The organism is Nocardiopsis sp. NPDC055551 (genome assembly GCF_053619415.1).
Genome location: NZ_JBSHJJ010000001.1, coordinates 230686 through 287099 on the forward strand (window position 1 = coordinate 230686; position 56414 = coordinate 287099).

General features: G+C 69.5%; 53 protein-coding genes (2 of these 53 only partly in view). 35 read left to right on the forward strand and 18 right to left on the reverse strand.

The features are described from left to right. From ACWGSK_RS00940 to ACWGSK_RS00985, 10 genes are all read left to right on the forward strand, one after another. Positions 1-25: the final stretch of a hypothetical protein gene (locus tag ACWGSK_RS00940; protein WP_452454888.1), read on the forward strand. 161 nt of this gene lie to the left of the window's left edge; 25 of the gene's 186 nt are visible here — the last part of the coding sequence; the start codon falls outside the window, past its left edge; it ends in the stop codon at positions 23-25. 66 nt (positions 26-91) lie between these two features. Next, complete coding sequence (gene tatA, locus ACWGSK_RS00945; protein WP_358511678.1) at positions 92-433, forward strand: Sec-independent protein translocase subunit TatA; 342 nt, start codon at positions 92-94, stop codon at positions 431-433. A 181-nt stretch (positions 434-614) separates the two neighbouring features. Further along, complete coding sequence (gene tatC, locus ACWGSK_RS00950) at positions 615-1454, forward strand: twin-arginine translocase subunit TatC (protein ID WP_452455179.1); 840 nt, start codon at positions 615-617, stop codon at positions 1452-1454. Positions 1455-1568: 114 nt separating this feature from the next. Next, complete coding sequence (locus tag ACWGSK_RS00955) at positions 1569-1994, forward strand: DUF397 domain-containing protein (RefSeq protein WP_358511680.1); 426 nt, start codon at positions 1569-1571, stop codon at positions 1992-1994. A 95-nt stretch (positions 1995-2089) separates the two neighbouring features. Further along, complete coding sequence (locus ACWGSK_RS00960; RefSeq protein ID WP_358511683.1) at positions 2090-2986, forward strand: diacylglycerol/lipid kinase family protein; 897 nt, start codon at positions 2090-2092, stop codon at positions 2984-2986. A gap of 12 nt (positions 2987-2998) precedes the next feature. Next, positions 2999-5845, forward strand: coding sequence for a DEAD/DEAH box helicase (locus ACWGSK_RS00965; RefSeq protein WP_358511686.1), 2847 nt, complete (start codon positions 2999-3001; stop codon positions 5843-5845). A 223-nt stretch (positions 5846-6068) separates the two neighbouring features. Further along, positions 6069-6473 carry an aspartate 1-decarboxylase gene (panD, locus tag ACWGSK_RS00970; RefSeq protein ID WP_452454889.1) on the forward strand — a complete coding sequence of 135 codons (405 nt, stop codon included), beginning with the start codon at positions 6069-6071 and terminating at the stop codon, positions 6471-6473. A gap of 117 nt (positions 6474-6590) precedes the next feature. After that, positions 6591-6842, forward strand: coding sequence for a hypothetical protein (locus tag ACWGSK_RS00975; protein ID WP_358511692.1), 252 nt, complete (start codon positions 6591-6593; stop codon positions 6840-6842). A 52-nt stretch (positions 6843-6894) separates the two neighbouring features. After that, entirely contained in the window at positions 6895-8142 is a 1248-nt protein-coding gene (locus ACWGSK_RS00980) for an MFS transporter (protein ID WP_452455180.1), read from the forward strand. Positions 8143-8273: 131 nt separating this feature from the next. Next, the gene (locus ACWGSK_RS00985; protein ID WP_452454890.1) at positions 8274-8768 is read left to right on the forward strand and encodes a hypothetical protein; all 495 of its coding nucleotides are present in this window, start codon (positions 8274-8276) and stop codon (positions 8766-8768) included. Between the two features lie 64 nt (positions 8769-8832). Here ACWGSK_RS00985 and ACWGSK_RS00990 read toward each other — a convergent pair whose 3' ends face one another. Both ACWGSK_RS00990 and ACWGSK_RS00995 read right to left on the reverse strand, forming a co-directional pair. Beyond that, positions 8833-9693 carry a (2Fe-2S)-binding protein gene (locus tag ACWGSK_RS00990; RefSeq protein ID WP_358512303.1) on the reverse strand — a complete coding sequence of 287 codons (861 nt, stop codon included), beginning with the start codon at positions 9691-9693 and terminating at the stop codon, positions 8833-8835. A gap of 181 nt (positions 9694-9874) precedes the next feature. Then, on the reverse strand, positions 9875-10660 hold the full coding sequence (locus ACWGSK_RS00995) for a DUF2306 domain-containing protein (protein WP_452454891.1): 786 nt from the start codon (positions 10658-10660) through the stop codon (positions 9875-9877). Positions 10661-10859: 199 nt separating this feature from the next. Between ACWGSK_RS00995 and ACWGSK_RS01000 the strand changes: the two genes are divergently transcribed. Then, positions 10860-11660: a TetR/AcrR family transcriptional regulator gene (locus tag ACWGSK_RS01000; protein WP_452454892.1), complete on the forward strand. Its 801-nt coding sequence runs from the start codon at positions 10860-10862 to the stop codon at positions 11658-11660. A 49-nt stretch (positions 11661-11709) separates the two neighbouring features. Here the strand turns inward: ACWGSK_RS01000 and ACWGSK_RS01005 are convergent, their stop codons facing one another. Continuing rightward, complete coding sequence (locus ACWGSK_RS01005) at positions 11710-12912, reverse strand: JmjC domain-containing protein (protein ID WP_452454893.1); 1203 nt, start codon at positions 12910-12912, stop codon at positions 11710-11712. 280 nt (positions 12913-13192) lie between these two features. Then, positions 13193-15307 (reverse strand): prolyl oligopeptidase family serine peptidase, encoded by a 2115-nt coding sequence (locus tag ACWGSK_RS01010; protein ID WP_452454894.1) that lies wholly within the window; start codon positions 15305-15307, stop codon positions 13193-13195. A 201-nt stretch (positions 15308-15508) separates the two neighbouring features. On the opposite strand from ACWGSK_RS01010, the gene ACWGSK_RS01015 reads away from it, so the two are divergent. Next, positions 15509-16006 carry a TspO/MBR family protein gene (locus ACWGSK_RS01015; RefSeq protein WP_358512318.1) on the forward strand — a complete coding sequence of 166 codons (498 nt, stop codon included), beginning with the start codon at positions 15509-15511 and terminating at the stop codon, positions 16004-16006. Between the two features lie 101 nt (positions 16007-16107). Here ACWGSK_RS01015 and ACWGSK_RS01020 read toward each other — a convergent pair whose 3' ends face one another. Then, positions 16108-17328 (reverse strand): ABC transporter ATP-binding protein, encoded by a 1221-nt coding sequence (locus ACWGSK_RS01020; RefSeq protein WP_358512321.1) that lies wholly within the window; start codon positions 17326-17328, stop codon positions 16108-16110. 609 nt (positions 17329-17937) lie between these two features. Here ACWGSK_RS01020 and lnt point away from each other — a divergent pair. From lnt to ACWGSK_RS01035, 3 genes are all read left to right on the forward strand, one after another. Beyond that, on the forward strand, positions 17938-19581 hold the full coding sequence (lnt, locus tag ACWGSK_RS01025; protein WP_358512323.1) for an apolipoprotein N-acyltransferase: 1644 nt from the start codon (positions 17938-17940) through the stop codon (positions 19579-19581). 114 nt (positions 19582-19695) lie between these two features. Continuing rightward, entirely contained in the window at positions 19696-20277 is a 582-nt protein-coding gene (locus tag ACWGSK_RS01030; RefSeq protein WP_452454895.1) for an FxsA family protein, read from the forward strand. A gap of 144 nt (positions 20278-20421) precedes the next feature. Further along, on the forward strand, positions 20422-20745 hold the full coding sequence (locus ACWGSK_RS01035) for a nuclear transport factor 2 family protein (protein WP_358512329.1): 324 nt from the start codon (positions 20422-20424) through the stop codon (positions 20743-20745). A 42-nt stretch (positions 20746-20787) separates the two neighbouring features. Here ACWGSK_RS01035 and ACWGSK_RS01040 read toward each other — a convergent pair whose 3' ends face one another. Continuing rightward, on the reverse strand, positions 20788-21267 hold the full coding sequence (locus tag ACWGSK_RS01040) for a nucleoside deaminase (protein WP_358512332.1): 480 nt from the start codon (positions 21265-21267) through the stop codon (positions 20788-20790). 57 nt (positions 21268-21324) lie between these two features. On the opposite strand from ACWGSK_RS01040, the gene ACWGSK_RS01045 reads away from it, so the two are divergent. Next, on the forward strand, positions 21325-21633 hold the full coding sequence (locus tag ACWGSK_RS01045; RefSeq protein WP_452454896.1) for a hypothetical protein: 309 nt from the start codon (positions 21325-21327) through the stop codon (positions 21631-21633). 44 nt (positions 21634-21677) lie between these two features. On the opposite strand, the gene ACWGSK_RS01050 is transcribed toward ACWGSK_RS01045, so the two are convergent. Together ACWGSK_RS01050 and ACWGSK_RS01055 are read right to left on the reverse strand one after the other, a co-directional pair. Continuing rightward, on the reverse strand, positions 21678-22250 hold the full coding sequence (locus ACWGSK_RS01050) for an NUDIX domain-containing protein (protein WP_452454897.1): 573 nt from the start codon (positions 22248-22250) through the stop codon (positions 21678-21680). A 144-nt stretch (positions 22251-22394) separates the two neighbouring features. Continuing rightward, the gene (locus tag ACWGSK_RS01055; protein WP_452454898.1) at positions 22395-25019 is read right to left on the reverse strand and encodes an HAD-IC family P-type ATPase; all 2625 of its coding nucleotides are present in this window, start codon (positions 25017-25019) and stop codon (positions 22395-22397) included. Positions 25020-25237: 218 nt separating this feature from the next. On the opposite strand from ACWGSK_RS01055, the gene ACWGSK_RS01060 reads away from it, so the two are divergent. After that, positions 25238-26068 (forward strand): NRDE family protein, encoded by an 831-nt coding sequence (locus ACWGSK_RS01060; RefSeq protein WP_358512340.1) that lies wholly within the window; start codon positions 25238-25240, stop codon positions 26066-26068. Between the two features lie 45 nt (positions 26069-26113). On the opposite strand, the gene ACWGSK_RS01065 is transcribed toward ACWGSK_RS01060, so the two are convergent. After that, positions 26114-26239 carry a hypothetical protein gene (locus tag ACWGSK_RS01065; RefSeq protein ID WP_358512343.1) on the reverse strand — a complete coding sequence of 42 codons (126 nt, stop codon included), beginning with the start codon at positions 26237-26239 and terminating at the stop codon, positions 26114-26116. Between the two features lie 215 nt (positions 26240-26454). Here ACWGSK_RS01065 and ACWGSK_RS01070 point away from each other — a divergent pair, with 215 nt between their 5' ends. The 3 genes from ACWGSK_RS01070 (at position 26455) to mshC (ending at position 28436) form a co-directional block, all read left to right on the forward strand. Continuing rightward, a complete protein-coding gene (locus tag ACWGSK_RS01070; RefSeq protein ID WP_358512346.1) occupies positions 26455-26769 on the forward strand; it encodes a hypothetical protein in 315 nt (104 codons plus the stop codon). Positions 26770-26922: 153 nt separating this feature from the next. Next, positions 26923-27114 carry a hypothetical protein gene (locus ACWGSK_RS01075; RefSeq protein WP_157091114.1) on the forward strand — a complete coding sequence of 64 codons (192 nt, stop codon included), beginning with the start codon at positions 26923-26925 and terminating at the stop codon, positions 27112-27114. A gap of 98 nt (positions 27115-27212) precedes the next feature. Continuing rightward, positions 27213-28436: a cysteine--1-D-myo-inosityl 2-amino-2-deoxy-alpha-D-glucopyranoside ligase gene (gene mshC / locus ACWGSK_RS01080; RefSeq protein WP_358512349.1), complete on the forward strand. Its 1224-nt coding sequence runs from the start codon at positions 27213-27215 to the stop codon at positions 28434-28436. Positions 28437-28497: 61 nt separating this feature from the next. On the opposite strand, the gene ACWGSK_RS01085 is transcribed toward mshC, so the two are convergent. After that, entirely contained in the window at positions 28498-29037 is a 540-nt protein-coding gene (locus tag ACWGSK_RS01085) for a nitroreductase family deazaflavin-dependent oxidoreductase (protein WP_358512352.1), read from the reverse strand. Between the two features lie 192 nt (positions 29038-29229). On the opposite strand from ACWGSK_RS01085, the gene ACWGSK_RS01090 reads away from it, so the two are divergent. Beyond that, positions 29230-29655 carry an ABATE domain-containing protein gene (locus ACWGSK_RS01090; protein WP_358512355.1) on the forward strand — a complete coding sequence of 142 codons (426 nt, stop codon included), beginning with the start codon at positions 29230-29232 and terminating at the stop codon, positions 29653-29655. Positions 29656-29674: 19 nt separating this feature from the next. On the opposite strand, the gene ACWGSK_RS01095 is transcribed toward ACWGSK_RS01090, so the two are convergent. Both ACWGSK_RS01095 and ACWGSK_RS01100 read right to left on the reverse strand, forming a co-directional pair. Beyond that, on the reverse strand, positions 29675-30826 hold the full coding sequence (locus ACWGSK_RS01095) for a glycosyltransferase family 4 protein (protein ID WP_358512358.1): 1152 nt from the start codon (positions 30824-30826) through the stop codon (positions 29675-29677). A gap of 275 nt (positions 30827-31101) precedes the next feature. After that, the gene (locus ACWGSK_RS01100) at positions 31102-31941 is read right to left on the reverse strand and encodes a PAC2 family protein (protein ID WP_452454899.1); all 840 of its coding nucleotides are present in this window, start codon (positions 31939-31941) and stop codon (positions 31102-31104) included. Positions 31942-32222: 281 nt separating this feature from the next. Between ACWGSK_RS01100 and metH the strand changes: the two genes are divergently transcribed. The 7 genes from metH (at position 32223) to ACWGSK_RS01135 (ending at position 43583) form a co-directional block, all read left to right on the forward strand. Then, positions 32223-35696, forward strand: a complete 3474-nt coding sequence (gene metH / locus ACWGSK_RS01105) for a methionine synthase (protein WP_358512364.1) — start codon at positions 32223-32225, stop codon at positions 35694-35696. A gap of 87 nt (positions 35697-35783) precedes the next feature. After that, entirely contained in the window at positions 35784-36500 is a 717-nt protein-coding gene (locus ACWGSK_RS01110; protein WP_452454900.1) for an HAD family hydrolase, read from the forward strand. A gap of 154 nt (positions 36501-36654) precedes the next feature. Further along, on the forward strand, positions 36655-37161 hold the full coding sequence (locus ACWGSK_RS01115) for a cellulose synthase (RefSeq protein ID WP_452454901.1): 507 nt from the start codon (positions 36655-36657) through the stop codon (positions 37159-37161). 604 nt (positions 37162-37765) lie between these two features. Further along, the gene (locus tag ACWGSK_RS01120; protein ID WP_358512373.1) at positions 37766-38803 is read left to right on the forward strand and encodes an ABC transporter permease; all 1038 of its coding nucleotides are present in this window, start codon (positions 37766-37768) and stop codon (positions 38801-38803) included. Between the two features lie 98 nt (positions 38804-38901). Next, positions 38902-40650 (forward strand): ABC transporter substrate-binding protein, encoded by a 1749-nt coding sequence (locus tag ACWGSK_RS01125; RefSeq protein ID WP_358512376.1) that lies wholly within the window; start codon positions 38902-38904, stop codon positions 40648-40650. A 95-nt stretch (positions 40651-40745) separates the two neighbouring features. After that, positions 40746-41759 carry an ABC transporter permease gene (locus ACWGSK_RS01130; protein WP_358512379.1) on the forward strand — a complete coding sequence of 338 codons (1014 nt, stop codon included), beginning with the start codon at positions 40746-40748 and terminating at the stop codon, positions 41757-41759. Positions 41760-41807: 48 nt separating this feature from the next. Then, positions 41808-43583: an ABC transporter ATP-binding protein gene (locus ACWGSK_RS01135; protein WP_358512382.1), complete on the forward strand. Its 1776-nt coding sequence runs from the start codon at positions 41808-41810 to the stop codon at positions 43581-43583. Between the two features lie 90 nt (positions 43584-43673). Here the strand turns inward: ACWGSK_RS01135 and ACWGSK_RS01140 are convergent, their stop codons facing one another. The 3 genes from ACWGSK_RS01140 to ACWGSK_RS01150 all read right to left on the reverse strand — a co-directional run bounded on the left by ACWGSK_RS01140 (position 43674) and on the right by ACWGSK_RS01150 (position 47392). Next, a complete protein-coding gene (locus tag ACWGSK_RS01140) occupies positions 43674-44336 on the reverse strand; it encodes a response regulator transcription factor (protein ID WP_358512385.1) in 663 nt (220 codons plus the stop codon). Then, positions 44318-45664 (reverse strand): sensor histidine kinase, encoded by a 1347-nt coding sequence (locus tag ACWGSK_RS01145; protein WP_452454902.1) that lies wholly within the window; start codon positions 45662-45664, stop codon positions 44318-44320. Before ACWGSK_RS01145 ends, ACWGSK_RS01140 begins: the two co-directional genes overlap by 19 nt. Before the next feature lie 99 nt (positions 45665-45763). After that, the gene (locus ACWGSK_RS01150) at positions 45764-47392 is read right to left on the reverse strand and encodes a PhoX family protein (protein ID WP_452454903.1); all 1629 of its coding nucleotides are present in this window, start codon (positions 47390-47392) and stop codon (positions 45764-45766) included. Between the two features lie 193 nt (positions 47393-47585). Here ACWGSK_RS01150 and rpmG point away from each other — a divergent pair, with 193 nt between their 5' ends. The 4 genes from rpmG to ACWGSK_RS01170 all read left to right on the forward strand — a co-directional run bounded on the left by rpmG (position 47586) and on the right by ACWGSK_RS01170 (position 50827). Then, a complete protein-coding gene (rpmG, locus tag ACWGSK_RS01155; protein ID WP_067607916.1) occupies positions 47586-47750 on the forward strand; it encodes a 50S ribosomal protein L33 in 165 nt (54 codons plus the stop codon). A 28-nt stretch (positions 47751-47778) separates the two neighbouring features. Further along, positions 47779-48024 carry a type B 50S ribosomal protein L31 gene (locus ACWGSK_RS01160; RefSeq protein ID WP_358512395.1) on the forward strand — a complete coding sequence of 82 codons (246 nt, stop codon included), beginning with the start codon at positions 47779-47781 and terminating at the stop codon, positions 48022-48024. A gap of 73 nt (positions 48025-48097) precedes the next feature. Continuing rightward, positions 48098-48268, forward strand: coding sequence for a 50S ribosomal protein L32 (gene rpmF, locus ACWGSK_RS01165; protein WP_358512398.1), 171 nt, complete (start codon positions 48098-48100; stop codon positions 48266-48268). A 261-nt stretch (positions 48269-48529) separates the two neighbouring features. Beyond that, the gene (locus ACWGSK_RS01170) at positions 48530-50827 is read left to right on the forward strand and encodes a lysylphosphatidylglycerol synthase domain-containing protein (protein ID WP_452455181.1); all 2298 of its coding nucleotides are present in this window, start codon (positions 48530-48532) and stop codon (positions 50825-50827) included. A 1-nt stretch (position 50828) separates the two neighbouring features. Here the strand turns inward: ACWGSK_RS01170 and ACWGSK_RS01175 are convergent, their stop codons facing one another. Beyond that, the gene (locus ACWGSK_RS01175) at positions 50829-51860 is read right to left on the reverse strand and encodes a serine/threonine-protein kinase (RefSeq protein ID WP_358512404.1); all 1032 of its coding nucleotides are present in this window, start codon (positions 51858-51860) and stop codon (positions 50829-50831) included. Positions 51861-52089: 229 nt separating this feature from the next. Between ACWGSK_RS01175 and ACWGSK_RS01180 the strand changes: the two genes are divergently transcribed. Next, positions 52090-52845 carry a MerR family transcriptional regulator gene (locus ACWGSK_RS01180; RefSeq protein ID WP_358512407.1) on the forward strand — a complete coding sequence of 252 codons (756 nt, stop codon included), beginning with the start codon at positions 52090-52092 and terminating at the stop codon, positions 52843-52845. 53 nt (positions 52846-52898) lie between these two features. On the opposite strand, the gene ACWGSK_RS01185 is transcribed toward ACWGSK_RS01180, so the two are convergent. Continuing rightward, positions 52899-54695 carry an acyl-CoA dehydrogenase gene (locus ACWGSK_RS01185; protein WP_452454904.1) on the reverse strand — a complete coding sequence of 599 codons (1797 nt, stop codon included), beginning with the start codon at positions 54693-54695 and terminating at the stop codon, positions 52899-52901. Positions 54696-54830: 135 nt separating this feature from the next. Between ACWGSK_RS01185 and aroQ the strand changes: the two genes are divergently transcribed. Next, the gene (gene aroQ / locus ACWGSK_RS01190; protein WP_358512413.1) at positions 54831-55286 is read left to right on the forward strand and encodes a type II 3-dehydroquinate dehydratase; all 456 of its coding nucleotides are present in this window, start codon (positions 54831-54833) and stop codon (positions 55284-55286) included. A 71-nt stretch (positions 55287-55357) separates the two neighbouring features. Here aroQ and ACWGSK_RS01195 read toward each other — a convergent pair whose 3' ends face one another. Continuing rightward, positions 55358-55993, reverse strand: a complete 636-nt coding sequence (locus tag ACWGSK_RS01195) for a histidine phosphatase family protein (RefSeq protein WP_358512416.1) — start codon at positions 55991-55993, stop codon at positions 55358-55360. A 132-nt stretch (positions 55994-56125) separates the two neighbouring features. On the opposite strand from ACWGSK_RS01195, the gene ACWGSK_RS01200 reads away from it, so the two are divergent. Beyond that, positions 56126-56414, forward strand: the start of a protein-coding gene (locus ACWGSK_RS01200) for an FUSC family protein (RefSeq protein ID WP_452454905.1). The gene runs 914 nt beyond the window's last position; only the first 289 of its 1203 coding nucleotides appear in the window; the start codon lies at positions 56126-56128; its stop codon lies off the right edge, out of view.

A 56414-nucleotide genomic window follows, 5' to 3' on the forward strand; every position in this document is an offset into this window, starting at 1 on the left:
CCGACGTGAGGGGTCACGGCGATGATGACCGAAGGCTCGGACGCGCGTACCATCGAAGGCGCTTGGTCGCGCCCCACAGAGAGGTAGAACCATGGGACCGTTCAACGGACCTACCATCGCCATCCTGGTGATCCTTGCCATCTTGCTGTTCGGAGCCAAGAAGCTCCCGGACCTGGCCCGTTCCCTGGGACGTAGTGCCCGCATCCTCAAGGCCGAGAGCAAGGGCCTGGCCGACGAGGAGAACAACGAGGAACAGGAACAGGCCGACGGTCAGGACGGTCGACAGGCACAGCAGGGCCAGGGCCAGGCCCAGACCTCTCGTGCCGACGCCGCCCCGCAGCAGAACCAGCAGCAGGGCTACCCGCAGCTTCCTCCCGGCCAGCGCATCGTCAACGAGTCCGGCGAACCCAGCAACCAGACCTACAACCAGTAGAGTCGCCGGTTCCACCTGTTCGGGGTCGCGCGCGGCCACGGCCCGAACCGGTCGGCGCGGTGCCCTTGGGGCACCGCGCCCCGCGTCTGTATCAGGGGAGTCCGCGGTGCGCGGACCCGGATGAGAAGAGAGTGACCCCACGATGAGGTCCCGAAGCAGAGCGGTCAACCCGGAGGCCCGGATGCCGCTCATGGACCACCTGCGCGAACTACGCAACAGGTTGGCCAAGGTACTGCTCATCCTGTGTCTGGGCGCGGTGCTCGGCTTCGTCTTCTATGACCAGATCTGGGACTTCCTCACCAAGCCGTACTGTTCCCTGCCCGCCTCACAGGTGGTCGAGGGCGGCGGCTGTTCCCTCATCGTGACCGGCCCCTTCGACGCCTTCTTCGTGGCCTTCAAGATCTGGCTGTTCGTCGGCGCGCTGGCCACGGCCCCACTGTGGCTCTACCAGCTGTGGGCGTTCGTGGCCCCCGCCCTGCACGGCAGCGAGAAGAAGTACGCCTACATCTTCGCCCCGTTGGCCGGCGCGCTGTTCGTCGCCGGCGCCGCCCTGGCCTACATGATCACCGCGCTGGCCCTGCAGATGCTCTTCGGGTTCCTGCCCGAGGACGCCGACCCCTACCTGACCATCGGTGAGTACCTCGACTACATGCTCATCATGATGGGCATGTTCGGCCTCGGCTTCGTCATGCCGTTGCTGGTGGTGCTGCTCAACATCGTCGGCATACTGTCCCACGAGGCCATCGCCAAGTGGCGTCGGGTCATCATCTTCAGCTCGTTCCTGGTCGCCGCGGTCGTCACGCCGGCCGAGCCCATCTCCATGCTGGCGCTGGCCGTTCCGCTGGTGGTCCTGTTCGAGATCGCCGAGTTGTTCTGCTTCTTCAACGATCGTCGTCGCAAGCGCCGGGACCCCACCTCGGAGTTGGGCGACGACGAGATCTCCGATCTGGACGATCAGCCCTCCGACCTGGACGAACTCGAGGACTCCGACTCGGGCAAGGGTTCGGGCAAGGGCGACTGAGCGGTCGTCGCGAAGCGGGTGTGGGAGGGTCTCCCACACGCTAGGGTTCGGGGCGGGACGACTTCCTCGTCGTCCCTGCACACCGAATCGGACGCGGGAAGCCGGGAAGTGTTGATGAGCGAGCAGACCGAGGCCAAGCGGGATCTCCCACCCGAGGCCATGGGGAACGAGAAGTGGCACGACACCACCGACGCGGTGTGGTTGCGCTCCTCCCTGTCGAACCCGGACTCCGAGGCGATCGTGGAGGTCGCCGAGTTCGACGACGGGTTCCGCGCCGTCCGTGACGGGAAGTCGCCACAGAAGGGCACCTTGTTCTTCACCCCCGCCGAGTGGGAGGCCTTCGTACTGGGGGCCCGCGATGGCGAGTTCGACATCCCCGAGGAGTACCTCTCCGAGGAGGAGGTCGAGATCCAGCGCGGGCAGGGTCAGGCGGAGGCCACCTGGGTGCCCTCCCCGCTGCTGACCCCCAAGGCGCTGGAGGAGTACCATCGCCGCCAACGTGAGGAAGCCGCCCAGGGGTCCACGACCGAGGACGCCTGAACCGGCCCGCAGGCCCGGGCGTTGAGGGTGTGCGGGAACCTCACCGACCCGCACGCCCTCGAATCCCCGCACCGTGGGTAGTTAAGGACCCGGTCATGTCCCCTCACATCGCACTTCTGGTCAACCCGGCCTCCGGTCGTCGTCGCTCCGCCGTTCTCGCGGTGCGGCTCAAGGAGGCCCTGCGCGCGTCCGGCGCCCGCGTGCACGTCTACACGGGCCGCTCGGCCGCCGACAGCAGGCGTCTGGCCCGGTTGGCCGTCTCCGATCGCCCCGACGCGTTGGTGGCGGTGGGCGGTGACGGTCTGGTCCACCAGGCCCTGCAGGGGGTGGTGGGCAGTGGTGTGCCACTGGCGGTGGTCCCCGCGGGCACCGGCAACGACATCGCCCGCGCCTTCGGTACCGGCCGCGCCACCGCACGCGGGATGGCCCAGGCGATCCTGGCCGGACGCACCCGTCCCAGCGACGTGGTCCGCCTGACCCTGGCGGATGGGACCCGGCGCTACTACCTGAGCGTCCTGGCCTGTGGTTTCGACGCCCGGGTCAACGAGCGGGTGAACAACTTCCGGTTCGGGGTGGGCCGCCTCGGCTACCTGATCGGTATCGTCGCCGAGCTGCGCACCTTCCGTCCCATCGACTTCGAGATCGACATCGACGGTCGCACCATCGCCGAACCCGGGATGCTCGTCGCGGTCGGCAACACCGACTCCTACGGTGGTGGCCTGAAGGTGTGCGCGGGGGCCGAACCCGACGATGGACTACTCGACGTGGTCCTCATGCGCGAGGGGTCCAAGGGCCGTTTCATCCGACAGTTCCCCCGGGTGTTCAACGGAAGCCACATGGAGCTGGACGAGGTGCGCCTCGAACGCGGGGCGAGCGTCACCATCCGTGGTGACGCCGGGGCGGCCTACGCCGACGGTGAACGCATGGGCGCGCCGACACTGAAGTGCGAAGTGGTGCCGAAAGCGGTCGAGATGTTGGACCCGACCTCATAGGCTGAGAGGTCTATGAGTAGTCACGCTGAGCGGTACGCCGCCTTCCGTCGGCGGCAGGGCGCGTCCAGCGCCGCCATCGAGGCCTTCCAGGCTCTCTACGGCTTCGAGTTCGACCCCTTCCAGATCAAGGCCTGTAAGGCGCTGGAGAACGGCCATGGGGTGCTGGTCGCCGCTCCCACCGGTTCGGGCAAGACGGTGGTCGGAGAGTACGCCGTGCACCGCGCCCTCGCGGAGGGCACCAAGTGCTTCTACACCACCCCCATCAAGGCCCTGTCCAACCAGAAGTACAACGACCTGGTCAAGCGCTACGGCAACGAGCAGGTCGGGTTGCTGACCGGGGACAACAGCGTCAACGGTGAGGCACCGGTGGTGGTGATGACCACCGAGGTGCTGCGCAACATGCTGTATGAGTCCTCATCCACCCTGGGCGGGCTCGCGTACGTGGTCATGGACGAGGTGCACTACCTCGCCGACCGCTTCCGCGGCGCGGTCTGGGAGGAGGTGATCATCCACCTGCCCGAGTCGGTGCGCATGGTCGCACTGTCCGCCACGGTCAGCAACGCCGAGGAGTTCGGCGAGTGGCTCCAGCAGGTGCGCGGCGACACCACCGTCATCGTCGACGAGAAGCGTCCCGTGCCGCTGTGGCAGCACATGATGGTCGGCAAGCGTCTGCACGACCTGTTCGTCGACACCGAGGTGGAGTCCACCGGATCCGATGAGGACGAGCGGGGCGGTGGCGGACGTTCCAAGCGCAAGCGCGAACGCCGACGCTCCCAGCACGAGCGGCCCCGCGAGATCAAGGTGGGCGGGCAGACCCTGCACATCAACCCGTTCCTGACCCGGGCCGCGGAGGACGACGCGCGCACCACCCAACTGGCCGACCGTCGCCGCCACCCGCAGTCGCGGGCCCGGGGCAACATCCGCCCGCGCACCCGGTTCGCGCCGCCCAGCAGACCCATGATCATCGAGGAGTTGGACGCCCAGGGGCTGTTGCCGGCCATCGACTTCGTCTTCAGCCGGGCGGGGTGCGACGACGCCGTCCGGCAGTGTGTGGCCTCGGGGTTGGTCCTGACCACGCCCGAGGAGGCCGACCACATCCGCGAGTACGCCGAGTCGCGCTGCGCCGACATCCCGCGCGCCGACCTGACCGTGCTCGGCTTCGAGGGCTGGCTGCGCGCCCTGGAATCGGGTGTGGCCGCCCACCACGCGGGCATGCTGCCCACCTTCAAGGAGGTCGTGGAGCACCTGTTCTCCCAGGGTCTGATCCGCGCGGTGTTCGCCACCGAGACCCTGGCTTTGGGCATCAACATGCCCGCGCGCAGCGTGGTCATCGAAAAGCTCGACAAGTGGAACGGTGAGACGCACGCGATGCTCACCCCGGGTGAGTACACGCAGCTCACCGGGCGGGCCGGGCGTCGTGGCATCGACGTGGAGGGGCACGCGGTCGTGGTCTGGCAGGCCGGGACCGACCCCGAGACCGTCGCGGGGTTGGCGGGCACGCGCACCTACCCGCTCAATTCGAGCTTCCAGCCCTCCTACAACATGGCGGTGAACCTGGTCGGGCAGGTGGGTCGCCAACGCAGCCGCAACATGCTGGAGGCCTCCTTCGCCCAGTTCCAGGCCGATCGTGCCGTGGTGGGTCTGGTCAAGAAGCTGCGCAAGCACGAGGAGGCCTTGGAGGGGTACGCCAAGGCCGCCGAGTGCCACCTGGGCGACTTCATGGAGTACGCCTCGCTGCGTCGGGCGTTGAGCGACCGTGAGTCCATGTTGGCCAAGAACCGGTCCTCGCGCCGCCGTGAGGAGGCCCTGGAGAGCCTGGAGATGCTCCGGCCCGGTGACATCATCCGTATCCCCTCGGGGCGCTACTCCGGGCACGCCGTGGTGCTGGACCCCGGCCTGAGGCACGACCTTCCGGCGCCCCTGGTGCTGACCGTGGACAAGCAGGTCAAGCGGATCAACTCCAGTGACTTCCCGATTCCGGTCAAGGCCTCCGGGCGCATGCGTATCCCCAAGTCGTTCTCCGCGCGGTCTCCGCGTTCGCGCCAGGACCTGGCCTCCACGCTGCGCAACAAGCTCAAGGAGCAGGGCACCGAGCCCACCTATGAGCGTGGCGGCAGCCGGGGTGATCGGGAGGACGCCGAGGTCAAGCGGTTGCGCGCGCAATTGCGAGAACACCCCTGCCACGGGTGCGCGGAACGCGAGGACCACGCCCGGTGGGCCGAACGCCACATGCGCACCGAGAAGGACGCCGAGGCGCTGCGCCGGCGTGTGGAGGGGCGATCGCACGTCATCTCCCGCACCTTCGACCGGGTGTGCGGGGTACTGGAGGACCTGGACTACCTGTCGGGCGACGAGATCTCCGACGACGGGGGGCGGCTGGCCAAGATCTACTCCGATCTGGACCTGCTGGTGGCCGAGTGCCTGCGCCGCGGGTTGTGGGACGACCTCGACCCGGAGGAGTTGGCCGCCTGTGCCGCCGCCCTGGTCTATGAGGCGCGCCGCAACGACGACCCCTACCCGCGTCTGCCCGAGGGGCGGGTGGAGGAGACCCTGGACGAGATGGTGCGGCTGTGGGGTGACCTCAACGAGGTGGAGTCCCGGCACCGGGTGTCGTTCCTGCGTCGACCCGACCTGGGTTTCGTGTGGACCGCCCATCGGTGGGCTCGCGGGGACCGGCTCGACGCCATCCTGCGCGGGTCCGACATGACGGCGGGCGACTTCGTGCGCACCGCCAAGATGCTGGTGGACATGCTCGGGCAGATCTCCGCCGCCTCCGGTGACCCCGGGTTGCGCTCCAACGCGCGCAAGGCCACCGACCTGGTGCGGCGCGGTGTGGTGGCCTACTCCTCGCTCAACTGATCGAGGGGCCACGACACGTGATGACCGCCATGGCCGGGTTCCCGACGGGGAGCCCGGCCACGCCCGGCCCAAGAAGTGGAACATCGTTCACGAACCGGATGTTGGTGCTCGTAGTGGTGCCCCGGTGGACGAAGCGGTGCACGGGGGCGTCATCATGGGAGGGCACGGGACCCCGCGAGGGGCCTGTAGTTTTCGCGAGAAACCCTGAAACGAGGCTTGAGCTGTGCTGCGCACCCTCATGAACGGCAAGATCCACCGGGCCACGGTCACCCAGGCCGACCTGCACTACGTGGGTTCGATCACCATCGACGCCGACCTGATGGAGGCCGCCGACATCGTCGACGGCGAGCAGGTGCACATCGTCGACATCGACAACGGAAACCGCCTGGTCACCTACGCCCTGGTGGGCGAGCGCGGCAGCGGCGTGATCGGGATCAACGGCGCGGCCGCCCACCTGGTGAACCCGGGCGACCTCGTCATCATCATCGGCTACGCCCAGGTCGACGAGAAGGAGCGCGCCGAGCACGTCCAGCACATCGTGCACGTGGACGGCGACAACAAGATCGTCGCGCTGGGCAACGACCCGGCCGAGCCGGTCCCCGGTAGCGACCAGGTCGCCGGTCGCTGACCTCCCAACGCCCGTGCTCGACACGGGTGTCCCGTGACCGGGTGATGGCAACCCCCTCGGGATGGCCGATTCCGGCCGGATCGGTGTGTCCCGGTCTCGGGTATGCCCTGTGGCGGCATGGATGAGCGGGACGAGGATCGGCGCCTGGTCGCCGAACACATCGAGTGGCAGAAGCAGGGTGCGTGGGTCGTCGTTTGGGGCGTCTACACCCGCCGCTTCTGGGCGTTCGCGTGTTGGCCGGTCATCCCGGAGGGCGGTGTGGTGATCGACGCCGAGGAGCCCGACCGCCTGTACGCGGAGATGCGCTACGTCGAACGCGAGCACGATTTCCTCCGCTGGCGCTACGGCCGCGCCCACCCGGTGCGATGAGGGCTACGATTCGTCCATTAACGGGATGAATCGGGGAGTTTGCCACGTGTCCATGGAAACCACTCGGGGGGCGTCGGAGCGCGCCCGGATCCAGCGGCGTACGGTCCTGGTCCTCATGGCGGCACAGGTCGTCGGTGGCATCGGCATGGGTGCCATGCTCGCGGTGGGTGCGCTCATCGCCTTGGACCTGAGCGGTTCGGATACCTGGTCGGGGATGGCGACGACCATGATCACCCTGGGCGCGGCCGTGTTCGCGTTGCCGTTGGCGGGTACCGCCGCGCGGCGAGGGCGTCGCCCGGGGTTGACGCTGGGTTGGCTGCTGGGTGCCCTGGGCGGGTTCGTGGTCATCGGTGCCACGGTGTGGAGCGTGTTCCCGCTGTTCCTGGCGGGGATGATGTTGGTCGGTGCGGGTACGGCCACCAACCTGCAGTCCCGGCACGCCGCCGCGGATCTGGCCACCGAACGTACGCGCGGCCGTGATCTGTCGGTCGTGGTGTGGGCGACCACCGTGGGCGCGGTGGTGGGCCCCAATCTCATCGGGCCGACCGGAGGCCTGGCCCGGGCGCTGGGGTTGAGCGAACTCCTGGGCCCGGTGCTGCTCACCACGATGGGTTTCCTGGGCGGCGCCGCGCTCATCGCGGTGTTGCTGCGCCCCGACCCGCTGCGGATGGCCACCGCCGACCACGCGGTCAACGGTGCGAAGTCCCCCTCCCCGACCATGGTCGCGGGGGTGCGGGCGATCGGTCGCAGCCCCTCGGCGCTGTTGGCCGTGGTGGGGATCGTGGCCGGGCACGCCGTGATGGTCGGCGTCATGACGATGACCCCGGTCCACATGAGCCATCACGGGTCCGCGCTCACCGTCGTGGGACTCACGATCTCCCTGCACATCGCCGGCATGTACGCGCTCTCACCGGTCGTGGGCTGGCTCTCCGACCGGTTCGGTCGGGTCCCGGTGATGTTGGTGGGGCAGGGGGTGCTGTTGGTGTCCGCCGTGATCTCGGGTACGGCCGGGCACGACGAGGTTCAGGTGACCATCGGCCTGGTGCTGTTGGGGTTGGGCTGGTCTGGATCGCTGGTGGCGGGCAGCGCGTTGTTGGCCGAGTCGCTCTCGGCGGAGATCCGTCCCCCGGCGCAGGGCTTCAGCGACCTGGTGATGAACCTGGGCGGGGCGGGCGCCGGCGCCCTGTCCGGGGTGGTGTTGTCGGTGGCCGGTTTCGGTGGGCTCAACCTGTTCGCCGCCCTGTTCACGCTCCCCGTGTTCGTCCTCGCGATCCGTGCGCGGGCGACCGGCCGTGGGTGAGACACCCGGACCTTTACCGGAAACACCCCGCGAACCTCCCCGTCCCGCGCCCGCGCCCGGTTAATCTGCGGATTCGGGGCGCCCACCGTCGATGGGTGGGCCGACCTTCGTTGGACGAAGGGGTGTTCTCAGTGAGTGAGCGGGAGCCCGGGGACGGGCCGGGACAGGGGCCGGAGCGGGATCCGGTGAACCACCGTCCGCCGGAGGAATGGCGGCCGGGAGACCCGATGGGGGACGGTGATGGGCCACCGGGGGAGCCGCCGCGCCGGACACCACCGGGGTCCGGTACCGAAGGGTCCGGCGAGCCGGGGGAGTTGTCCCAGGGGCCCAGCGGCCCCGAGTGGGCCGGACCCGAACAGGCCGGCTACGCCCCCGGCTATGGCGATTACCCCAGTGGCCCGGTCGACTACGGCAACGCCGGTGGTTACGTCCCCGGGACCGGGCCGCCACCGGTCCGGCCGACACCTTGGGGCAGGATCCTGGGAATCGGCTGTGGCGTGCTGCTCCTGTTGCTCCTGCTCCTGGGCGGATGCGCGTCGGTGCTGCTCTTCAGCGCGGCGGCCGACGATTCGACGGCCCCCGCCCCGGACGGTGTCGGCCCGGTGGAGGCCGCCCCGTTCCTTTGAGCCGGGAACGTGAAGCGCCCGTCCCCCCGAAGGGCGGGGACGGGCCGCGGTCACGAAGGTCCGATCAGGGCGCCAGCGCGGGGTCGCGCAGCCACTCCGACAGGTCCTCCTTCCGTTCGCTGTCGCACTTGAGCGGACACGTCGTGCAGTAGCCGTGTTCGGGGTCGCCCTTGTAGTCGAAGCAGCAGGTGCCTCGTACCGCCCAGGTGCCGCGGGGGTGACCCGGGGCGAAGGGGAACAGGCGGGGCCGCTTGCGGGTGATGGCGCCGGCCTCGATCACCGCGTCGCCCAGCCGGGTGGCCAGGTCCCAGGCCTGTTCGGCGTCCCGTCCCAGGTAGCGCGCCGGGTTGAGCATGTAGAAGTGCAGGGTGTCCATGACCCAGCCCCACAGGGTGCGTTTGCCCGCCCGGGAGTGCTCCTGCAGGGCGTCGATGAGCGGTTCGAGGGTGGCGAACAGCGCCTCGGCGGTCAGCCGCAGCTGTTCGTCCTCGTCGCGGGCGACCACGGTGGTGGGGTGGTCGGCGGCAGGGTCGTCGGGCAGGACCACCATGTGGGTGTCGACCACGATCGGGGTGCGAAAGCGGGCCTCGGCGGTGTCCCACGGCAGACGTAGCGTGTCCGGGTCGAGCAGGGGCGCGCGACCGGTCAGGTACAGCGAGGACGCCACCAGGAAGAGGGGCTCGCGCAGGGTGACCCGGAGGAAGTTGGTGGCGGCGGGCAGCCGGTGTCCGGGCCCGTGTTCGGTACGCAACTTGTCGAACAGCACGGGCAGCCAACCCTCGGCGGCCATCGACGTGACGCTGTGGCACTGGGTGCCGTCGAACGGCCGCCGCTGGAGGGTCTCGAAGTCGACGATCTCGGGCAGCGGCGCGAACTTGAGCCGTGTACTGACGGCGCGGATCGCGTTGAGCGGATCTTGGGTCACCGCGGAACCTGCCCTTCGTCGCAAGATGAAAGCCGAAGTCTCGTCCGGGGGAAGCCGTGGTCGCAGCTACCACCGGGGCCGGGTACATCTGCGCCTATGAAGTGAGGCTACCCTAACGAAAGTCGCGGTAGCAATCCTCGGCGACCCGAGTTTGCCCAAAGGTGGGACCAGAGTTCCCAGTTCAGGGGCCGGGTGGGTGGTTCCGGCCGCCGGGGCGGACGAGATCGGCTCGCGGTGTCGGGCCGCGCTCGCGCCGAGGACGGCGGCGGTACTTGAGCCACCACTCCACGAAGAGCAGCGGCAGGACCCACGATAGGAAGCCCGACGCCGTGCCCACGTCCAGCCCCAAGGCGTCGAGGTCCCCGCCATAGACCGTTTCCAGACGCGGCGACATGATCATCATCAAGACGATGAGGAGCACGCGGTTGAACGCGATGCCGTAGATGAGGGCGAAGCTGCGCAGCATCCACTCGCGGTGTTCGGCGAAACGCCGTCGTCGAGCCATGACATAGCCCAGGAGTGTGAAGGTCAGCCACAACACCGCCCACACGGTGTTGCCGATCTGGGCGCTTCCGCCGGTGCCGCTGAACGGCGCGATGAGCAGCGCCGGAATCCCGACCAGGGGGACCCCCGACCAGACGTACACCCGCCCGCTCCAGCGGTGCACGGCCGGATGACGGGTGCGCAGCCATGGCCACACCTGGAGGATCACCAGCAGCGTCAGCAGCGTTCCGCCGAAGATGTGGGTGAGGAGCATCGGGAAGTACCAGGAGGGGCTCTCCGGTAAGGGAAGTCGTGAGTCGGCCGGGTCCAGGCTCAGGTAGGGCGGAACGGAGTAGAGCAGGAACGTGACGCTGAACAGGGCCAACGGCAGGATCCAGGGCCGGCGCCACCACGGAGCGGGTGACGCGGGCGGGCGTCGCCGGGATGGCGGTGTGGTCGTGCGGGTCGATGGGGTGGGTGCCATCGTCGGGTCTCCTTGGGATGTTCGGGTGCTCGCGGGGTCCGCGGGCGAGAATCCGGTCGAGAGCATGGTGACGGGGAACGCCAAGGGGTTTTGGGCTCATGGCGTGCGCTCCCTGAACTGTGTATGCCGCATACTGATAAGTGTATTCAATACACAGTTCTAGGATGGTGTCAACGACGAACCCGACGACTGGTGGCCCATGACGACAGAGGACGCGCCCAAAAGCCGGATGGCGCGGGACGTGGAACTGCTCTGGGGGCTGGACTCCCCACCTCGAAGGCGCGGCCCCAAACCCAGGCTCAGCCGAGAGGTCGTGATCCGCGCGGCCCTCGACGTCGCCGACGCCGAGGGCATCGAGGCCGTCTCCATGCAGCGCGTGTCCAAGGAATTGGGTTACACGACGATGTCGCTGTACCGGCACGTGGACAGCAAGGAGGACCTGCTCGTCCTGATGCTCGACACCGCGATGGAAGGGGATCCCCCCGAGCCCCGCGCCGACGGTGACTGGCGTGCCGGACTGGAGGAGTGGTGCCACAGCGTCCTGGAGCTCTACCGTCACCGCTCCTGGGTGGTGCGGGTCGCCTTCTCCGGACCACCCGGCGGCCCCAACGGTCTGCGCTGGATGGAGGCGGGGCTACGCGAACTGGTGGGCTCGGGCCTGGACGTGGGGGAGGCGGTCCAGATGCTCATGCTGCTCTCGGCGGCACTGCGCGAGAACGTGCGGCTGGAGACCGAAATGGCCGATGCCGCGCGAACCACGGGCAACACCCTGACCGAGGTCGAACGCGACTACAGCCGGGGCCTGCGCAGGGTGGTCACCGAGGAGGAGTTCCCCACCATCGCCCTCATGCTCCATGAACAGGTGCTGGAGCCACAGCCCACGGCCCAGGCCACCGAAAGGGCGGGGGAGCCCACCCACGAACTGGACTTCGGAATCCGACGGGTACTCGACGGCATCGAGTTCTACGTGCGCGCCCGCGGCACCACCGGCGGAGCCTGACAGGGCCGGGGTGCGGCACCCGCACGCGGATGCCACACCCCGGCCGCCCTCAACGCACCAGAACCAGGTGGTGGCGGACCAACGCGGCCACCACCCGGCCACACGAACCCACCTCCACACCCGCCGCCGCGGCCAGCTCCGCCACGGTCAGCTCACGGTGTTCGGCGAGCGTCTCCAGCACCGGTTCGGTGACCGCCGGCAGCCGGTACCGCTTGCCCGCGACAGTGAGGGCGACCTTGTCACCCTCACGTTCCATCGGCGGTGGCAGGATCGGCACGAACCCCACCCGTGCCTTCGGGCCGGGCACCACGTCCTCCACCGGCCAGGGCAGCGAGAACGACGTCCTGCGTGGGAAGCGCGCGTCCCGTTCGGCCAGGAAGGCGTCCAGGTCCGCCTCCTCCGCCAGCTCCGTCAGCCGGGCCGTCAGCTCGTGCCGGTGCTTTCGGCGCGTTTCCGGGTCGGCGAAGCGCGGCAGGTCGCGCCGGAACGGCTCCTCCTCGAAGAGCCGGCGCACCAACGCCTCCGCCCAGTCGATCCCGGTCGCCCGGGTGAACCCGAAGGTCAGATGCATGCTCATCTCACCGTTGCCGGTCACCGTGTGCCACCACCCGCGCGGGACGTGGAGCACCTGCCCCGGTCGCAGTACGCCCTCCCACACCTGGTGCGGTAGCCCCTCGGCGTCGCGCGGCGGGGTGTGGGTGTGGTCGGTGTCGTTCTTCATCGGGAACGGCCGGGTGCCCGGGCCGTGCACCTGCCAGTGCTTGGAGCCCGCCAGCTGCACGATCATCGTGTCGTGGTCGTCCCAGTGGGTGTCGAACCCGCGCGAGTCGCCCCAGATCAGGTACAGGTTGGCCTGCGCGCGTTCGCGTACCAGCCGCATCAGGTCGTCGGCGGCCGCGCCCACCGCCGGATGCATTCGGTCCACTCCGTCCAGAACCAGGCTGGAACCGCCCCGCAGCTCCTTGTACAACGCCTCCGGGCGCACGATCCGGCGGGCCTCGCGTGAGGCGGTGCCGGTCTCGGTGTAGCGGTCCAACGGAACCGGGGAGCCCTCCCGGTGCAGCCGCAACCGCGGCGGCTCGGGCGCGCACGCGGCCAGCACGTGGTTGAGGTCCTCCAGGGTGAACAGCGAACGTACGGCGTCCTCGCCCAGGTCGGCGAAGACGAACTCCTCGGACAGGCGGGTGGTCAGGGCGTCGCGGCCCACGACGTCGCACAGGGCTTGGCTGAACAGGCGGCCGGGCTCGGTCACGGCGGTCCTTTCGACGGGAGGGGAGACGATTCTGGGCGCGCGGACACCAAGGGCGAGCGGGGGACCCGCCCGGCCCGGCTGGAAGAGTAGGCCGGGCCGGGCGGACCTGATCAGATGAAGTCGGAGCTGGAGTCGGTACCGTCATTGTCGCCGCCCGCGGTGATGTCGCGGGAGGTCACCTCCGCCAGGTCCTCGACCTCGACCTCGATGGGGTCCATACCGCACCTCGCTTTCTGTGGAAGTGTTCGATTCCTCTTGACCAGGGCCGTCCCGGTGCCTCTCAGCAGCCGGTCAGCCCCGTCCGGTGCGCCGCGAACGCGTGGGCGTCCGCGGCCAGCGCTATGGCCCTGCCGACCGAGCGTGGACCGTGTCCCACGTCGCGCTCGTATCGCAGCAGGGCGGGTGGACGCCCTTGTTCGTACCGACCCGTGGCGAGTAGCGCCGCGCACATCTTGCGCGGGTGGGCGGCGTCGGTCCGGGTGTCCCCGGCGAACCCGGTGAGCAGCACGGCGGGGTGGCCCAGCCCCGGGGTGCGGCGCGCGCTCTCCAGGGCCCGGTGGTAGGGGGAGTAGGACATGAGGGCGGCGAAGTCTTCGGGGTCGGTCGCGCTGCCGAACTCGCGCGTCCACATCCGGCCCAGCCCCATGCGTTCGAAGCGGGCCATGTCGGCGAGCGGGGCCGAGGCGATCACCGCCGCGCACAGGTCGGGTCTGGCGGTGGTCGCGGCGAGCACGAGCAGCCCTCCGGCGGATCCGCCCGACAGGCACAACTGGTCCCGGGCGCACCACCGGGTCTCGACCAGGTGGTCGGCGGCGGCCACCAGGTCCTGGACCGCCCGTGGTTTGTTACGGCCCGACCCGTCCAGGTGCCAGCTTCGTCCGGCGTCACCGCCGCCGCGCACGTGGGCCACCGCGTAGCGGCCACCGCTGAGCAGCCAGGCCAACACGGTGGCGCCGAACCCGAACTGGCGGGGACGGCCGAACCCCCCGTAGGCGTGCAGCAGCAGCGGACGCCGCCCGGAGCCGTCGGAGGCGTCGAAGACGGTGACCGGAACCCGGGTGCCGTCCTGGGATCGGCACCACACCACGGTGCGCTCCACTCTCGGGGAGGGCGCCGCCCGACCGGTGCCGGGCGGCCAGGGGACGGGCACGCGTTCGCCCGGCGCCAACCGCAGCACCCGCTGCTGGGTGGACACGTCCGCGTAGCCCAGGTACACCGAGCCGTCGGGGGAGGGAACGGGGGTGGACACCATGCCCTCCCCGGGCGGCTCCACCCGATACCGCAGCGCCCCGGAGACCGCGTCGTGCGCGGTGACCTCGCTGATCCCCAACCGGGTGCGTACCACCAGCACGGCCGGGTCCGCGCCGTCGACGCCCGGCTGGGGACAGAACGCGTCCAGGGTCGCACCGGGGTCCTCGGCGACCACCTCGTGCCAGTGCTCGGGTAGGGGGCGCTCCGGGTCGACCACGCAGACACGGCGCCTGGGAGCGCCCAGGGTGGTGCGCAGGTACAGCAGCCCGTCGGGGCCCGCGCGCACCTCGGTCTCGGCCTCGTGCCCCACCTGGAGGGGGCGCAGGTCGGGTCGGCGCGGGGACCCGGCGGTCAGGTCGGCCAACCACAGGTCGGTGCGATGCCCGGTCCCGTGGCTCTCGGTCACCAGCAGCCAACGCCCGTCCAGCACCTTCACCCCCGGGACGGTTCCCGGCCCGGTGCAGGCGTGCACCAGGGTCTCCGTGCCGTCGCTCACCCGGCGCAGCCACACCCCGCGCACGCCCTGGGCACCGTCGCGGCGGACGTAGAAGAAGGAGCGCTCGTCCGCCGGTAGCCACGCCACGTGCGAGTAGCGCACGCGGGGCACGACCGGACCCACGGGGGTGCCGTCGGCCACCCGGACCACGCGCAGCCGGCCGTGCTCCACCCCGCCGGTGGAGGTCTGCAGGGCGACCAACGTGCCGTCGGGACCGGGCTCCCAGGCGTCCAGGGTGGTGCGCCCGGTCGGGTCCTCCGCGCAGGGGTCGTAGACGGTGCGCGGGGTGACGGGGGCGGAAGGGTCGGAGGTCTGGTCGGAGGGGTCGGGCAGGACCACCAACCTCGGGTGCTCGCCTCCGGACGGACGCAGCGTGGCGAACACCGCCCCGGGGCGGTGCGTCGGAACGCTCCACAGGTCGGTGGCGACCAGCTCTCGGATCCGGTCGGCCAGGCGTTCGCGCAGGGGCCAGCCCACGGCCTCGCGCTCGTACTCGCGGGCGCGCTCCTCCAACCAACGGAGTGTTTCCGGGCTGTCCGCGGACTCCAACCACCGATAGGGGTCGGGGACGGGACGACCATGCAGGGTGTCCACGACCGACGCCGGATCGGGGGCGAGGGCGGCTCCGGGGGTTCGGTTACGCACCATCACATGTTTCAAGCGGGCCGACACGACGGTCAAGCACCAGATACCTGACCCCCGGGTGGTCGGATTGTCACCCAAGAGGAAGGTTTGTCGTCGGGGCCTGCTCGAACCACCCCTCCGAGGAGCGGTCGAGTGGGTAGGACTCTGGAGAAGTCCACTGGAGAACGATCGAGGAAGTCCGCCCCCCGCTTCGGGAAGGAACCCATGGAGCGCAGGACCACGTCGGAACCCACCACTGTCGGAAGTGTGGTGGGAGCCCTCTGTTTCGCCGCCGCCGTGCTGGCCACCGCGCTGGTCGGAAGCACCGCGGCCACCGGATCCGGTGCCGTCTACGCCGGTCTGGAGCTGCCGGCCTGGGCCCCGCCCTCATGGTTGTTCGGTCCGGTCTGGACCGCGCTCTACGTCGTGATCGCCGTCGCGGGCTGGCTGGTGTGGCGGGCGGCCGGCGCCGACGGCTCGGCGCTCTTCCTCACCCTGTTCGCGGTCCAACTGCTGTTGAACGCCGCCTGGACCCCGCTGTTCTTCGGGTTCGGACTGATCGACCTGGCGCTGGTCGACATCTCGATGCTCGCGGTGGCGGTGGCCCTGACGACCTGGGCGGCCCGGCGACACAGCCGGGTGGCGATGTGGTTGCTCGTCCCCTACCTGGCGTGGGTCCTGTTCGCCACCGCGCTCACCCTGGCGATCCGGCTGCTGAACTAGAAGCCGGAACGGGTGTGGCCGGCGCCCCGGGGGATCGGGGCGCCGGCCACGACTCGTGTCTTGGATGCCGGTGGGCGTGCCGCTCACCGGTACCGGCGGTCTCAGACGTTGTCGGGGTGCCCGATGGCCAGACCACTGACCTCGTCGAAGAAGTGCAGCTGGCTGACGTCGACCGACAGGCTGATGGTGACGCCCGGCCTGACGTTGCTGCGCGGGCTCACACGGGCGGTGAACTGCGTACGGTTGTCATTCAGGGGCAGGGCGGCCTCGGCGCTCTCCTCGTCGTCGCCGGCGGCGTCCTTGGCCAGGGCGGTGGCGTCCTCGTGGCGCACCGGAGGGGCGTCGACCCCGAAGATCACGTTGATCTCGGTGCCCAGCTCCTCCGTGACGTTGGCGGTGACCTCCAGACGCGGGGCGTCGTTGCCGTCGAACTCGGCGTCGGAGAAGTCGGAGGGGCGGATGCCCAGGATCAGCGACCGGCCCAGGTAGTCCTTCAGGCCCGGTCGCGCGTCCAGGATCGAGTCGGGGACGGGCAGCTCGTGGTCGGCGAAGGCCAGCACGGCGCGGTCGCCGTCGCGCTTGAACTCGGCGTTGACGAAGTTCATCGAGGGGGAACCGATGAAGCCGGCCACGAACAGGTTGACGGGGGAGTCGAACAGGCGCTTGGGCGTGTCGACCTGCTGGAGTCGGCCGTCGCGCAGCACCGCGACCCGGTCGCCGAGGGTCATCGCCTCGACCTGGTCGTGGGTGACGTACACGGTGGTGACGCCGAGACGCTCGTGGAGCTGGTTGAGGGAGGCGCGCATCTGCACGCGCAGCTTCGCGTCCAGGTTGGACAGCGGCTCGTCCATGAGGAAGGCGCGCGGCTCGCGCACGATGGCGCGACCCATGGCCACACGCTGGCGCTGACCACCGGAGAGGGCGCCCGGCTTGCGCTTGAGGTAGGGCTCCAGACCGAGCATCTCGGCGGCGTCGCCGACGCGGCGGGCGATCTCGGACTTGGCGACCTTGCGCAGCTTCAGACCGAAGGCGAGGTTCTGCTCGACGGTCATGTGCGGGTAGAGCGCGTAGTTCTGGAAGACCATCGCGATGTCGCGGTCCTTCGGCGGACGGTCGTTGACGATCTCGTCACCGATGACCAGGGTGCCGGCGGAGATCTCCTCCAGGCCGGCGATCATGCGCAGCGCCGTGGACTTACCGCAGCCGGAGGGGCCGACGAGCACCATGAACTCGCCGTCCTCGATCCGAAGGTTCAGGTCGTCGACGGCCTTGACGTCGCCGCCGTAGATCTTGTCGATGCCTTCGAGGACGATCTCCGCCATGGCACTCTCCTGCTCGGTGTGGCATATCCAATGGTGAGGGGATCACGTGGCCGGTGATCCCCGCGCCGACCTGATGTTCGAAATTGATCGAATCAGGTCGTTTCGCTGATCACATCAGACAGGATCCTGATCGGAATGTCCATAGGAAGTGTTATTTCGATCTGATTGCGGTCATGTGCAAACCATCGGTGACCGGCTGGCGTGTCGGCCCCAGGTGCGTTAGCCTGTCCGACGGTTCATCACTGATTCCCCCTCCCGTCACTCGAAACGGCGACCACGACACGGTCTCCAGATTGAGACAACAGGTCGGGGACTCTGGGTAACCTAACGACCAGTCCAGCACTGGACGGACCGGTTGTGCGGCCCCCACTCGTCCGATTGGACGCTGCACCACGCGCCAGGTGCGGTTGGGATCGGGTGAGGGGCGGTGTACCGCGACCGGGCGGGGGGTTGGACCCGGAAAAGGCCCGAACATCCAGTAGACAACGGTCTTCCGAGCTCGCCGCCGACGGGACGGAGCCGGTCCGAAGGGTGGCTCGGGCCTTTTCCGCGTCCCCCCAATATGCTGACCGCAGACCCTCAACGGCCAGCGGAAAGCGAGCACCCCACGTGGTTGCCGAGCACACGGGGTCGGGTACCGCCCCGACCCCCGAGAGATCCTCAGCGGACGCCACGGCTCCGGAGACGAGGACGGAGGCGACCACATGGTCCCCCCTGTCCCCGGGGTACCGGTGGGGTCGCCTCGACCCGTTCTGGCGGGCCCTGGTCGCGGTGGGTTCCGGTCTGGCCCAACTCCTGGCGCTTCCGCCCTACGGGTTGTGGTGGCTCGGACCGCTCAGCGCCGCCCTGCTCCTGCTCGCCGTCGGTGGCACGCGACCCCGTCGCGCCGCCTGGCTGGGCCTCCTGGCCGGCGCCACCCTCATGGTCCCACTGGTGAGCTGGCAGGACATCTTCGGCGTCGACGTGTGGCTCGCCATCGCCGCCGCCGAGACCGTCTACTTCCTCCCCATGGCCATGGGACTGGCCGTCGTCACCCGTCTGCCCTACTGGCCGCTGTGGACCGCCGCCCTGTGGGTGGCCCAAGAGGCGGTACGGGCACGCTGGCCCCTCGGAGGCTTCCCCTGGGGCAAACTCGCCTTCGCCCAGCCCGACACCCCCTTCGTCGGCTACGCGGCCCTGGGATCCTCGTCCCTGGTGACCTTCGCCGTGGCCCTCACCGGCGCCATGCTGGTGTGGACCGTCCTGCGCGCCGTGGCGGCCCGCGGCCGCGCCCGTGTCCTGCTGCCCGCCGTGGGTCTGGCCACGAGCGCGGCGATCGTCCTGGGTGGTCTGGTGGCCCCCGCGATCAGCCGCCCCGCCCCCGCCGACACCGTCACCGTCGGCATGGTCCAGGGCAACGTGCCCAACGTCGGTGAGATGTCCATCCTGGGTGAGCGCATGCAGGTGCTGCGCAACCACGCCGACGGCGTCCACGAACTAGCCGAGGCCGTCCGAGCCGGGGAGTACCCCGAACCCGACCTGGTCGTGCTGCCGGAGAACGCCAGCGACATCGACCCCTTCCGCGACCAGGAGGCCGACGAGATCATCGACGCGGCCGCCGCCGACGTCGATGCCCCCCTGCTGTGGGGCATGAGCCGCTTCAACGACGACGGCACCCGCTACGTGCAGAGCGTGGTGTGGGACGAGGAGACCGGGCCGGGCGAGCACTACGACAAGCGCTACCTCGTCCCGTTCGGCGAGTACGTCCCCTACCGTGATTTCTTCACGCGGTTCGTCGCCCGGCTGGAGCAGGTGAGCTCCGACGCCGTCCCCGGCACCGAGCCCGGCGCCCTGGACATCGGTGGCACGACCCTGGCCGTGGGGATCTGCTTCGACGTGGCCTTCGATCCGCCCGTACGCGAGTCCGTGGCCGCCGGTGGCCAGATCATCGTGATCCCCACCAACAACGCCAACTACAACTTCACCGGCCAGTCCGACCAGCAGTTGGCCATCACCCAATTGCGCGCCGTCGAACACGGCCGAAACGCGGTGGTCGTCTCCACCAGCGGCATCAGCGCCGTGGTCGCGCCGGACGGCACCGTGGACTACCGCTCACCGGAGGCCGAACCCGACTTCCACGTCGCCGAGCTCACCGCCATGGACGGGCCCACCGTCGCCACCCGTGTCGGTGCCGTCCCCGAGGCGCTCATCTCAGCCCTGGGCCTGGGCGCCGTCATCGCCGCAGCGGTGATCGCCCGTCGTGCCCGTCCCTGAACGCCTCCTCGAAGATGAGGACACCCGATCCGGGGAACCATTCACCCCGAGGGGACGTTCTTCTGGACAGGGAGACGAACGATCCCGGACCACGACCCTGAGGATGGTTTCGCGATGCCGCTGCTGATGGTGCTGGCGTTGATGGCACTGCCGTTCGTCGAAGTCTGGCTGATGATCGTCGTCGGCGGTTGGATCGGGGTTCCGTGGACCCTGGCCGCGCTGGTCTCGCTGATGATCCTGGGCATGGCCGTGCTGCGCCACACCGGCCGCGCCTTCCGCGAGGTCGTGCAACAGGCCGACGAGGCCATGCGCACCGGCGAGCAGCCGCGCAAGGGCCTGCTCGATCCCCTCATGCTCATGGCCGGTGGAATCCTGCTGGTCATCCCGGGCTTCCTCACCGCGGCGGCGGGCGTGCTGATGGTCACCCCGATCACCCGACCCGCGCTGCGCTGGGCGTTCGCCGGGTGGGCGAACCGTCGGATGGCGAAGATGCAGGAACGGGTGGCGGAGGAGTTCACCGCCCGAGGGGTCGGCGTCCCCGGTCAGAGTGGTCCCTTCGGCCCGGGGTTCACCCCGGGCGGCCCGTCGGCGGGGCCAACTGCGGGAGCCTCGGGAGGGGCCGGCCCGAGCGCCGACCGCCCGACCCGGGGTGGTCGCGTCATCCAGGGCCGTTTCGAACCCGACGACGAGACCTGAGCCCGTCCCACGAACCATCGGGGCCCGCCGTGGAACCTTCCACGGCGGGCCCCGTCAATTCGTTCTTTGCCCTCCCTTGACACCGGACCGCACCGGAAACGGGAAGCCTTCCCGAGAAGCCACGACAGGGAGGAACCCACGATCATGAGCACGAGCATCCCCGAACCGGTGGGCACGTTCTTCGACCGGGTCAACACCCAGGACCAGGGGGCCCTGGACCTGTTCGCCGACGACGCCGTGGTGGACGACTGGGGGCGGGAGTTCAACGGGCGCGAGGAGATCAGGACCTGGAGCGACCAGGAGTTCATCGGATCCCAGGGCGTACTGACCGTGGAGTCGGTGGTGGGCACCCCCGACGGGATCCAGGTCGTCGGAGACTGGCGTTCCGACCACGCCAACGGAACCAGCGCGTTCACCTTCGAGGTGGACGGTGGCACGATCACCCGCATGACCATCCGCGAAGGTTGACCGGCCCGCTCGGGCCGGGGGCGTCCTCTGCCCCGGCCCGGGTCAGACCCGGCCGTGGAAGCGGGCCTGCAGGGTGCGGACCCGGTCGGCCAGGGGCTCCACGGGGCCGTCGACGGGTACGCCCGGGGCCACCTCGGTCACCGACAGCGGGCGAACCGGGCCGGCGGGCACGGCCCACTCCATCAGCCACCCCGTCAACTGGGCGGACGAACTCGCGTACACGATCCGCCCCAGCCCCACCCAGGCGTGCGCGGCCGAACACATCGGGCAGTGCTCCCCGGAGGTGTACACCGTCGCCGAAGCGCGCTCCTCGGGGGTCAGGTTCTGTGCCGCCCACCGGGCGATCGCGAACTCCGGGTGTCGCGTGTGGTCACCACCGGCGACGTGGTTGTGGTCCTCGAACACCACCTCGCCGGCGGCCGACACCAGGACCGACCCGAAGGGTTCGTCGCCCTTGTCCAGCGCCTCGGCGGCCAGCTCCACCGCACGCTCCAGATACCGCAGATCGGTCTCGTTCACCATGTACGCCCCCGGAAAACGTCGTTGTCGGTGGGTCCCGCGCGAAGCCAGGTCGCTCGCATGGACATCAGCATCCGACCGTACAGCCCCGACGACCGAGAGGCCGTCGTGACCCTCTCCCCGCGGGCCTGGGAACCCGTCCACGCCTCCCTGGCCCAAGTCCTGGGGGACACGCCCTACGGCGGGCTCGTCGGCGACCGGCGCACCACACAGAGCCGGGACGTGCGGGCCGACCTGGACGCCGGGGAAGTCGGTGTGTGTGGCCGTGGTCGAGGACGAGGTCGCCGGGTTCGCCACCGTCGAACTCGACCGACAGGAGAGGGCCGGGGAGGTCCGCTGCCCGTCGTCCGCTACTTCAAGAACCTCTGAACGCGGTCGGCGGCCACCCGCCGGTGGCCGCCCGGGCCTTGGGATCAGACTCCGGCGGTCGCCCGGTCGGTGGCCAGGGCCTGCGAGATCTTCGCCGCCAGACGGGCCGAGGGCACGTCGGTGTGCGGACGCCAGGCCAGGTCGCCGAAGGTTCCCGAACCGGCCGGGATCATCGCGGCCGTCGCCCGGTACAGGTACAGGAAGGTGGGGCCTCGGTGCTCGGACCCCTCCGAGGCGGGGGAGTCGCGCACCGGTCCCGGTCCCAGGTCGAGCGGCAGGTCGCCGGAGGCCTCCTCCACCTGTCCCGCGACCGGCCCCGCCACCTCGGCCAACCGGGCCCGCGCGGCCTCGCGCAGGGACGCGTCGGTCTCGACGACGGGGCCGCCCGGCAACATCCACCGACCACGGTCCCGGTCCCGCACCATCAGCACCCGCCAGCACGGGTCCAAGACCACGGCTCCCGTGGTCACGTGTTCGACCCCCCACCCTTGGGGCGATTCCGGCCCATGGCCCTCGGCCAGGGCCCGGACCAGGGGAGCGGCCGTGTCGGCCTCCTTGGGGAAACGCTCCAGGTAGTCGCTCACCACGGCGCGGATATGCGTGTTCGGGATGCTCAAAGTCGCTCCAGTCCTTGCATGCACAGGGCGTGACCAGCATCGCCGCTAGAGAAGTGGCTGAACAGTTCCCACGCTGACCGAAGGGCAGGTCGGGAACGGGAAAGGGCCCGTGACCGATCGGTCACGGGCCCTCGAAGACGTGGCTCAGGCGGCCGGAGTGCGTTCGCGGGCGGCCTCGTCCTCCTCTGCGGCCCTCGCGTCGGCCGCCGCCCGCGACTTGGCCATCATCCGATCGTCCACTACCCGGATCACCGTGATCGCCACGATCGCCACCCCGGCCACGGCCAACCCGGTCAGCACCTTGGTCGGGTCGCTCACGTCCAGGTCGAAGAACCACCGACCCACCGGCGTCACCATGGCCAACGTCAACAGCCCCACCATGGAGCCGACCAGCGCCACCTTCCACCACACATAGGGCTTGGCCACCAACAGCAGCACCCACAGCGTCGTCGCGCACAGCGTGATCACCACGGCGGTGCGGTCGGAGGGATCGGGCACCGTGCGCCCACCCAGCACCAGCAGGTACGTCGTCACCGCCGCGACCCCCGCCACCAGCCCCGACGGGATCGCCAGACGCAACGTGCGCAGCACGAACCCCGGCCGGACGATGTCGGTGTTGGGCGCCAACGCCAGGAAGAACGAGGGGATGCCGAACGTCACCGCGTTGATCAGGGTGGCGTGCCGAGGGAAGAAGGGGTAGGCGACCGCCAACAGACCCACGACGATGGCCAAGGTCATCGTGTACACGGTCTTGGTCAGGAACAGGCTCGCCACCCGTTCGATGTTGCCGATCACCCGACGACCCTCGGCCACCACCTTCGGCAGCACGGCGAACCGATCGTCCAACAACACCAACTGGGCCACCGAACGCGACGCCGGGCTGCCCGCGCCCATCGCCACCCCGATGTCGGCCTCCTTCAGCGCGAGCACGTCGTTGACGCCGTCACCGGTCATGGCCACCGTGCGCCCGCGGTCGCGCAGGCCGCGCACCATGTCCCGCTTGCGTTCGGGGCTCACGCGACCGAACGACGAAGAGGCCTCCACCTCGCGCGCGAGCGTCTCGGGGTCCTCGGGCAGATCCCGGGCGTCCACCGGCCGGTCCGCGCCGGGCAGGGAGAGCTCACGGCCCACGGCGCCCACCGAGGCGGCGTGGTCGCCCGAGACGATCTTGACGTCCACGCCCTGGGCGGCGAAGTAGTCCAGGGTCGGTCCGGCGTCCTCGCGCACCCGCTGGTCCAGGACCACCAGGGACACCGGACGAACGGTGCCCGGGGCCAGCTCGGCGTCGACCCGTACCGATGCCCGGGCCAGCAACAGCACCCGAAGCCCCTGGGCGCCCAGCCTGGCGGCCTCGGCCGCGGCGGGGGAGTCCGAGGGGGCCAGGACGTCGGCCGCGCCCAGCACCCAGTGTTCCTCGCCGGTGGGGGCGAGCAGGCTCGCCCCGCTCCACTTGCGCGCCGAGGAGAACGGGGCCAGCGCCGTCACCCGCCATCCCGGGGCCGGTCGTCCCTGGGCGGTGAGGCCCTCGGCGATCGCGGCCATGCTGGGGTTGGGGTCGGGGTCGCTGTCCGCCAGCGCCGCCAACACGACGGTGGGGGTGGAAGCGGATTCGCCGTCGGCCTCAGAGGAGGTGCCGCCGAGGTCGCGGACCTCTGCGAGCCTCATCCCGACCTCGGTCAGGGTGCCGGTCTTGTCGGTGCACACCACGTCGACGCGGGCCAGACCCTCGATCGCCGGTAGCTCCTGTACCAGGCACCGGTGCCGGCCCAACCGGATCACACCGACCGCGAACGCGATGCTGGTGAGCAGGATGAGCCCCTCGGGGATCATGGACACCAACGCCGCCACCATGCTGCGCAGGGCGTCGGCCAGGGGACCGGAGATCCCACCGCTGACGGGTTCGGCGTCCAGGGTGACGTGGCCGCCCATGAAGAGTTGGCTGTAGATGAGCAGGGCGCCGATCGGGAACAGCGCGAAGGTGATCCAGCGCAGGATCAGGTCGATCCCCGAACGCAGTTCCGAACGCACCAGGGAGAAGCGGCTCGCCTCCTCGGCCAGACGTACCGCGTAGGCGTGGCGCCCCACCTTGGTCGCCCGGAAGCGGCCCGTGCCCGCCACCACGAAGCTGCCCGACATCACGGTGTCGCCCGGCTGCTTGAGCACCGGGTCGGCCTCACCGGTCAGCAGTGACTCGTCGACCTCCAGCCCGCCGGCCCAGGTCACCTCGCCGTCCACGACGATCTGGTCACCGACACCGATCTCCAGGACCTCGTCGAGGACGATCTCCTGGGTGGCCACGCGGACCGTCGCCCCGTCGCGGACCACCCGGGGCCGGGCGGCGTTGACGATGGCGAGCTTGTCCAGGGTCCGCTTGGCCCGCAGTTCCTGGACGATGCCGATGAACGTGTTGATCACGATGACCATGGCGAACAGGCCGTCCTGGACGGGGCCGATCACCGCGATGATGGAGAACAGCACCGCGATCATCGCGTTGATGCGGGTGAAGACGTTGCCCCGGATGATCTGGCCGACACTGCGGCTCGCCCGGACCGGGACGTCGTTGGTACGTCCGGTGGCCACGCGTTCGGCGACCTGCCGCCGCGAGAGCCCGGGCTCGGACGGGGGAGCCAACGGCGACCCCGGCGGTCCCGGAGAGGGCCCCGGGTCTGTCGCTGTGGAGGCCGGACCCCGGTGGTTCGGGTCTGCTTCTTCGGGCACGCGTGACTCCTGGTCGGGCAAGGAAGTACGAAGGAACCGTGACGGCGTCATCGGGCGCCCCGTCCCACCGGTCCCTCTGTCAACGAGAACGAGCGTAGAACGACCCAGAATAGAAGAGTCCCGGTGGGAAGGCGCTAAAGTCGGCCACCCGATCCCAAGGGATGCGCGCCCCACTCGCGCGGGGGGAGCGATCACCACCGGAGCGGGGGAGGAACCACCATCGTGGGCTCGCGGGGTTCGCCCTGGAGCAGACGACGTCAGGGGGATGGATGTGCACCGTCATCGTCGGGTTCGATCCGGACGCGGCCACACCGTTGGTCGTGGTCGCGTTGCGGGACGAGATGCGATCGCGTCCCTGGGAGGGGCCCGCCCACCACTGGCCCGAGCGTCCCACGCTGATCGGTGGCCGTGACCGGCTCGCCGGCGGGACCTGGTTGGCCGTCGAGCCCACCGGGCCCAGAACGGCGGCGCTGCTCAACGGGTGGCCCTGGGACGGTCGCATGCCCTGGGAGGGCGCCTACCCGGCGAGCAGGGGCGACCTGCCGTTGCGCACGCTCGCGCGCCGTGCGCGCGATCCCAGGGGCGGCCGGGGCCCGTTGGAGGGGGAGGACCCCACCCGGTACGCGCCCTTCCACCTGCTGGACGCCGACGCGCGCCACGCCACGCTGCACAGCTGGGACGGGCGTTGTCCGGACACCCGCTCGTTGCCCACGGGGGTGACCACCATCGTCAACACGGGGCTGGATCCGGCCGACCCGCGAGCCGCCCGGCACACGCCGGAGTTCGCTCGGACCCGCCCCGATCCCGACCTGGCCGCACTCGACACCCCCGTTACGGGCACAGGGGAGGAGGCCGTCCGGCGGATCTGGGGGCGGTGGCCGGAGCTGGTCACCGAGGCCGCCCACGCGAAGCCGAGGACGCCGGGTGTGGGGCCGGACCAGGGTGACCCGTCGGGACTCGTCGCCCACGCGGACCTGGGCGAGGGCCAGGTGTGGGGGACCGGATCGGTCACCCTGCTGGCCCTGGCCCGGGACGGGGTGCGTTACGCCTTCACCGACGCTCCGGACCGGCCGGAGGCCTGGCGGATGATCCCGACCTGACCTCGGGCGCGTCCGCGGCGCGGATTCCCGTGGAGCTCCACCCGGTCAGAGGACCAGGAAGAACCCGGCCACCATGACGGTCACGGTCACGAAGGCGATGATCGCGAGGAGGGCGTTGGACCGGAAACGCTGGTCATCGCCGGTCTTGAAGGGGGTGAAAGTGTCTTCCATGGCCGCATTATGCCCCATCCCCAAGGGTCCGGTCGGAACCACAGGGGGCGCTTCACGGGCCCTCGGTGGTCGACCGATCGCGGGACGTCATGCCCGGGTCGACGGGTAGGAGAATCCTTCTCGTAGAAGTTTTCCGAAAGCGCGTCATAGGTGAGGTGCGGGAGAGTCTCCTCTGAGACAGCAGTCAACACCGATCACTTCTCGAGGAACAAGTCATGATGAGCGCCCGCCCCGTTTCCACTTCCGCCCTGCGTCCCATGGGCGAGCCCGCCGAACTGGTGGGACAGTGGGTCCGGGTGTACGACGACGGCACCGTCGGCCTGCTCTTGGCCGCCGACAACACCTTCTGGAGCATGCGCACCCCCACCGGGATCCGCTCCGGGACGGGCCGTCTGGCCGCCGAACCGGTGACCGAGCGGTCTCCGGCCAAGCCCGTCCGTCGGCGGCTGCGCGCGATGATGGACGACCCCGGGTTCCCGGCCTCGGAGGACCTCGACCTCCTCGACCTGCAATTGGCCGCCCACCCCTGAGCACCCCTTCCTCCCTGGTCGCCGGGCGCGGGCGGCCAGGGGACTGTGAGTCATCGCCTAAAGCACACGTAAACCGCCAGTGCGGACGAGGCGTCTCTCTGTGTGACGGACCGGACGGTCGTCGCGGCGCGAGCCGACAGGTGGGGGGTGTCCATGACCGACCGCAGTGGTCACTATCTGGAGTCGGGTGCGTACTGGTTGCTGTACGTCGTCTCCGTCAGCGGAGCGCTGTTGCACTGGCGACTGGGGAACGAGATCCTCGCCGCGGTCTGTGGCGCCACCGCCGTTCTCAGCGCGCTCCTCATCGGTCGTGGATCCTTCCCCTTCGCCGCCCAGCAGCGGTGAGCGGCGAGGTATTCCCACACGATCTGCGGTCATCATCACCCGGGGCCCCACCCGATATGGGTGCGTTCGTCGACCGGACGTGCGGATAGTCTGCCCTCATGCGTTCATGGTCTGCGCCTGACATCGTCCCCCTGCCGGGTACCGGCGGCCCCCTGCGTATCCGCGACACCGCGACCGGCCGGATACGGACGACCACACCGGGTCCCACCGCGGGCGTGTACGCCTGCGGGATCACCCCCTACGACGCCGCCCATCTGGGTCACGCGTTCACGTACTTGACCTTCGACCTGGTCAACCGGGTCTGGCGGGACGCCGGACACGACGTGAACTACGTCCAGAACACGACCGACATCGACGACCCGCTCCTGGAACGCGCGAAGGCCACCGGGGTGGATTGGCGGGATCTCGCCCATCGCGAGATCGACGTCTTCCGTGAGGACATGGCGGCCCTGTCGATCATCCCGCCGACCTCCTACGTCGGCGTGGTGGAGTCGGTCGACCTCATCAGTGAACTCGCCGTACGCATTCGGGAGACCGGTGCCGCCTACGAGATCGACGGCGACCTGTACTTCTCCGTGGCCAAGGCTCAGGAGTTCGGCGAGATCGGAAACCTGGACCGCGCGCAGATGCTGGAGCTGTTCGGGCAGCGCGGCGGCGACCCCGAGCGTTCCGGTAAGAAGGATCCACTCGACTGGCTGCTGTGGAAGGCCGAGCGCCCCGGCGAGCCCGCCTGGGACAGCCCCTTGGGCCGCGGCCGACCCGGTTGGCACATCGAGTGCAGCGCGATCGCCCTGGACCGGCTGGGCCCGGGCTTCGACATCAACGGTGGCGGCAACGACCTGATCTTCCCGCACCACGAGATGGGCGCGGCCGAGACCCGCTGCGTCACCGGCGGCCCCAACGCCCACAACCACCTGCACGTGGGCATGGTCGGTCTGAACGGCGAGAAGATGTCCAAGTCACTGGGCAACCTCGTGTTCGTCTCCAAGCTGCGCCGACAGGGCGTGGATCCGGCCGTCATCCGCCTGGCCATGCTCGGCCACCACTACCGCGACGCGTGGGAGTGGACCGATGTCGAGCTGCCCGCCGCCACCGAACGCGCCGAGCGCTGGCGGGCCGCCTTCGCCCTGGGCGCGGGCCCCGACGCGGCCCCCGTGCTCGCCGCGGTGCGCGCCGCCCTGGCCGAGGACCTGGACTCCCCGGCGGCATCGGCCGCGGTGGACACCTGGGCCACCGCCGCGTTGACGGAGGGAGGCGCCGACACCGGTGCCCCGGCGCTGGTCCGCGCCACCGTCGACACCCTCCTGGGCGTCAAGCTCTGATCCGCTCCGTGCCCGCCCGATCGTGGCGGGCACGGAAGGGTCCGGACCCGTCAACGGTCCCTCAGGGCGCGCAATGATCGGGAAAGCGCGGGCCCGGCGGCTGTTCGGGTAGCAATCGCACCACAGGGACCCCGTGGCGCGGGTCGGCGCCGAGCCGTTCGTACACGTGCGGGTCCCCGTCGACGTCGTGCCCCAGCGCCCGCATGAGCGCCTCGACCGCCTCGGGGTGCTTCTGCGCCTGATGGGTCAGGACCCGCCCCGACTCCGCCGGTGGCAGCGGAACCGCGGTGCCTCGCTTGCGTTCCCGCCCCACTTGGAACAACACCCGTGGTTCGCGCGCGATGTTGCGGAACCACTGCGCGCGGTCCCCGAACCCGGAGGCCACCAGGACCGCCCCGGTGACGGAGTTGGTGTCCAGGATCTCCAACACCGCCTGGCGGGGTTCGCCGGTGCTGCGGCCCCGGTGGGTGAGCAGGACGAAACGGCCGCCCATCAGGCCGCCCAACCCGAGTCGGTACAGCCAGATCGGGGTGCGCAGCACGGACCGCCCCAGCGGGGTGTCGGGCGGTGCCTGCTCGTGCGCCGGTAGTGGATGCGTCATGGTGCCTCCTGGGCCGGGGGTCGGAACGGCCCGATGGTAGTGAGGCGAGGTCGTTCTGGCACGGGTGCCACGCCGGCACCCGGCTCCGACGTCCGTTATGCGGGGATCGATGTGGATTCGTCGTGTCCACCTGTGGCCACGACATGGCCGAAACACCCCCAAAGGTCGCCCCCGCGTGATGGGATGTCGCGCATGACCACGACCACGACCAACACCCCCACGCGGCCCAGCGCCGCGGCGGAACTCATCGCGGACTTCGTCTCCACCGGAGGTCGCCTCAGCGACCGGGCCGAGCTCGCGGGCTTCCTGCGCGAACACCACTTGGTCACCGAGGGCGCGATCCCCATCACCCTGGCGGACCTGGACGAGACCCTCACCCTGCGCGATGGAATCCGCGCCATCTTGGACCGTGACACCGAACCCGACCCCGAGACGCTGGCCCGGGCCCAGAAGGTCCTGGACGGGCTGCGCGTGACCGTGCGCCTGGAACCCGATGGACACTCCGAGTCCCCGCTGGCCCCGGCCGTGGTCGACGAGGTCCGCCGCGGGCTGGCCCGCATCGCCGGAGCCTGGGCCGCGGTCCTCGCCAGCGGGGAATGGCGCCGCCTGCGACTCTAGGGAGTGTCCTTCGGGTCCCTCAGGAGCGGTGGTGTTCGAAGAACTCCTCCCACTGGGGGATGACGCACTCCAGTTGGTAGCGGGAGGAGGCCTCCAGGGCGTGGGCGCCCATGCGGTGGCGCTCCTCTCGGTCCTCCACCAGGCGAAGTAGCGATCGGCCCAGCGCCTCGGTGTCCTGCGGTGGCACGAGCAGTCCTGTGTGCTCGTGCTCGATGATCTCTCCGGGACCGTGCGGGCAGTCGAAGCTCACCACAGGTAGCCCGACGGAGAAGGCCTCCACGATGGTCATCCCGAAGCCCTCCACCTTGGAGCTGACCCCGAGGATGGAGGCCTTGGACAGCTCCGAGGTCAGGTCGCGGGTCTGGCCCATGAGCTTGACGCTGTCCTGGACGCCGTGCTTGATGGCGGCCTCCTCGATCTGGCTCGCCCTGTCCCCGCTGCCGTAGATGCGCAGGCTCCAGTCGGGGTGCTCGGCGGACACCCGGCTGAACGCCTTCACCAGCTTCGGGTACTGCTTGACCGGGGACAGGCGTCCCGCGGCCGCGATCACCGGTTCGTCCAGGGTCGAGGGGGTCGGCTCGCCCGGGTCCACGGCGTTGGGGATCACGGTGAGGAAGTCGGTGTCCGGGCCCAGCAGCCGCTGGTAGGCGTGCCGGTCGGTCTCGGTGAGTACGCTCAGCCCGTCCAGGTTCCGGTAGTGCCGCTCGATCGCCTTGACCAGGTCCGGCTTGTGCTCGTTCAGGTTGAGGTGTTCCTGGCCGATGAGGCACAGACGCTTGGGAGCCCAGGCGGCCAACATCAGGTTGATGCCGGGACGGGTACCGATCACCACGTCGGCGTCGGTGGTGCGCAGGTACCGGTGCAATCCCGAGACGGCCTCGGGGCTGAAGTTCTGGTTGCGCTTCAGTTCGGACTCGGGCACGACCGAACCCACCCTTCGGGTCCAGCGTCGACGACCGAAGGCACCGAGGGTCGGTTCCTCGGTGGTGTGATCGTGCAAAGGCCACAGCCGCACCCCGTCGGGCAGCTTGAAGAAGGGCGCCTTGCGCCTGCGGGCCAGGCTGACGATCTCGACCTCGTGCCGCTCGGAAAGCCCGCGGGCGAGGTTGTACACGGTTCTCACCGTGCCACCCATGGCGTAGCCGTTGGCGATGACGAAGGCGATTTTCATCTGTGTTGTACCCCCCGTTCCCTCCCCGCGCGGAAGGAAGGGATGATCGGTCCGGCCAACCGGAGGCGCCGCCATCGGGGCAGGACGGATGTGGAGACGTCCCGTCGTTCCCCCCGGCGCGACGGGTGCCCCACTCGCGTCACCTCCGGTCCGCGAGCCGTGTTCTCGGAACCTATCGCCCGGGGGCTAAAATACGCGTAACGGCGAGGCCGGGTCCGGCGTGTCGCCTTTCACCGGTCGCTCGTCCGGCTGGTCGTTCCACGCGTGCCCCGGGGTCAATCGTCGTCGTGGCGGCGCAGGTAACGCTCGAATGCCTGGGCGATGGCGTCACCGGAGGCCTCGGGAAGCTCCACGGTGTCCTTGGCCTCCTCCAGACCGCGCACGTAGGCGGCGATGTCCTCGTCCTCGGCGGTGAGGTCGTCGACCCCGGCCTCCCACTTGACCGACTCCTCCGGCAGTTCGCCGAGCGGGACCCGGGCCCCGGTGAACTCCTGCACCCAGCCCAGCAACGCCATGGTCGCCTTCGGGCACGGGGGCTGGGCCACGTAGTGAGGGATGGCCGACCACAGCGACACCGTCTCGATACCCGCGGCGCTGAACCCCTCGTGCACCACGCCGACGATTCCGGTGGGGCCGGAGTAGGTGGAGGCCTCCATGCCGTGGCGCTCGCCCAGTTGGTGCGGGGAGGACATGCCGGTCACCGGGACGGGGCGGGTGTGCGGGGCGTCGGCCAACAGGGAACCCAACAGCACCGCGCGCCGCACGCCCAACTCACGGGCGATCGCCAACAGGTCGGCGGCGTAGGAACGCCATCGGACGTTGGGTTCGGGGCCGCTCACCAGGACCAGGTCGCGGGACGAACCGGGCGGGCGGACCACGCTCACCCGGGTCGTGGGCCACTCGACCTCGCTCAGCCGCCCGTCGACCACGGACATGCGCGGTCGGGTGACCTGGAAGTCGTAGTAGTCGTCCGGAGCCAGGGAGCACAGTTCACGGGCGTCCCATTGCTCGGACAGATGTTCCACGGCAAGGCTCGCCGCCTCGCCGGCGTCGTTCCACCCCTCGAACGCCGCCACCATCACAGGCTCGACGAGCTCTCGGTCGAGCTGGATCATGCACGGCCCCTTCCTGAACGCGGACGCGTCCTACCCTATGGGGTGGCGCCAGAACCGAGAAACCGTTCCGCGGACCTCGCGGGAGGTGCTCGGGCCTCTGACTTTGGGACACCGGTCTCACGTGGCGAAACAGGCGATGAGGTAGCCTCGCAGCAGCGACTGACCAGGACACCGATGTCCCAGGCCGCTTCCACTGTCGTGCGTCGTGGTCCCCGCCGGTGCCGTTCGTCACGAGCGACTCGCCAGGGTTCCACGAGGCCCCGAGATTAGAGTTGCCGATTATGAGAGATCGACGGACATTCCGTGAAGCACTGTCCCAGCGCGTGGTCGTTGCGGACGGGGCGATGGGCACCATGTTGCAGGCGCACGATCTCGACCTCGACCAGTTCGAGGGGCACGAGGGTTGCAATGACATCCTGAACTTCACCCGGCCTGACATCATCCGGGAGACCCACGCCGCCTTCTTCGAGGTCGGGTCCGACTGCGTCGAGACCAATACCTTCTCCGCCAACTTCGGTGGGCTGATCGAGTACGGGATCCAGGACCGTACCTACGAGGTCGCCGAAGCGGGCGCCCGTATCGCCCGTGAGACCGCCGACGAGTACTCCACCGCCGACCAACCCCGCTACGTACTGGGCTCCGTCGGCCCCGGAACGCGGCTACCGACCCTGGGACACAACCCCTACGCGCTGTTGCGCGACTACTACGAACAGGCCGGACGAGGACTCATCGACGGTGGCGCGGACGCCATCCTCATCGAGACCTGTCAGGACCTGCTGCAGGTCAAGGCCGCGGTGGTGGGCGCCAAACGGGCCCGCAAGGCACTGGGCAAGGACATCCCGATCATCGCCCAGGTCAGCATCGAGACCAGCGGCACCATGCTCATGGGTTCGGAGATCGGCGCCGCGCTGACAGCGCTGGAACCGCTGGGCATCGACGTCATCGGGCTCAACTGCTCCACCGGCCCGGCCGAGATGAGCGAGCACCTGCGCTACCTGTCGCACCACTCCACGATCCCCATCTCCTGCATGCCCAACGCCGGTCTGCCGGAGCTGGGGCCCAACGGGGCGGTCTACAACCTCTCCCCGGAGGCGCTCACCGACGCCCACGACACCTTCACCTCCGAGTTCGGGCTCAGCCTGGTCGGCGGCTGCTGTGGAACCACCCCCGAGCACCTGCGTCAGGTCGTGGAGCGGGTCCAGGGACGTGGGATCAAGAACCGCAAGCCCCTGGTGGAGCCCTCGGTCTCCTCGCTCTACCAGAGCGTGCCGTTCCGCCAGGACGCCAGTTACCTGGCCGTGGGCGAGCGCACCAACGCCAACGGTTCCAAGAAGTTCCGTGAGGCCATGCTGGCCGAGCGGTGGGACGACTGCGTGGAGTTGGCCCGCGACCAGATCCGCGACGGCGCCCACATCCTCGACCTCAACATCGACTACGTGGGTCGTGACGGCGTCGCCGACATGCACGAGCTCGCCACCCGCTTCGCCACCGCCTCCACCCTGCCGGTCATGCTCGACTCCACCGAACCGCCGGTCCTGGAGGCCGGGTTGGAGGCGATGGGCGGTCGCGCGGTGATCAACTCCGTCAACTACGAGGACGGCGAGGGCCCCGGCACCCGGTTCGACCGCATCATGGAGTTGGCCTCCGAACACGGCGCCGCCGTGGTCGGCCTGTGCATCGACGAGAACGGCCAGGCCCGCACCGCCGAACACAAGGTGCGGGTGGCCTCCCGTCTCATCGATCAGCTCACCGGCGAGTGGGGGATGCGCACCGGTGACATCGTCATCGACTGCCTCACCTTCCCCATCACCACCGGACAGGAGGAGACCCGCAGGGACGGGATCGAGACCCTCGAAGCGATCCGTGAACTCAAGAGTCGTTACCCGGACGTGCAGACCACCCTTGGTCTGTCCAACCTGTCCTTCGGCGTGAACCCGGCCGCCCGCATCGTGCTGAACTCGGCGTTCCTGCACGAGGCGGTCCAGGTGGGTCTGGACTCGGCGATCGTGCACGCCTCCAAGATCCTGCCGATCAACCAGATCCCCGAGGACCAGCTCAAGGTCGCCCTCGACATGATCTACGACCGGCGTGAGGGCGACTACGACCCGCTGGGCACCTTCATCGACATGTTCACCGGGGTGGACGCCCAGTCCATGAAGGCCTCCCGCGCCGAGGAGCTGGCCGCGCTGCCGCTGTGGGAGCGCCTGGAGCGTCGCATCATCGACGGCGAGCTCACCGGCATCGAGGCCGACCTGGACGAGGCGCTGGCCGAGCGCCCGGCCCTGGCCATCGTCAACGACACCCTCCTCTCGGGCATGAAGACCGTCGGTGAGCTGTTCGGCTCCGGCCAGATGCAGCTGCCGTTCGTCCTCAAGTCCGCCGAGGTCATGAAGTCGGCCGTGGCCTACCTCGAACCGCACATGGAGAAGACGGACGATGACGGCAAGGGCCGCATCGTGCTCGCGACCGTCAAGGGCGACGTCCACGACATCGGCAAGAACCTCGTCGACATCATCCTGTCCAACAACGGCTACGAGGTCGTCAACCTCGGCATCAAACAGCCGGTGTCGGCGATCCTGGAGGCCGCCGAGGAGAAGCGGGCCGACGTCATCGGGATGTCGGGTCTGCTCGTCAAGTCCACGGTGGTCATGAAGGAGAACCTGGAGGAGATGAACTCCCGGGGGATGTCGGCGAACTTCCCCGTGCTGTTGGGCGGCGCGGCTCTCACCCGCTCCTACGTGGAGCAGGACCTGGCCGAGATGTTCGGCGGTGAGGTCCGCTACGCCAAGGACGCCTTCGAGGGTCTGCGCCTGATGGACACCCTCATGGCGGTCAAGCGCGGCGAGGAGGGCGCCAAACTGCCCGAACTGCGTCAGCGCAGGGTCAAGCGGGGCGCCACCCTCAAGGTCACCGAACCCGAGGACATGCCCGCCCGCAGTGACGTGTCCACCACCAACAAGGTGCCCACGCCGCCGTTCTGGGGCGACCGCATCAGCAAGGGCATCCCGCTGGCCGACTACGCCTCCTTCCTCGACGAGCGAGCCACGTTCATGGGGCAGTGGGGGCTGAAGGCCTCCCGAGGCGGCAACGGTCCCACCTACGAGGAGCTGGTGGAGACCGAGGGGCGTCCGCGCATGCGGATGTGGTTGGACCGGATCCAGACCGAGGGCCTGCTGGAGGCCGCGGTCGTGCACGGCCACTACCCTTGCTACAGCGAGGGTGACGACCTGGTCGTGCTCGACGACGAAGGGGTCACCGAACGCACCCGCTTCACGTTCCCGCGTCAGCGCCGCGACCGGCACCTGTGCCTGTCGGACTTCTTCCGGCCCAAGGAGTCGGGAGAGTTGGACGTGGTCTCCTTCCAGGTGGTGACGGTCGGCGCGGCGATCAGCCGGGCCACCGCGGAGTTGTTCCAGAAGAACGCCTACCGCGACTACCTGGAGCTGCACGGCCTGTCCGTACAACTGACCGAGGCGTTGGCCGAGTACTGGCACACCAGGGTCCGCGCGGAGCTGGGCTTCGCGGGGGAGGACCCGGCCGAGCTGGACGCCTTCTTCAAGCTCGGTTACCGGGGCGCCCGGTTCTCCCTGGGTTATGGGGCCTGCCCCGACCTGGAGGACCGCGCCAAGATCACGAAGCTGTTGGCGCCGGAGAGGGTGGGGGTGACGTTGTCCGAGGAGTACCAGCTTGTTCCCGAGCAGGCCACCGACGCGATCGTCATTCATCACCCCGAGGCGACATACTTCAACGTCTGACCGGCTCAGGTGAGGCCCCACCGGCGTTCCGACGCAGGTGGGGCCTCTCCCCATGTCGGGTCCGACACCCACGAGTCGAGAAGAGTCATGAGCACTGTGAGTTCCGAACCGTCCGAGTCCCTTCGAGTCCCCGCCGCCCAGGAGTCCGGCCGCCGTCTGCAGGCGGTCCTGCTGGACATGGACGGCACCCTCATCGAGAGCGAACACCTGTGGAACGAGTCGGAGGCGGAACTCGTCGCCGAACTGGGCGGGGTGTGGACCGAGAAGGACCACCTGGCCAACGTGGGTAATGCCGCCACTCCTGTGGGGCGTTACATCATCGAGTTGACCGGGGCCGACCTCACACCGAGACAGGTCGCCGACCGGCTCTACGACCGGTTCCGCGCCAAACTGGAGCAGGGCGCGGAACTGCGTCCCGGGGCCAAGGAACTGGTCACCATGCTGTCGGAGGCGGGCGTTCCGGTGGCGTTGGTGACCTCCACCGAACGCGAGTTGGTGGCCACCGCCATCGGTGGGATCGGCCTGGAGAGCTTCGATGACTCGGTGGCCGGTGACGAGGTGGAGGCCAACAAGCCCCACCCCGATCCCTACCTCAGGGCCGCGCGTCGCCTGGGCGTGGACCCGAGACGGTGTGTGGCCGTGGAGGACTCCGTGGTGGGGGTGGCCTCGGCCGCCGACGCCGGGTGCGCGACCGTCGCCATTCCGAACCACATCGAGGTCCCGCCCCGCGAGGGCGTGGTGTTCCGCGACAGCCTGGTCGGGGTCGACCTGGACTGGTTGGAGTCCTTGGTCGCCGACCGCTGACACTCCCGGACCGTGGACGTGCGGGGCGCGCGGTAGCGTGGTGATGGAGAAGTCGCGCCCGTGCACGCCGTGTACCCGCCGAGAGAGCGGTGGGTGACCCGCCCTAGGGGATGAGCCGGATGTGTGTTCGGGCCCGGGATGGGAGACTGGCCCTATGCCTGAGACACTGACTATGACGTCCGGCCTCACCTTGGGAGCGGCCCTCGCGGCGGTGGGCCTGATCATCACGTTCTTCGTGTGGCGACGCAAGGGCCTGGCCTTCGGGTTGCGCGGCCTGGCCTGGTCGATGCTCCCGCTGGTGGCGGGTCTGCTCGGCCTGATGAACGTCATCATGCAGTTCGTGCTCGGACTCTTCGGTGTACTGGCCGGTCTGGTGTTCAACCCGATCGTGTGGGCCGGTGTGGCGCTGGTGCCGCTGATGGTGATCCTGTACGTGGCCTCCGGGTTCATGAAGGCGCGGGGGATCGGCGTGAAGCAGCCGGGGGCCAAGGACAAGACCTCCGAGGGCGGGGACGCGCCGGCCGGGGGACAGGGCGCTCTCGCGGCGGGACCGGCCAAGCCCACCGCCGGTCAGGTCAAGGCGCCACCGCAGAAGAAGTCCGGTGGCGACGAGGACTTCGACGACATCGAGGCGTTGCTGCGCAAGCACGGCATCGAGTGACCCAGGGCCGACGCACGCCGCGATCGGCGAAGCGTCGGTCAGGTCGGCATCACGAAGGCGGTTCCGCTGAGGCGGGGCCGCCGTTTTTCATTTCTTTACCATTACGTACCGGATTCGTCTGATTACTTACCGGTTCATAGCATCTCGCATAGTGCGCGGCTATGCGTTCCCTTCCTCGTGTTCCTCCTCGTATGGTGTGGGGATCGTGGCGGCGCATCGCCCCTGTTCAGGCCTCATGGTCGGTAGAGTCCTACTTTGCGTGCTTTAGTCTCCATGTAGATCCATTGTTAGCTTTGGTTACGATTTAGCTACATGGACTTGGTTTGGACGGTGAGCTCGTCGTAGGCGAGTAAATTGGTCGTTGTGTAACATCCAGGGCAAAACGGGCCACCGGGTGTCCAAGATCACCAAGTGATCCAGGACCCGTGATCCGGCGCCGGTGGGGTGGGTGATCCTCCCTCCTCGCAGAGCGTGAAGCCCAACCAGCCAGTGTCGAGATCCGACCGGCCCCACCGTGAGACCTCGCAGGGTCGACCCCCCTGAGTGCTCACGTGTGGGTTCTGTCCTCTCGGTCAGAAGCGCAAGAGTGGAGAGTGGTGGCCTGATGAGTGCGCCCTCGCAAGTCCCTGAGTCGGCGGAGGACGCCGACACCGCGGACGTCGCAGCGGCGGCCACCCAAGGTCGTAGTGACGCCGACAACCGGTCCCTGAAGCAGATCGCCTGGCAGCGCCTACGCCGCGACAAGGTCGCCATGATCTCCGGCATCGTCGTGGTGCTGCTCATCCTGGCGGCGATCTTCGCGCCGTTGTTGGCCAAGTGGTTCGGGCATCCGCCCACCCAGTTCCACCAGGACCTGATCGAGCCCAGCCGACGCCTTCCCTACATCGACCCCGAGAATCCCGACGCGGGCGTCGACCGTTGGGGCGGGATCAGTGGCGACCATCTGCTCGGTGTCGAGCCCACGACCGGCCGCGACCTGTTCAGCCGGATCCTCTACGGCGCCCAGATCTCCCTGCTGGTCGCCTTCCTGGCCACCCTGGTCTGCGTCGCCCTGGGCACCATCCTGGGCATCATCGCCGGTTACGTGGGCGGCTGGGTCGACACCCTCATCAGCCGGGCCATGGACATCTTCCTGGCCTTCCCGCTGATGCTGTTCGCCATCGCCCTGGTCGGCGTCATCCCCGACGGGGTCCTGGGGCTGACCGGCAACGGGCTCCGAATCGGCGTCATCGTCTTCATCATCGGTTTCTTCAACTGGCCCTACATCGCGCGCATCGTCCGCGGTCAGACCCTCGCCCTGCGCGAGCGGGAGTTCGTGGAGGCCGCCAGAAGCCTGGGCGCCGGCAACCGGCACATCCTCCTCAAGGAGATCCTGCCGAACCTGATCACGCCGGTCATCGTCTACGCCACGCTCCTGATCCCCACGAACATCCTGTTCGAGGCGGCTCTGAGCTTCCTGGGCGTCGGTATCAACCCGCCCACTCCCAGCTGGGGCAAGATGCTCTCCGAAGCGGTGCCGTTCTTCCGTGAGGCGCCCTACTTCATCATCTTCCCCGGTATGGCCATCTTCATCACCGTGCTCGCGTTCAACCTGTTCGGTGACGGCCTCCGTGACGCCTTCGACCCCAAGACCTCCGATTGACCCGCGCTCGTGCGGGGCGATCATCCTCCCCCCGCGCGGGCGTGGATCAACCCGCGGGTCCAATCATCCCCACACCAGGTTCCCAGAGAGGTAGTTCCTTGAGGAAACGCACCTTCGGCTTCGTCGCGCTCGGCGCGGCGGCCACCCTGCTGCTGTCCGCTTGTGGCGGTTCCGCCACCGGCGGCGGCGCGGCCGAATCGGAGTTCGAGTTCGACCAGGGCTCGACCGAGCTCGTCAACGCTTCGGACAAGAGCGGTGGCACCCTGAAGTACGCCATCGAGGCCGACTTCGACTCCGCCGACCCGGGCAACACCTACTACGGGTGGAGCTGGAACTTCCAGCGCTACTACGCTCGTACACTGCTGTCCTTCACCCCGGAGCCGGGTGAGGCCGCGACCGAGCTGATGCCCGACCTGGCCAAGGCGATGCCCGAGCCCAACGATGACTTCACCGAGTGGACCATCGAGATCCAGGAGGGCCTCAAGTACGAGGACGGCTCCGAGATCGTCGCCGAGGACATCAAGTACGCCATCGCGCGCTCCAACTTCAACGGTGGCACGCTCTCTCTGGGCCCGCAGTACTTCGCCGCGCACCTGGACCAGGACGACCACAACGTCTACGAGGGTTCGGACCCGCTCGCGGGCTTCGACTCCATCGAGACCCCGGACGACCACACCCTGGTCTTCCACCTCAAGGACTCCTTCTCCGAGTTCCCGAACGTCCTGACCCAGCTCCAGACCGCCCCCGTGCCGATCGAGGCCGACAAGGGCGAGCTCTACCAGGAGCACGTGCTCTCCTCGGGTCCGTACAAGTTCGACGGGAACTACCAGCCCGGCGTCCAGCTGCACCTTGAGCGCAACGAGCACTGGGACCCCGAGACCGACGATGTCCGTCCGGCTCTTCCGGACCGCGTCGAGCTTGAGATCGGTGTCGCCCAGGACGAGATCGACCAGCGTCTGGTCAACGGCGACATCGACGTCGACGCTCGCGGCACCGGTGTGGGCCCGGCCATGCGCTCCACCCTGCTCGACGACGAGGCCGTCCAGGGCAACCTGGACAACCCGTACACCGGCGCCCTGCGCTACATGAACATCCACACACCGATCATTGAGGACGTGGCCTGCCGCCAGGCCATCATGTACGCGGTCGACCGCGACAGCATGTGGCGCGCCTGGGGCGGCGAGCCCGGTGGTGACATCGCCACCAACCTGCTGCCGCCGGCGATCCCGGGCTCCAACCCGGAGTCGAACCTGTACCCGTCCGAGGACGGCAAGGGTGACCTCGACGCGGCCCAGACCAAGCTCGATGCCTGCGGCGAGGAGGACGGTTTCAGCACCACGCTCGCCGTCCGCGCCGAGAACGACAACGAGGTGCAGACCGCGGAGTCCGTCAAGGAGGCCCTCGCTCGCGTCAACATCGACGTGACCATCGAGTCCTACCCCACGGCCGACTTCTTCGGTCAGTACGCCGGTTCCCAGGACTTCGTCCGTGAGAACGACATCGGCCTGAGCCTTTCCGGCTGGGGTCCGGACTGGCCCAGCGGTTACGGCTTCGCCTCCAAGATCACCCACGGCGACGCGATCATGGAGACCGGTAACTTCAACACCTCCGAGCTCGACGACCCCGAGATCAACGGTCTCTGGGACGACGCCCTGCTCACCGAGGACCCCGACGAGCGCGCGGCCATCTACGAGCAGATCGACACCCTCGTCATGGAGAACGCCGCCATCCTGCCGGTGGTCTTCGACAAGTCGCTGATCTACCGCTCGGACGAGCTGACGAACGTGTTCTACCAGCCCGCGTTCATGATGTACGACCTGATGCCGCTGGGCGTCGACCGGGACTAGCAGTCCCCACTACCAGCCTGAACTAGTACGAAAAGGCAGGTGAGAGCGGCGGGGCACCCGAGGTGATCCCTTGGGTGCCCCGTCCGCCGACTGCGATGCTGAACTATATTCTTCGCCGCCTTGGGGCGGGTCTTCTGCTTCTCGTCGTCGTTACCGCGGTGACCTTCTGGATCTTCTACGTCCTGCCCAGGTGGGCGGGCGTCACCCCGCAGGGCATGGCGGCGATGTACGTGGGCAAGGCGCCCACCCCGGAGGCGATCCAGGCCACCGTGGAACGCCTTGGCCTCGACCAGCCGATCGCGGTCCAGTTCGTGGAGTTCCTCCGCACTCTGCTCTTCGGTCAGGAGTTCACCTTCGGCCGTCAGACCGTCGAGTGCGCGGCCCCCTGCCTGGGCTACTCCTTCAGCACCAACTCTCCGGTGCTGCCCCAGATCCTCGACCGTCTCCCCGTCACCCTGTCCCTGGGTCTGGGCGCGGCGGTCATCTGGGTCATCGGCGGTGTCGGCGTCGGTGTCCTCTCCGCGGTCAAGAAGGGCAGCATCTTCGACCGTCTGGCCATGGGTGCCGCCCTCGCGGGCGTGTCCCTGCCCATCTACTTCACCGGTCTGCTGGCCCTGGCCTTCCTGGTCCACCAGTGGGGCCTGTTCCCGGTGTCGCGCTACGTCCCCTTCACCGAGGACCCCGTCGCCTGGTACCAGGTCATGCTCCTGCCCTGGATCACCCTGGCGTTCCTGCACGCCGCCCAGTACGCCCGCCAGACTCGCGCGGGCATGCTGGAAACGCTCAACGAGGACTACATCCGCACCGCGCGGGCCAAGGGCCTGAGCGAGCGCAAGGTGATCTTCAAGCACGCCCTGCGACCCACCCTCACCCCGATCCTCACCATCCTCGGCCTGGACATCGGCATGGTCCTGGGCGGCGCGATCCTCACCGAGAAGGTGTTCTCCCTGAACGGTGTGGGCGCCTACGCGATCGACTCGATCGTCTCCAAGGACCTGCCCGTGATCCTGGGGGTCACGCTCCTGGGCGCCGTGTTCATCGTGGTGTGCAACCTGATCGTCGACCTCCTGTACCCGGTCGTCGACCCGCGGGTGCGGATCACCGCGTGACGCGTGTCAGCGTGAACACCAGACCAGCTCTACCGAAGGAAAAGTGACATGGCCTCGACCGGATCGGCTGCCTCCGACGCAGTCGTGCGCGTGGACGACCTGCGGGTGACGTTCCCGACGATGGATGGAGACGTCCACGCCGTCAAGGGACTGTCCTTCGAGGTCCCGGCCGGTGGCGCCCTGGGCATCGTGGGCGAGTCGGGTTCGGGCAAGAGCGTGACCTCGCTGGCCCTGATGGGTCTGCACCGGGGCAGCCGCGCCCAGATCACCGGTTCCATCGAGGTGGCCGGGCAGAACGTGGTGACCGCGAGCGACAAGAAGATGCGCCAGATGCGCGGCAACGACATCGCGATGGTCTTCCAGGACCCGATGCAGTCGCTGCACCCGCAGTACACCATCGGTAACCAGCTCATCGAGGCCTACCAGGTGCACAACCCCAAGGCCTCCAAGAGCGCTGCGCGCAAGCGTGCCGTGGAGGCCCTGGGCCGGGTCGGCATCCCCGAGCCGGAGAAGCGGATCAACTCCTACCCGCACGAGTTCTCCGGCGGTATGCGCCAGCGCGTGGTGATCGCCATGGGGTTGATGTGCGACCCCAAGGTGCTGCTCGCGGACGAGCCCACCACGGCCCTGGACGTCACGGTCCAGGCCCAGGTCCTGGACCTGCTCGACGAGCTGCGTCGTGACCTGAACATGGCGCTCATCCTCGTCTCGCACGACCTGGCCGTCGTGGCCGGTTCGGTGGACGAGGTCGTGGTGATGCGCCACGGTCAGGCCGTCGAGCGCGGCGACGTGCGCAAGGTCCTCTCCAAGCCCGAGCACCCCTACACCCAGGCGCTGCTGGACGCGGTGCCGCGTGTGGAGGTCTCTCGGGCCCAGCGCCGTGCCCGAGACCGCGCCGACCGTATCGATCGGGACAAGCGCGAGGGCACCGTCACCAAGCCCGGTGACTTCGAGGCCTTCACCCCCGCCACCTCCGAGAGCGAGCCGCTGCTGAGCGTGCGCGACATCGCCCAGTGCTTCAAGGTCCGTGGGGGGATGTGGGGCCGATCCAGCGACTTCTGGGCGGTCAAGGGTGTGAGCTTCGACCTGTACAAGGGCGAGACCCTCGGCATCGTGGGCGAGTCCGGCTCGGGCAAGAGCACGGTCTCGCGCATGATCATGCGTCTGCTGGAGCCCACGAAGGGGTCGGTCCACTTCGAGGGCAAGGACATCACCCACATGCGCGAGCGCGAGCTGCGACCGCTCCGCCGCGACGTGCAGATGGTGTTCCAGAACCCCTACTCCTCGCTGAACCCGCGCCTGACCATCGGTGAGAGCATCGGCACCGCGCTGAAGGTGCAGGGTGAGCGCGACGGCAAGAAGATCCGAGGTCAGGTGCAGGACCTGTTGGAGAGGGTGGGCCTGGAGCCCAACCACTACAACCGGTTCCCGCACGCGTTCTCCGGTGGTCAGCGTCAGCGCATCGCCATCGCCCGCGCGCTGATCCTCAAGCCCAAGCTGATCATCTGCGACGAGCCGGTCTCCGCGCTGGACGTGTCCACGCAGGACCAGGTGCTGCGTCTGCTCTCGGAGTTGCAGGACGACTTCGGTCTGACCTACATCTTCGTGGCCCACGATCTGGCGGTCGTGCGGCAGGTCAGTGACCGCGTCGCGGTCATGCGCAAGGGCGAGGTCGTGGAGATGGGCGACAGCGACTCGGTCTACGAGAACCCGCGGAGCGACTACACCCAGCAGTTGCTCACCGCCGCCCCGGTCCTGGACCCCGACGAGGCCCGCAGGCTGCGCGCCGAGCGTTTCGCCGAGCGCGACGGAGCGGTCGCCTGACGGCGAGTGGGATATGCCCGTCGAGGGCGGTCATGGACACGGTTCCGTGACCGCCCTCCTCGCGTGGGCCCACCCGGTCCGGTCGCCCTCTCAGTCCGGCTGTTCGCGCAGGTAGGTCAGGACCGCCATGACGCGACGGTCCACGTCGGTCCCTTCGGGCGGAAGGTCGAGCTTGGCGAGGATGTTGGTGATGTGCTTGCCCACGGTGGGTTCGGACACCACCAGCTCCCGGGCGATCCGGGCGTTGGAGACGCCCTGGGCCAGCAGCGCCAGCACCTCCAGTTCGCGTTCGGACAGCCGCTCCAGTGGGGTGCTGCGCCGCCGGACCAGTCGCCGCACGACCTCGGGGTCGATGACGGTGCCCCCGGCGTGCACCCGACGCAGCACGTCGGAGAACTCGGCGACGTCCACCACCCGTTCCTTGAGCACGTAACCGACACCGACCCCCTCGTGGGAGTCCAACAGGTCGGACGCGTAACCGGCTTCCACGTACTGGCTGAGCGCCACCACCGGCAGACGCGGGTGTTCCCGGCGCAGCTCCACGGCGGCGCGCAGTCCCTCGTCGGTGAAGTCGGGCGGCATCCGGATGTCGGTGACCACCAGATCGGGGGCGTACTCGGCGACCGTCGCCTTGAGCGCCTCGGCGTCACCGACCGCCGCGACCACCTCGAAGTCGAACCTGCGCAGCAGGTCGGACAGACCCTCACGCAGCAGGGCGCCGTCCTCGGCCAGGACTACTCGGATGGGGGACACGGGAACTCCGCTCTCAATCTCGTGGGACCACCTGGTGGGCTGGACAACAGGATCCTGCCGCCGACGACGGTGACCCGGTCGGCCAGACCGGTCAGTCCGGTGCCGCCCGCGGGGTCGGCGCCGCCCCGTCCGTCGTCGATGGTCTCCAACACCAGGATGTCCTCCTCCAATCGGGTGTTCAACCGGACCTCGGTGGCCCCGGCGTGTTTGGCGACGTTGGTGAGGGACTCGGCGGCCACGTAGTAGGCGGCGCTCTCCAGGTGCGCGGGAGGCCTGCGCGGTAGGTCGACGCGCACGCGGGTGGGGACGGGGGAGCGATCGGCCAGTTCCGGCAGGGCCGCGGCCAGCCCCCGGTCGCTGAGCACCTTGGGGTGGATGCCGTGCACGATCTCGCGCAGCGACCCGATGATCTCCTTGGCCTGGCCGTGCACCTCGCTCAAGGTGCGTTCCATCCCGCTGCCCGGTGGCGCGTCCATCCTGGCCAGGTCCAGACGCATCGCCAGGGAGATCAGTTGTTGCTGGGCACCGTCGTGCAGGTCGCGTTCGATGCGTCGGCGTTCGGTCTCGAAGGCGTCCACCAGGCGGGCGCGGGAACGGGTCACCTCGACCAGTTCCGAGCGCAGTTCCTCGGTCTCCCCGCGTCCGCCGAGCAGGACCCGTGCGACCAGGGCGTGCACGCCCGCCGCCGGGGTGCACACGTAGGGCGTGAACAGCAAGAGGAGCACCCCGGGTGCCACCAGGGGCAGGGCGGTGAGCGGGTCCTCGAAGTGCCACCACCCGAGGGTGACGGTCTCCCCGAACAGGGGGATGAGCGGACTGACGACCAGGAACAGGCCCATGACGGGGAAGAGGAACAGCAGCGCCCACGTCAGGTTGTCCAGCAGCAGGACCAGCAGGAGCAGGTAGGCGAACTCGCGCCAGGTGGCCGCCTCGGTGTAGCGCACCCGCGCCCGGTGCCACAGGCCGGGGCCGGTGGCCCGGTGCCCGTGGTCGATCGGTGGGTGGACCAGGCGCAGCCGCCACCGTTCGATCGGCGCGACCACCAGGGCGACGAAGGGTCCGCCGAGCAGCAACAGGACCGCCCCGAACAGCAACAGGGCGGCCAGGGTCCATGCCCCCTGCGGCTCTCCCCGGGCCAGCGCCTCCACGTGCTCGCCGAGCATGATCAGCGGTACCGAGAAGGGGGCCAGCAGCAACACGGCCAGGGGCCCCATCACCATCGTTCCGGCCAGGTGACCCAGGCCCCGCCACGGCCAGGACGACCACAGGAAGCCCTTGCTCCGCATGGCCTCCAAGGTGGTGCGGGGGAGCGGTGCCGGTGTACTCACCCCGACAAGTTACGGGAACGGCGGAGCGGGGTGAAGCGGGCACGACCCACCTGCGACTACAGGCGAGCCCCACCACCGGTGAGGTCGAGGCCGGGACGCTCAGGTTCCGATGACGCCGCCGTCGTCCTTGCGGACCACCACCACGGCCGACCGCGGCCGCCCGCGCGGATCGAACCCGGGCCAGTTGCTCACCGCGCGCGGGTCGTCCACGGTCGGTGCGCCCAGGTGTTCGGTGGCCGACCCGGGTCCCCGCACCGTCACGAACAGGGTTCGCCCGTCCGGGGTGGCGGCCACTCCGGCGATCGCGCAGCCGCGGGGCCCGGTGAGGAAGCGCCGCGCCCGCCCGCCGTCGGGGTCGGCGCACAGCAGGGCGCTGTTGCCCGCGCGCTCCCACGCTCGGGGGTCGGTGATCCGGGTGGTGTCCGTGTGGATCCACAGCCGGCCGTCGGAACCGCAGTGCAGCCCACCCGGGGGTGCCTCGGTCCGAGTGGACTCGCGCCAGGAGAACAGGGTCGCGCCGTGGTCGGCGGCCCCTTCGCTCAGGGAGAGGATCCGACCGCCGCCCTGACCGTCGGCCTCGGACAGGTACACGGCCCCGGTCGCCGGGTGGACGGCGGGCGTGCCCGGCCCGCGGAGCCTCGTCGCGTCCACAGCTTCGGCGGCCTCTCCGGCACGAAGGAGAACGTCGGCCTGGTCGGTGAAGCCCTCGCCCTCGCCCAGCCCGGACCCGCCGTGGACCAGGGGCGACCAGGTCCCCGAACCGTCCGAACCCGTCCGTGCCGCGTACAGGGCGCCTTCGGCCAGGGGGCCGAGGGCCCGGTCGCGCAGGCGTTCGCGCCATGGGTGGGCACCGACGAACTTGTAGAGGTGGGAGTCGTCGCACAGGTACACCACGGCGCGCCCGCGCGACTCGGTCACGGTGGCGCCGTGGTGCGCCATCCGGCCCAGGGCGGTGCGTTTCATGGGAGCGGAGTCGGGGTCGAACGGGTCGACCTCCACCGCCCAACCGGACCGTCGCGCCTCGTTCGGGGTGAGTTCCCGGTCGAGTGCGGCGTCGGCGGTCAGGCAGGTTCCCCAGGGGGTGGTGGCCTGGCCGGGGCCGCTCAGGACCCCGGCCGGGTCGGCCCCGGTGTCCAGGGCGGGGTGGCCGACCAGGGGTCCGTTCGGGGTGGTGGGGGAGTCGCCGGTCAGTCGATGGTCGAGTTCGTCCCCCAGCACCCGCCAACGCCCGTCGACGAGTTCGACGCGCGCGATGGTCGCGCCGAGGGAGGCCATCTCCTTGGCGGTCGGGGCGGCGTCGCCGGCCCGCCCTCCGTCGGTGCGCAGCAGCACGCGGTCGACCTGGGAATGGGTCACTACGAGGAGCCCCTGACGGTTTCCGGCCTGTCCGGGACGCAGGGGTAGGTAGCCGATCCCGCTGTGGCCGGTGCCGACCTGGCGCGCCGCCTCCTCGGCGGTGTTCCCGGCGTCGGGGCGCCAACGGGGGGAATCGGTGCGCAGGGGCGCACCCCAGGGCAACAGGACACGGGCGGTGTGGCCGGGTGGGACGGTGACGGCGTCATCGAGGGTGACGGGAACCTCGGTGAAGGTGGGGGAGGAGCCGACGAGCGGGTCGGCCGACGCGGGAGAACCGCCTCGGAGGAGGTCACCGAGGAGGGTGGATCCGGTCAGGGCGCTCATGGCCGCGGTGGCCACCAGGAACCGGCGTCGACTGTGTACGGGCGGCATGGCTCTCCTCGGCGCCGGGCACTCCGAGCACCGGCTTCGTTGGTTTGTGCCGATGTAATCACGCAAAGTAGTCGAATGCGTGGATCGTGCGGTCGTGGCGGGTTTCCGGCCGAAGGTGCGAAGCCGTGGTGCCGAGTGGGAATGAAAACGGTTATCATTTGGTTGACGCAGATCGACGGCCTAGGAGGTCCACATGGCACGCAACGACGCACGACCCATCATCAAGCTCAGGTCCACCGAGGGCACCGGGACCACCTACGTGACCCGTAAGAGTCGCCGCAACACCCCCGACCGCCTGGTCCTGCGCAAGTACGACCCCAAGCTGCGCCGCCACGTCGAGTTCCGAGAGGAACGCTGACCCGGACACACCCCGAAGAGAGGCCCGCATGAAACAGGGAATCCACCCCGAGTACCGACCGGTCGTCTTCCGGGACAAGGCCGCCGACTTCGCCTTCCTCACCAGGTCCACCGTGACCGGTGACAGGACCATCCAATGGGAGGACGGCAACACCTACCCGCTCGTCGACGTAGAGATCTCCAGCGCGAGCCACCCCTTCTACACCGGCAACGCCCGCGTGGTGGACACCGCCGGCCGGGTGGAGCGCTTCCAGCGCCGCTACGGGCGCAAGTAAAGGGAAACCATCCGCGGGCGGCGCGGCCCGGACACGATTCGGACCCGCCACCCGCACGGAAAGGCACGCACCAATGGCCGTACCCAAGCGCAGGATGTCGCGCGCCAACACCCGCACCCGCCGCTCCCAGTGGAAGGCGACGCCCCCCGAACTGGTCACGGTGCGTCTGCGGGGCCGCGAGTACCGAGTCCCCCGCAACCTGCTCCGCGCCTATGAACGTGGACTCCTGCCCCTGCCCGAGTAGGACACCCGAAAGTCCACCACCCGTCGGGGCCCGGGCGCACACCCGGCTCCCCTCACCCGGGCCCCGACCCACGCGCCGAACCCCGCACACCACCCGGCGACCGACGAAACACCCCCACCCCTGATCACCGCATCCCCACGAATCGGGCAGGCTTGTGGGGTGACGACATCCCCGACCGACTCCTCGGCCACCACCCCCGGCCGATTCGCCGCCCGCGCTCCGCGCAGACCCATCGACCTGCTCGTCGGCTTCGCCGGACTGATGCTGGTCTTCGTGGTCCTGCTCCTGGTCACCGATGCCCTGGCCGAAGGCGGGCCCATCGACGACGCCTCCCAACTGCGCGCGGTGATCCCGCCCGGGCTGCTCCTCGCCGTCGCGATCGGTGCCAACCTCCTGCTGCTCGTCCTGGTCTGCTACGTCGTCCTGCGCACCCTGATCGTCGGGAGCGTGCGCGACCTGCTGCGCCCCCTCGTCGCGGCGGTGGCCGCCTACGGCATGACCTCCTGGGTCAACGCGCGGATGGAGATCGCCTCCATCGGTGCCGCACCCCTGCCAGGCCTGCCCGAGGACGTCCTCACCGCCGCCACCCTGGGCTACGTGGCCGCCGGTATCGCCTTCACCCGCACCATGCCCGCCGGGCAGCCCAGGGTCCGCTCCCTGTTGTGGGGGACCAACTCCATGGTCGCCGTCACCGCGGTCACGGCGGGCGTCAACAGCATCCTCGCCGTCCTCTTCACCGTCCTGGTCGGCCTGACCTGCGCGGCCCTGGCCCGCTACGCCATCGGCGTGCGGGTACCTCCCCCCGCCACCGGACGCATCCTGGACGAACTCGCCCGCTTCGACCTGACCGCCGACCGGATCGTCCCCGACGGCACCGACGAGGACGGGGACCCCCGCCACCTGGCCGACCTCACCGACGGGCGTCGGATCGAGCTCACCGTCCTCGGCTCCGAGAACACCAGCGGTTTCTGGAGACGACTGCGCGCCCTGCTCCTGCTGCGCCGCCCGGTCGCCCCCCGCATCCTCTACGGGGTCCGCAGACGCGCCGAACACGCCGCCCTGATGAGCGCCGCCGCACGTGACGCCGGGGTCCCCGCTCCCCGGATCCTGGCCCTGGGGGAACTCTCCCCGGGCACCGTCCTGCTCGCCCGCGAACGCTCGCACGTCCGGGGCCTGGACACCCTCGAACCCGAACAGGTCACCGACACCCTCCTCGCCGATCTGTGGGAACTCCTCGGCGCGCTGCACCGACGCCGCGTCGTCCACGGCGACCTCCACGGCGCCACGGTCGGCATCCGCGAGAACGGTCCCGACGATCCACCCACCGCCGCCCTGACCGGGTTCGACCACGGCTCGGTGGCCGCGGCCCAACTGCGCACCTCCCTGGACCACGCGGCCATGCTCACCCTGCTCGCGCTGCGCGTGGGTGTCGAACGCGCCGTCGCCTCGGCCGTGCGCGCCCTGGACGTGGAGACCGCCGCCGCCGTGCTTCCGCTGCTACAACCCCCCGGCCTGCCGCACCGGCTGCGCGCCGAACTGCGACGCACCGACCGCGCGCTCCTGGGACGACTCCGTGACCACATGGTGTCCTTGGCCCCCGAGGCCCCGACCGAACCCGCCCGGCTGGAACGGATGCGGCCGCGCACCATCGTCAGCTTCGTGGTCGCCACCGTCGTCGGACTGGTCCTGGTCTACCAACTCGCCGGCGTCGACCTGGCCACCATCCGTCACGCCGACCCGCTGTGGGCCTTGACCGCGTTCGCCATGGCCACCACGTGCATGATCGCCGCCGCCATGGTGCTGATCGGTTTCGTACCCGCGCCGCTGCCCTGGTGGCGCACCATCCTGGTGCAGTACGCGGCGTCGTTCGTGCGCATCGCGGCCCCCGCGGGGCTGGGCTCGATCGCGATCAACAGCCGGTTCGTCATCAAGGCCGGCGTGCCCACCTCCCTCGCGTTGTCCGCGGTCGGACTCACCCAACTGGTGGGCTTCCTGATCCACGTCCCCCTGCTGCTGGTCTGCGCCTACCTCACCGGCACCTCCTACTGGACGGGCTTCAGCCCCTCACCGACCGTCGCCCTCATCAGCGTCCTCGGCACGGCCCTGGTGGCCGCGGTCCTGCTGCATCCCCGCATGCGCCGGGCGGTCGCCGAACGTCTGCGCCCCTACCTGCGCGGGGTCCTGCCCCGACTGCTGGACATGCTCCAGCGCCCGATGAGCCTGCTGCTCGGGGTGGGCGGCACGCTGCTGCTCACCGTCGCGTTCGTGCTGTGCCTGCACTTCTCGGTCCTGGCGTTCGCCGGCCCCGAGATCCAGGTGAGCCTGGTCGCCGTCGCCGTGGTGTTCCTGGCCGGCAACGCCATCGGCTCGGCCGCGCCCACCCCGGGTGGTCTGGGCGCGGTGGAGGCCGCGCTCATCGGCGGACTCACCGCGGTGGCGGGTGTCCCGGCGGCGGTGGCGCTGCCCGCGGTGCTGTTGTTCCGGGTGCTGACGTTCTGGTTCCCGGTGCTGCCCGGCTGGCTGTCGTTCAACCATTTGCAACGCCGCGAGGCCATCTAGCTCAGACCAGCAGCAGGACACCCAGGAACAGCAACAGACCCAACAGGGCCACGATGGTGACCTGGTAGCGCCGCCGGACCGACTCCTCGGACGGTGTCGGGGACGGCACGGACCTGAGCAGGGTGACCTGAGGCTTCGTCGGTTCGGGTTCGGGCAGGGGCGGCGCGGTCTCCGGCACGCCCAGATGGCGGGGCGGCCAGGTGTGCTCCAGGCGCGGGCCGGCGCACCGCTCCACCACCTGGGCGGGGGTGGGTCGCAGCGCGGGATCGTGCGCCCAGCAGTCCCGGATCAGCGCCTCCAGGTCCGCGGGCAGCCCGGACAGGACCTCCACGGGCGGCGACGAGATCAGCCGCATGAGGATGCGCGGCTCGGAGGGACCGTCGAAGGGACAGTGACCGGTCGCCGACTGGGCCAGGGTGGTCCCCAACGCGAACACGTCGGAGGAGGGTGAGAGCGCCGACCCCTCCGCCTGTTCGGGCGACATGTACGGCAGCGTGCCGAACACGTGCCCGGTGCCGGTCATCGTGCTGCCCTCGGTGGGACGGGCGATACCGAAGTCGATCACCCGGGGCCCGTCCGGCGCCAGGATGACGTTGCTCGGCTTGATGTCGCGGTGGATGAGGTCACGGATGTGGATGGTGCCCAGGGCCTCGGCGAGCAGGGTGGCCATCGCCCGCAGCGAGGCGGCGTCGAGCGGCCCGTGTTCGGCCAGCGCGGCCTTCAGCGACGGACCCGGGATGTGTTCGTAGGCGATCCAGGGCCGTTCCGAGTGGGGGTCGCTGTCGACCACTTCGGCGGTGTAGCGCCCGCCCACCCGCGCGGCGAGTTCGGCCTCACGGGCGAAACGTGCGCGGTAGTCGGTGCCGTCCAGCCGGTCGTCCTCCACCAGCGCCGAGCGCACCACCTTGACCACCACGTGCGCGCCGTCGTCGGCCCGTCCCAGGTACACCTGACCCATGCCACCGGTGCCGAGCCGATGTGTCAGCGGATATGGTCCGATTCGGTCGGGATCGTGGGGCGAAAGGGGCAACACGTCACGCCTTTCTGCAGGACTTCACCCTCACTGTGTTCCCTTTTGAGGGCTTTCATCCCTTCTCAGTGGAGATCGTGCGGAAACCTTGCACGACCATTGCCCGAGAATTCGCTCCGGAGTGGATTCGGTCGCACCCGGGTTCGGCCGGGGCCCGGACTTGCGGTTGACGCGACGTCAACGCCTACGGTCGTGCCGAGGCCGGACGGACCGGCCCGACGAAGGGAACCCGATGTCCTGGTCGATGGCCGAGGTCTGCCGCGTCAGCGGCGTGACCTCCCGAACCCTGCGCCACTACCACCACATCGGTCTCTTGGAGCCCGAGAGTCTGGGCCCCGGAGGGCAGCGCCGCTACGGCGATCGTGAACTGCGCAGACTGCAACGGATCCTGGTCATGCGCGAGCTGGGGTTGGGGCTGGCCGACATCCGGCGTGCCCTGGACTCCGAACGCGACGAGGTCGCCGCGTTGCGCCGGCACCTGTTCGACCTGGAGGCCGAACGCGACCGGTTGGGTTCCCTCATCGAGACCGTGCGACGCACCGTCGACACGATGGAAGGAGACGGCATGACCACCATCCGACCCGAGGAGCTCTTCGAGGGCTTCGACGTCACCCACTACGACGACCGTGCCCGTACCCAGTGGCCCGAGCAGTGGGAGGAGGCCGCTGCCGCCGGTCGTGACCTGACCCCCGAGGAGGGGGAGCGGATGCGCGCGGAGACCGCGGCCCAGCTGGAGCGCATGGCCGCACACCTGAGGGCGGGCCGTCCGGTCGACGACCCGGCCGTGCGCGCCGAGGTCGCCGTTCACTACGAGGGCGTGTGCCGGATGTGGACTCCGGACGCCGACGCGTTCGTCCAGCTGGGGCGGGTCTACGCGGAGCCGGGGCCCTGGCGCGAGGTGTACGAGAAGGTGGCGCCCGGGTTGGCCGACTACCAGTGCGAGGCGATGGAGGACTACGCCCGTCACGTGCTGGGGGAATCGCGCTGATCCCGCCCGCCGAGGGCCCCGCGCTCCATAGGGAAGGCGGGGCCCTCGCGCGCTCACAGGACGTCGGGGGACACGTCCAGGACGGTGCGGTCGCGGGAGGCGACCAGGTCGAACCAGGGCCCGGTCCTGGGCAGCTCGTGCCGGAAGAAGTAGGCGGCCGCGGCCCGCTTGCCCTCGTAGAAACCCTCGTTCCGGCCGTGCGCGGTGACCAGCTGCTCCAACCAGAGCCAGGCCACCACGACGTGTCCCACGGCCTCCAGGTAGGTCGTGGCGTTGGCCAACGCCACGGCCGGGTCGCCCTCGGCCCAGGCCGAGGCGGCCGTCTCGGCCGTGCGTGCCAGGGCCGCGTCCAACAGCTCGGCGTACTCGGCCTCGGCTCCGCCCAACCCTCGTGCCCGCTTCACGGTGGCGCGCGCGGTCTCCACCAGCAGCGTCAACCGCGACCCGCCGTCCTGGACCACCTTGCGGCCCAGCAGGTCCAGCCCCTGGATGCCGTAGGTGCCCTCGTGGATGGCGTTGAGCCGGTTGTCCCGGTAGTGCTGTTCCACGTCGTACTCGCGGGTGTAGCCGTAGCCTCCGTGGACCTGGATGGCCAGGCTGTTGGCCTCCAGACACCACTGGGAGGGCCAGCTCTTGACGATGGGGGTGAGCACGTCCAACAGCAGCCCGGCCTCGCGCACCCGTTCGGGCGACTCCGCGCTGAGCTTGTCGTCCATCAGCCGCGCGCAGTACAGCACCAGGGCCAGAGCGCCCTCCACATAGCTCTTCTGCGCGAGTAGCATCCGCCGCACGTCGGTGTGTTCGATGATGGGCACCTGCGGCTCACGCGGGTCCTTCGCCCCCAGGGCGCGGCCCTGGAGACGTTCGCGGGCGTAGGCGAGCGACTTCAGGTAGCCGGTGTAGCCGACCGCCATCGCGCCGGCGCCCACCCCGATCCGGGCGCCGTCCATCATGTGGAACATGTAGCGCAGCCCCTGGTGGGGCTCGCCGACCAGATGACCGACCGCGCCGGGCTCGCCGCCCGGGGTGTGCCTGCCCTCGCCGAAGTTGAGCAGCGCGTTGACGGTGCCCCGGTAGCCCATCTTGTGGTTGAGGCCCGCCGGGACGACGTCGTTGCGCTCGCCCGGGGTGCCGTCCTCGTTCACCAGGTGCTTGGGCACGATGAACAGGGAGATGCCCTTGACCCCGGGCGGGCCGCCGGGGATCTTCGCCAGGACCAGGTGGACGATGTTCTCGGTGAGTTCGTGGTCGCCGGCGGAGATCCACATCTTGTTGCCGAAGAGCCGGTAGGTGCCGTCGCCGGCGGGTTCGGCCCGGGTGGTGATGTCCGACAGAGAGCTGCCGGCCTGGGGTTCGGACAGGCACATGGTGCCGGTGTAGCGGCCCTCCACCATGGGGCGTACGAACGTGTCGATCTGCTCGGGGGTGCCGTATTCGATGAGCAGGGACGCGTTGCCGGAGGTGAGGAACGGGTAGGCGGAGGTGCCCAGGTTGGCGGCCTGGAAGTAGGCGTTGCAGGCGCTGGAGACGACCCGGGGAAGCTGGTCGCCGCCCACGGAGGCGTCCATGGCGATGGAGGACAGGCCGGTCTCGGCGTAGACCTCCAGGGCCTTCTTGACCTCGGGGTTGACGTGGACGCGTTCGCCGTCGAAGCGGGGCTCCTCGGCGTCGTTGGTCTTGTTGTGCGGGGCGAAGTGGTCGGTGGCCACGCGTTCGGCCAGTTCCAGGGCGCCGTCGAAGGTCTCCCTGGAATGGTCGGCGTACCGGGTCCGCCGGGTCAGGGCCTCGACGTCGAGCCATTCGTAGAGCAGGAACCGCAGATCGCGCGCGGACAGCAGGGTGGACGCCACGGGATGCCTCCAAGATGAGAACCGACTGGTCGGTATGCTACCCGCCTCCGAATACCCCAAGCGCGCTCGGGGCCGCCGGAGGGGAACGGTCTACGCTGGTCCCACCGAACACCGAATACGACCAGGAAGCCGCCGATGCCCGAGAACACCGCCACCGTCCTGTTGCTCAACGGCCCCAACCTCAACCTGCTGGGCACCCGCGACCCCGGGCAGTACGGCACCACCACCCTCGCCCAGGTCGAGGAACGCGTGGTCGCCCTGGGCAAGGAACTCGGTGTGGAGGTGGTCTGCGCGCAGAGCAACAGCGAGGGCGCAATGGTCGACCACGTCCACTCCGCCCGCCACTACGCGGGGGTCGTGATGAACCCCGGCGCCTACGCCCACTACAGCATCGCGCTGCGCGACGCGATCGACGCCGTCGAGGCGCCCGTCGTCGAGGTGCACATCTCCAACGTCTACGCCCGCGAGGAGTTCCGGCACACCTCGGTGACCGCGCCGGTGGCCGCCGGTTACGTGGCCGGATGCGGGATCGTGGGCTACGAGTTGGGGCTGCGGGCCGTCCTGGCCCGCGCCGCCGAACGTCGCGCCTGACCACACCCGAGGGCCGCACCCGACGATCGGGACCGACCGGTCGGTATGCCACGGGCGTGAAAAGGCCCGGATCAGCGGTAGGTCATCAGCTCCGGGCCGCCCTGTTCCAGGTGGGCGTGGTCGTTGAACGAGAGCAACTGCGTCCCGCCCCGCCCGTGCGCCACCTTGCTCACCGAGGCGTTCACCGTCACCCGGTTCATCATCACGAACGCCGAGTCCGGAGCGTTCATCAGCGTGGAACAGGCGGCGCCGATCACCCCGCCGGAGGTGAACACCAGAGCGGTCCGCCCACGGCCCAGGTCCGCGGCCACGTCGGCCAGCGCCGCGCGCACCCCTTCGCGAAAGTGCGGGAACGAACCCGGCCCCACCTCCTCGGTGGTGGTCCACGAGGTCAGGCAGGCGTCCAACCGCTGTTGCAGCGAGCCCTCCTCGATCGGGAAACGACTCAGCAGGTTCAGGTGGTCGTACTCGTTCCACCGCTCATCGACGGTGGGTTCCACGTCGATCCCGGCCTCGGCCAGGACGGTGGTGGCGGTCTGGCGCTGGCGCAGCAGCGACCCCGTCACCACCGCGCCCACCGACAGGGCACGTCGCTTGAGTTCGGCGCCCAACAGTCGCGACTGCTCGTACCCGGTGGGGCTCAGCAGGTCGTAGTCATCTGCCTCGGGGGAGGCCTTTCCATGGCGGATCAGGTAGATCGTCGGCATGCGCACAATGTACGGGGACGCCCCTCGCGTGCACCCACCGGGCATGGCGTTGACACACTTCGACCATCCCGGCCGGTAGAAAAGTAGGGCCGGTCCCCCCAGACCTCCGGCGTCCCACACGACGAGGAGACCATGGGAGCACTTTTCTCGGGGGGCACTTCCGTGCGGCGACTGATTCGGACCGCCTTCCTCGAAGCACGCAAACGGTTGTCCTCCTACGTGTCCCAGATCGTGCTGGCGGTCATCGGCGCCGCCCTGGCGTGGGCGATCGCCGGGGGGCTGGTCCAGGACCACAGCCCCTTCTTCGCGCCCATCGCCGCGCTCATCGCGCTCAACGCCGCCGGCAGCGAACGAGGAGTCAACGCGGTTCGGATGCTGACCGGTGTCTTCATCGGTATCCTCGCCGGGGAGGCCGCGCTGT

Excerpts from the sequence above, each read along its gene's own strand:
- tatA (WP_358511678.1), top strand. The coding sequence starts at position 92 with ATGGGACCGTTCAACGGACCTACCATCGCCATCCTGGTGATCCTTGCC.
- tatC (WP_452455179.1), top strand. The coding sequence starts at position 615 with ATGCCGCTCATGGACCACCTGCGCGAACTACGCAACAGGTTGGCCAAG.
- ACWGSK_RS00955 (WP_358511680.1), top strand. The coding sequence starts at position 1,569 with ATGAGCGAGCAGACCGAGGCCAAGCGGGATCTCCCACCCGAGGCCATG.
- ACWGSK_RS00960 (WP_358511683.1), top strand. The coding sequence starts at position 2,090 with ATGTCCCCTCACATCGCACTTCTGGTCAACCCGGCCTCCGGTCGTCGT.
- ACWGSK_RS00965 (WP_358511686.1), top strand. The coding sequence starts at position 2,999 with ATGAGTAGTCACGCTGAGCGGTACGCCGCCTTCCGTCGGCGGCAGGGC.
- ACWGSK_RS00975 (WP_358511692.1), top strand. The coding sequence starts at position 6,591 with ATGGATGAGCGGGACGAGGATCGGCGCCTGGTCGCCGAACACATCGAG.
- ACWGSK_RS00980 (WP_452455180.1), top strand. The coding sequence starts at position 6,895 with ATGGAAACCACTCGGGGGGCGTCGGAGCGCGCCCGGATCCAGCGGCGT.
- ACWGSK_RS00995 (WP_452454891.1), bottom strand. The coding sequence starts at position 10,660 with ATGGCACCCACCCCATCGACCCGCACGACCACACCGCCATCCCGGCGA.
- ACWGSK_RS01000 (WP_452454892.1), top strand. The coding sequence starts at position 10,860 with ATGACGACAGAGGACGCGCCCAAAAGCCGGATGGCGCGGGACGTGGAA.
- ACWGSK_RS01010 (WP_452454894.1), bottom strand. The coding sequence starts at position 15,307 with ATGGTGCGTAACCGAACCCCCGGAGCCGCCCTCGCCCCCGATCCGGCG.
- ACWGSK_RS01015 (WP_358512318.1), top strand. The coding sequence starts at position 15,509 with ATGGAGCGCAGGACCACGTCGGAACCCACCACTGTCGGAAGTGTGGTG.
- ACWGSK_RS01020 (WP_358512321.1), bottom strand. The coding sequence starts at position 17,328 with ATGGCGGAGATCGTCCTCGAAGGCATCGACAAGATCTACGGCGGCGAC.
- ACWGSK_RS01030 (WP_452454895.1), top strand. The coding sequence starts at position 19,696 with ATGCCGCTGCTGATGGTGCTGGCGTTGATGGCACTGCCGTTCGTCGAA.
- ACWGSK_RS01035 (WP_358512329.1), top strand. The coding sequence starts at position 20,422 with ATGAGCACGAGCATCCCCGAACCGGTGGGCACGTTCTTCGACCGGGTC.
- ACWGSK_RS01040 (WP_358512332.1), bottom strand. The coding sequence starts at position 21,267 with ATGGTGAACGAGACCGATCTGCGGTATCTGGAGCGTGCGGTGGAGCTG.
- ACWGSK_RS01045 (WP_452454896.1), top strand. The coding sequence starts at position 21,325 with ATGGACATCAGCATCCGACCGTACAGCCCCGACGACCGAGAGGCCGTC.
- ACWGSK_RS01055 (WP_452454898.1), bottom strand. The coding sequence starts at position 25,019 with ATGACGCCGTCACGGTTCCTTCGTACTTCCTTGCCCGACCAGGAGTCA.
- ACWGSK_RS01060 (WP_358512340.1), top strand. The coding sequence starts at position 25,238 with ATGTGCACCGTCATCGTCGGGTTCGATCCGGACGCGGCCACACCGTTG.
- ACWGSK_RS01065 (WP_358512343.1), bottom strand. The coding sequence starts at position 26,239 with ATGGAAGACACTTTCACCCCCTTCAAGACCGGCGATGACCAGCGTTTC.
- ACWGSK_RS01070 (WP_358512346.1), top strand. The coding sequence starts at position 26,455 with ATGATGAGCGCCCGCCCCGTTTCCACTTCCGCCCTGCGTCCCATGGGC.
- ACWGSK_RS01075 (WP_157091114.1), top strand. The coding sequence starts at position 26,923 with ATGACCGACCGCAGTGGTCACTATCTGGAGTCGGGTGCGTACTGGTTG.
- mshC (WP_358512349.1), top strand. The coding sequence starts at position 27,213 with ATGCGTTCATGGTCTGCGCCTGACATCGTCCCCCTGCCGGGTACCGGC.
- ACWGSK_RS01085 (WP_358512352.1), bottom strand. The coding sequence starts at position 29,037 with ATGACGCATCCACTACCGGCGCACGAGCAGGCACCGCCCGACACCCCG.
- ACWGSK_RS01090 (WP_358512355.1), top strand. The coding sequence starts at position 29,230 with ATGACCACGACCACGACCAACACCCCCACGCGGCCCAGCGCCGCGGCG.
- ACWGSK_RS01095 (WP_358512358.1), bottom strand. The coding sequence starts at position 30,826 with ATGAAAATCGCCTTCGTCATCGCCAACGGCTACGCCATGGGTGGCACG.
- ACWGSK_RS01100 (WP_452454899.1), bottom strand. The coding sequence starts at position 31,941 with ATGATCCAGCTCGACCGAGAGCTCGTCGAGCCTGTGATGGTGGCGGCG.
- metH (WP_358512364.1), top strand. The coding sequence starts at position 32,223 with ATGAGAGATCGACGGACATTCCGTGAAGCACTGTCCCAGCGCGTGGTC.
- ACWGSK_RS01110 (WP_452454900.1), top strand. The coding sequence starts at position 35,784 with ATGAGCACTGTGAGTTCCGAACCGTCCGAGTCCCTTCGAGTCCCCGCC.
- ACWGSK_RS01115 (WP_452454901.1), top strand. The coding sequence starts at position 36,655 with ATGCCTGAGACACTGACTATGACGTCCGGCCTCACCTTGGGAGCGGCC.
- ACWGSK_RS01120 (WP_358512373.1), top strand. The coding sequence starts at position 37,766 with ATGAGTGCGCCCTCGCAAGTCCCTGAGTCGGCGGAGGACGCCGACACC.
- ACWGSK_RS01130 (WP_358512379.1), top strand. The coding sequence starts at position 40,746 with ATGCTGAACTATATTCTTCGCCGCCTTGGGGCGGGTCTTCTGCTTCTC.
- ACWGSK_RS01135 (WP_358512382.1), top strand. The coding sequence starts at position 41,808 with ATGGCCTCGACCGGATCGGCTGCCTCCGACGCAGTCGTGCGCGTGGAC.
- ACWGSK_RS01150 (WP_452454903.1), bottom strand. The coding sequence starts at position 47,392 with ATGCCGCCCGTACACAGTCGACGCCGGTTCCTGGTGGCCACCGCGGCC.
- rpmG (WP_067607916.1), top strand. The coding sequence starts at position 47,586 with ATGGCACGCAACGACGCACGACCCATCATCAAGCTCAGGTCCACCGAG.
- ACWGSK_RS01160 (WP_358512395.1), top strand. The coding sequence starts at position 47,779 with ATGAAACAGGGAATCCACCCCGAGTACCGACCGGTCGTCTTCCGGGAC.
- rpmF (WP_358512398.1), top strand. The coding sequence starts at position 48,098 with ATGGCCGTACCCAAGCGCAGGATGTCGCGCGCCAACACCCGCACCCGC.
- ACWGSK_RS01170 (WP_452455181.1), top strand. The coding sequence starts at position 48,530 with ATGCTGGTCTTCGTGGTCCTGCTCCTGGTCACCGATGCCCTGGCCGAA.
- ACWGSK_RS01180 (WP_358512407.1), top strand. The coding sequence starts at position 52,090 with ATGTCCTGGTCGATGGCCGAGGTCTGCCGCGTCAGCGGCGTGACCTCC.
- aroQ (WP_358512413.1), top strand. The coding sequence starts at position 54,831 with ATGCCCGAGAACACCGCCACCGTCCTGTTGCTCAACGGCCCCAACCTC.
- ACWGSK_RS01195 (WP_358512416.1), bottom strand. The coding sequence starts at position 55,993 with ATGCCGACGATCTACCTGATCCGCCATGGAAAGGCCTCCCCCGAGGCA.